Source organism: Streptomyces sp. NBC_01669, from assembly GCF_026339735.1.
Lineage (GTDB): Bacteria > Actinomycetota > Actinomycetes > Streptomycetales > Streptomycetaceae > Streptomyces > Streptomyces yanii.
In genome coordinates, this window is record NZ_JAPEQG010000001.1 from 7,338,457 (window position 1) to 7,394,982 (window position 56,526).

The 56,526-nt window shown below is 71.3% G+C and carries 54 protein-coding genes (2 of these 54 cut by a window edge); 33 read left to right on the forward strand and 21 right to left on the reverse strand.

Going from position 1 to position 56,526, the window contains the following annotated elements; all coding sequences use genetic code 11:
- Positions 1-142, forward strand: the end of a protein-coding gene (locus OG972_RS32780; protein WP_266987693.1) for a MerR family transcriptional regulator. It extends 512 nt beyond the left edge of the window; only the last 142 of its 654 coding nucleotides appear in the window; its start codon lies off the left edge, out of view; its stop codon occupies positions 140-142.
- Between the two features lie 176 nt (positions 143-318).
- Here OG972_RS32780 and OG972_RS32785 read toward each other — a convergent pair whose 3' ends face one another.
- Both OG972_RS32785 and OG972_RS32790 read right to left on the reverse strand, forming a co-directional pair.
- Positions 319-1,161 (reverse strand): siderophore-interacting protein, encoded by an 843-nt coding sequence (locus OG972_RS32785; protein WP_266987695.1) that lies wholly within the window; start codon positions 1,159-1,161, stop codon positions 319-321.
- 46 nt (positions 1,162-1,207) lie between these two features.
- Positions 1,208-2,116, reverse strand: a complete 909-nt coding sequence (locus OG972_RS32790) for a 5'-3' exonuclease (protein ID WP_266990865.1) — start codon at positions 2,114-2,116, stop codon at positions 1,208-1,210.
- 287 nt (positions 2,117-2,403) lie between these two features.
- Here OG972_RS32790 and OG972_RS32795 point away from each other — a divergent pair, with 287 nt between their 5' ends.
- The 4 genes from OG972_RS32795 to OG972_RS32810 all read left to right on the forward strand — a co-directional run bounded on the left by OG972_RS32795 (position 2,404) and on the right by OG972_RS32810 (position 7,513).
- A complete protein-coding gene (locus OG972_RS32795) occupies positions 2,404-3,471 on the forward strand; it encodes a glycine betaine/L-proline ABC transporter ATP-binding protein (RefSeq protein ID WP_266987697.1) in 1,068 nt (355 codons plus the stop codon).
- On the forward strand, positions 3,464-6,091 hold the full coding sequence (locus tag OG972_RS32800) for an ABC transporter permease/substrate binding protein (protein ID WP_266987699.1): 2,628 nt from the start codon (positions 3,464-3,466) through the stop codon (positions 6,089-6,091). Before OG972_RS32795 ends, OG972_RS32800 begins: the two co-directional genes overlap by 8 nt.
- Before the next feature lie 149 nt (positions 6,092-6,240).
- On the forward strand, positions 6,241-6,786 hold the full coding sequence (locus tag OG972_RS32805; protein WP_266987700.1) for a helix-turn-helix domain-containing protein: 546 nt from the start codon (positions 6,241-6,243) through the stop codon (positions 6,784-6,786).
- A 7-nt stretch (positions 6,787-6,793) separates the two neighbouring features.
- On the forward strand, positions 6,794-7,513 hold the full coding sequence (locus tag OG972_RS32810) for a helical backbone metal receptor (RefSeq protein WP_266987702.1): 720 nt from the start codon (positions 6,794-6,796) through the stop codon (positions 7,511-7,513).
- Here the strand turns inward: OG972_RS32810 and OG972_RS32815 are convergent.
- A complete protein-coding gene (locus OG972_RS32815; RefSeq protein WP_266987704.1) occupies positions 7,452-8,606 on the reverse strand; it encodes a TDT family transporter in 1,155 nt (384 codons plus the stop codon). The genes OG972_RS32810 and OG972_RS32815 overlap by 62 nt on opposite strands.
- Positions 8,607-8,676: 70 nt before the next feature.
- Here OG972_RS32815 and OG972_RS32820 point away from each other — a divergent pair, with 70 nt between their 5' ends.
- Both OG972_RS32820 and OG972_RS32825 read left to right on the forward strand, forming a co-directional pair.
- The gene (locus OG972_RS32820; RefSeq protein WP_266987706.1) at positions 8,677-9,606 is read left to right on the forward strand and encodes a LysR family transcriptional regulator; all 930 of its coding nucleotides are present in this window, start codon (positions 8,677-8,679) and stop codon (positions 9,604-9,606) included.
- Between the two features lie 150 nt (positions 9,607-9,756).
- Positions 9,757-10,725: an aminoglycoside phosphotransferase family protein gene (locus tag OG972_RS32825; RefSeq protein ID WP_266987708.1), complete on the forward strand. Its 969-nt coding sequence runs from the start codon at positions 9,757-9,759 to the stop codon at positions 10,723-10,725.
- Positions 10,726-10,744: 19 nt separating this feature from the next.
- Here OG972_RS32825 and OG972_RS32830 read toward each other — a convergent pair whose 3' ends face one another.
- Together OG972_RS32830 and OG972_RS32835 are read right to left on the reverse strand one after the other, a co-directional pair.
- Positions 10,745-11,440: a gamma-glutamyl-gamma-aminobutyrate hydrolase family protein gene (locus tag OG972_RS32830; RefSeq protein WP_266987710.1), complete on the reverse strand. Its 696-nt coding sequence runs from the start codon at positions 11,438-11,440 to the stop codon at positions 10,745-10,747.
- A 92-nt stretch (positions 11,441-11,532) separates the two neighbouring features.
- The gene (locus OG972_RS32835; protein WP_266987712.1) at positions 11,533-12,273 is read right to left on the reverse strand and encodes a FadR/GntR family transcriptional regulator; all 741 of its coding nucleotides are present in this window, start codon (positions 12,271-12,273) and stop codon (positions 11,533-11,535) included.
- A 75-nt stretch (positions 12,274-12,348) separates the two neighbouring features.
- Between OG972_RS32835 and OG972_RS32840 the strand changes: the two genes are divergently transcribed.
- The 4 genes from OG972_RS32840 (at position 12,349) to OG972_RS32855 (ending at position 16,927) form a co-directional block, all read left to right on the forward strand.
- Complete coding sequence (locus tag OG972_RS32840) at positions 12,349-13,710, forward strand: glutamine synthetase family protein (protein WP_266987714.1); 1,362 nt, start codon at positions 12,349-12,351, stop codon at positions 13,708-13,710.
- 8 nt (positions 13,711-13,718) lie between these two features.
- Complete coding sequence (locus tag OG972_RS32845; protein ID WP_266987716.1) at positions 13,719-15,110, forward strand: aldehyde dehydrogenase; 1,392 nt, start codon at positions 13,719-13,721, stop codon at positions 15,108-15,110.
- A 6-nt stretch (positions 15,111-15,116) separates the two neighbouring features.
- Entirely contained in the window at positions 15,117-15,905 is a 789-nt protein-coding gene (locus tag OG972_RS32850; protein ID WP_266987718.1) for a 3-oxoacyl-ACP reductase, read from the forward strand.
- Between the two features lie 104 nt (positions 15,906-16,009).
- Positions 16,010-16,927 (forward strand): DUF2510 domain-containing protein, encoded by a 918-nt coding sequence (locus OG972_RS32855; protein WP_266987720.1) that lies wholly within the window; start codon positions 16,010-16,012, stop codon positions 16,925-16,927.
- A gap of 21 nt (positions 16,928-16,948) precedes the next feature.
- Here OG972_RS32855 and OG972_RS32860 read toward each other — a convergent pair whose 3' ends face one another.
- Positions 16,949-18,151: an amino acid deaminase/aldolase gene (locus OG972_RS32860; RefSeq protein ID WP_266987722.1), complete on the reverse strand. Its 1,203-nt coding sequence runs from the start codon at positions 18,149-18,151 to the stop codon at positions 16,949-16,951.
- A 536-nt stretch (positions 18,152-18,687) separates the two neighbouring features.
- Between OG972_RS32860 and OG972_RS32865 the strand changes: the two genes are divergently transcribed.
- Both OG972_RS32865 and mycP read left to right on the forward strand, forming a co-directional pair.
- Entirely contained in the window at positions 18,688-19,584 is an 897-nt protein-coding gene (locus OG972_RS32865) for a hypothetical protein (protein ID WP_266990867.1), read from the forward strand.
- Positions 19,581-20,786, forward strand: a complete 1,206-nt coding sequence (gene mycP / locus OG972_RS32870) for a type VII secretion-associated serine protease mycosin (protein WP_266987724.1) — start codon at positions 19,581-19,583, stop codon at positions 20,784-20,786. The genes OG972_RS32865 and mycP overlap by 4 nt, the downstream gene beginning before the upstream one ends.
- Before the next feature lie 19 nt (positions 20,787-20,805).
- On the opposite strand, the gene OG972_RS32875 is transcribed toward mycP, so the two are convergent.
- Positions 20,806-21,693 (reverse strand): serine hydrolase, encoded by an 888-nt coding sequence (locus tag OG972_RS32875; protein ID WP_266987726.1) that lies wholly within the window; start codon positions 21,691-21,693, stop codon positions 20,806-20,808.
- Positions 21,694-21,779: 86 nt separating this feature from the next.
- Here OG972_RS32875 and OG972_RS32880 point away from each other — a divergent pair, with 86 nt between their 5' ends.
- Positions 21,780-22,553 carry an SseB family protein gene (locus OG972_RS32880; protein WP_266987728.1) on the forward strand — a complete coding sequence of 258 codons (774 nt, stop codon included), beginning with the start codon at positions 21,780-21,782 and terminating at the stop codon, positions 22,551-22,553.
- 185 nt (positions 22,554-22,738) lie between these two features.
- Here the strand turns inward: OG972_RS32880 and OG972_RS32885 are convergent, their stop codons facing one another.
- Entirely contained in the window at positions 22,739-23,101 is a 363-nt protein-coding gene (locus tag OG972_RS32885; RefSeq protein WP_266987730.1) for a DUF1844 domain-containing protein, read from the reverse strand.
- A gap of 341 nt (positions 23,102-23,442) precedes the next feature.
- Between OG972_RS32885 and infC the strand changes: the two genes are divergently transcribed.
- The 9 genes from infC (at position 23,443) to OG972_RS32930 (ending at position 33,445) form a co-directional block, all read left to right on the forward strand.
- The gene (infC, locus tag OG972_RS32890; protein ID WP_266987732.1) at positions 23,443-24,156 is read left to right on the forward strand and encodes a translation initiation factor IF-3; all 714 of its coding nucleotides are present in this window, start codon (positions 23,443-23,445) and stop codon (positions 24,154-24,156) included.
- Between the two features lie 120 nt (positions 24,157-24,276).
- The gene (rpmI, locus tag OG972_RS32895; RefSeq protein ID WP_030918579.1) at positions 24,277-24,471 is read left to right on the forward strand and encodes a 50S ribosomal protein L35; all 195 of its coding nucleotides are present in this window, start codon (positions 24,277-24,279) and stop codon (positions 24,469-24,471) included.
- A gap of 106 nt (positions 24,472-24,577) precedes the next feature.
- Positions 24,578-24,961, forward strand: a complete 384-nt coding sequence (rplT, locus tag OG972_RS32900; RefSeq protein WP_003970214.1) for a 50S ribosomal protein L20 — start codon at positions 24,578-24,580, stop codon at positions 24,959-24,961.
- 116 nt (positions 24,962-25,077) lie between these two features.
- The gene (locus OG972_RS32905) at positions 25,078-25,920 is read left to right on the forward strand and encodes an RNA methyltransferase (RefSeq protein ID WP_266987736.1); all 843 of its coding nucleotides are present in this window, start codon (positions 25,078-25,080) and stop codon (positions 25,918-25,920) included.
- A gap of 132 nt (positions 25,921-26,052) precedes the next feature.
- On the forward strand, positions 26,053-27,228 hold the full coding sequence (locus OG972_RS32910) for an ATP-binding protein (protein ID WP_266987738.1): 1,176 nt from the start codon (positions 26,053-26,055) through the stop codon (positions 27,226-27,228).
- A 169-nt stretch (positions 27,229-27,397) separates the two neighbouring features.
- Entirely contained in the window at positions 27,398-28,537 is a 1,140-nt protein-coding gene (gene pheS, locus OG972_RS32915; RefSeq protein ID WP_266987740.1) for a phenylalanine--tRNA ligase subunit alpha, read from the forward strand.
- Positions 28,537-31,047 carry a phenylalanine--tRNA ligase subunit beta gene (gene pheT, locus OG972_RS32920; protein ID WP_266987742.1) on the forward strand — a complete coding sequence of 837 codons (2,511 nt, stop codon included), beginning with the start codon at positions 28,537-28,539 and terminating at the stop codon, positions 31,045-31,047. Before pheS ends, pheT begins: the two co-directional genes overlap by 1 nt.
- Before the next feature lie 436 nt (positions 31,048-31,483).
- Positions 31,484-32,827 carry a transcriptional regulator gene (locus OG972_RS32925; protein WP_266987744.1) on the forward strand — a complete coding sequence of 448 codons (1,344 nt, stop codon included), beginning with the start codon at positions 31,484-31,486 and terminating at the stop codon, positions 32,825-32,827.
- 87 nt (positions 32,828-32,914) lie between these two features.
- Complete coding sequence (locus tag OG972_RS32930; RefSeq protein WP_266987746.1) at positions 32,915-33,445, forward strand: NUDIX hydrolase; 531 nt, start codon at positions 32,915-32,917, stop codon at positions 33,443-33,445.
- 75 nt (positions 33,446-33,520) lie between these two features.
- On the opposite strand, the gene OG972_RS32935 is transcribed toward OG972_RS32930, so the two are convergent.
- Positions 33,521-34,381 (reverse strand): 3-hydroxybutyryl-CoA dehydrogenase, encoded by an 861-nt coding sequence (locus OG972_RS32935; protein ID WP_037698969.1) that lies wholly within the window; start codon positions 34,379-34,381, stop codon positions 33,521-33,523.
- Between the two features lie 190 nt (positions 34,382-34,571).
- Between OG972_RS32935 and OG972_RS32940 the strand changes: the two genes are divergently transcribed.
- Positions 34,572-35,870, forward strand: coding sequence for a glycoside hydrolase family 10 protein (locus tag OG972_RS32940; protein ID WP_266987750.1), 1,299 nt, complete (start codon positions 34,572-34,574; stop codon positions 35,868-35,870).
- A 69-nt stretch (positions 35,871-35,939) separates the two neighbouring features.
- On the opposite strand, the gene OG972_RS32945 is transcribed toward OG972_RS32940, so the two are convergent.
- Positions 35,940-36,152, reverse strand: coding sequence for a DUF1918 domain-containing protein (locus tag OG972_RS32945; RefSeq protein WP_266987752.1), 213 nt, complete (start codon positions 36,150-36,152; stop codon positions 35,940-35,942).
- A gap of 42 nt (positions 36,153-36,194) precedes the next feature.
- Positions 36,195-37,259: a DMT family transporter gene (locus OG972_RS32950; protein WP_266987754.1), complete on the reverse strand. Its 1,065-nt coding sequence runs from the start codon at positions 37,257-37,259 to the stop codon at positions 36,195-36,197.
- Between OG972_RS32950 and OG972_RS32955 the strand changes: the two genes are divergently transcribed.
- The 4 genes from OG972_RS32955 (at position 37,258) to OG972_RS32970 (ending at position 41,060) form a co-directional block, all read left to right on the forward strand.
- Positions 37,258-38,739, forward strand: a complete 1,482-nt coding sequence (locus tag OG972_RS32955; protein ID WP_266987756.1) for a PLP-dependent aminotransferase family protein — start codon at positions 37,258-37,260, stop codon at positions 38,737-38,739. The two genes, OG972_RS32950 and OG972_RS32955, sit on opposite strands and share 2 nt — an antisense overlap.
- The gene (locus tag OG972_RS32960; RefSeq protein ID WP_266987758.1) at positions 38,732-39,178 is read left to right on the forward strand and encodes a GNAT family N-acetyltransferase; all 447 of its coding nucleotides are present in this window, start codon (positions 38,732-38,734) and stop codon (positions 39,176-39,178) included. Before OG972_RS32955 ends, OG972_RS32960 begins: the two co-directional genes overlap by 8 nt.
- A gap of 47 nt (positions 39,179-39,225) precedes the next feature.
- Complete coding sequence (locus OG972_RS32965) at positions 39,226-39,801, forward strand: histidine phosphatase family protein (RefSeq protein ID WP_266987760.1); 576 nt, start codon at positions 39,226-39,228, stop codon at positions 39,799-39,801.
- A 107-nt stretch (positions 39,802-39,908) separates the two neighbouring features.
- Positions 39,909-41,060: a serine hydrolase gene (locus tag OG972_RS32970; RefSeq protein WP_266987762.1), complete on the forward strand. Its 1,152-nt coding sequence runs from the start codon at positions 39,909-39,911 to the stop codon at positions 41,058-41,060.
- 36 nt (positions 41,061-41,096) lie between these two features.
- Here the strand turns inward: OG972_RS32970 and OG972_RS32975 are convergent, their stop codons facing one another.
- The 5 genes from OG972_RS32975 to OG972_RS32995 all read right to left on the reverse strand — a co-directional run bounded on the left by OG972_RS32975 (position 41,097) and on the right by OG972_RS32995 (position 44,469).
- Entirely contained in the window at positions 41,097-41,882 is a 786-nt protein-coding gene (locus OG972_RS32975) for a hypothetical protein (RefSeq protein ID WP_266987764.1), read from the reverse strand.
- Between the two features lie 270 nt (positions 41,883-42,152).
- Positions 42,153-42,344, reverse strand: coding sequence for a DUF1059 domain-containing protein (locus OG972_RS32980; RefSeq protein WP_266987766.1), 192 nt, complete (start codon positions 42,342-42,344; stop codon positions 42,153-42,155).
- Between the two features lie 120 nt (positions 42,345-42,464).
- The gene (locus tag OG972_RS32985; protein ID WP_266987768.1) at positions 42,465-43,205 is read right to left on the reverse strand and encodes a Clp protease N-terminal domain-containing protein; all 741 of its coding nucleotides are present in this window, start codon (positions 43,203-43,205) and stop codon (positions 42,465-42,467) included.
- 177 nt (positions 43,206-43,382) lie between these two features.
- On the reverse strand, positions 43,383-43,829 hold the full coding sequence (locus tag OG972_RS32990) for a hypothetical protein (protein WP_266987770.1): 447 nt from the start codon (positions 43,827-43,829) through the stop codon (positions 43,383-43,385).
- A gap of 142 nt (positions 43,830-43,971) precedes the next feature.
- Positions 43,972-44,469, reverse strand: a complete 498-nt coding sequence (locus tag OG972_RS32995) for a peptidylprolyl isomerase (RefSeq protein ID WP_266987772.1) — start codon at positions 44,467-44,469, stop codon at positions 43,972-43,974.
- Positions 44,470-45,430: 961 nt separating this feature from the next.
- Between OG972_RS32995 and OG972_RS33000 the strand changes: the two genes are divergently transcribed.
- Positions 45,431-46,999, forward strand: a complete 1,569-nt coding sequence (locus tag OG972_RS33000; RefSeq protein ID WP_266987774.1) for an alpha/beta hydrolase — start codon at positions 45,431-45,433, stop codon at positions 46,997-46,999.
- Between the two features lie 183 nt (positions 47,000-47,182).
- Here OG972_RS33000 and OG972_RS33005 read toward each other — a convergent pair whose 3' ends face one another.
- Positions 47,183-47,947, reverse strand: coding sequence for a LysR substrate-binding domain-containing protein (locus OG972_RS33005; RefSeq protein ID WP_266987776.1), 765 nt, complete (start codon positions 47,945-47,947; stop codon positions 47,183-47,185).
- Between the two features lie 58 nt (positions 47,948-48,005).
- Here OG972_RS33005 and OG972_RS33010 point away from each other — a divergent pair, with 58 nt between their 5' ends.
- Positions 48,006-48,410, forward strand: coding sequence for a DUF5997 family protein (locus OG972_RS33010; RefSeq protein ID WP_266987778.1), 405 nt, complete (start codon positions 48,006-48,008; stop codon positions 48,408-48,410).
- 346 nt (positions 48,411-48,756) lie between these two features.
- Positions 48,757-48,945 (forward strand): hypothetical protein, encoded by a 189-nt coding sequence (locus OG972_RS33015; RefSeq protein ID WP_266987780.1) that lies wholly within the window; start codon positions 48,757-48,759, stop codon positions 48,943-48,945.
- A gap of 43 nt (positions 48,946-48,988) precedes the next feature.
- Here the strand turns inward: OG972_RS33015 and OG972_RS33020 are convergent, their stop codons facing one another.
- Both OG972_RS33020 and OG972_RS33025 read right to left on the reverse strand, forming a co-directional pair.
- A complete protein-coding gene (locus OG972_RS33020) occupies positions 48,989-50,293 on the reverse strand; it encodes a cytochrome P450 (protein ID WP_266987782.1) in 1,305 nt (434 codons plus the stop codon).
- Between the two features lie 480 nt (positions 50,294-50,773).
- On the reverse strand, positions 50,774-51,706 hold the full coding sequence (locus OG972_RS33025) for an NADP-dependent oxidoreductase (protein WP_266990869.1): 933 nt from the start codon (positions 51,704-51,706) through the stop codon (positions 50,774-50,776).
- Between the two features lie 97 nt (positions 51,707-51,803).
- On the opposite strand from OG972_RS33025, the gene OG972_RS33030 reads away from it, so the two are divergent.
- The gene (locus OG972_RS33030; RefSeq protein ID WP_266987784.1) at positions 51,804-52,763 is read left to right on the forward strand and encodes a GlxA family transcriptional regulator; all 960 of its coding nucleotides are present in this window, start codon (positions 51,804-51,806) and stop codon (positions 52,761-52,763) included.
- Between the two features lie 535 nt (positions 52,764-53,298).
- Here OG972_RS33030 and OG972_RS33035 read toward each other — a convergent pair.
- Positions 53,299-53,904, reverse strand: coding sequence for a GPP34 family phosphoprotein (locus tag OG972_RS33035; RefSeq protein ID WP_266987786.1), 606 nt, complete (start codon positions 53,902-53,904; stop codon positions 53,299-53,301).
- A 392-nt stretch (positions 53,905-54,296) separates the two neighbouring features.
- Entirely contained in the window at positions 54,297-55,334 is a 1,038-nt protein-coding gene (locus OG972_RS33040) for an endonuclease/exonuclease/phosphatase family protein (protein ID WP_266987788.1), read from the reverse strand.
- Positions 55,335-55,864: 530 nt separating this feature from the next.
- Here OG972_RS33040 and argC point away from each other — a divergent pair.
- Positions 55,865-56,526, forward strand: partial view of an N-acetyl-gamma-glutamyl-phosphate reductase gene (gene argC / locus OG972_RS33045; RefSeq protein ID WP_266987790.1) — the 5' portion only. It continues 367 nt past the right edge of the window; the window shows 662 of its 1,029 coding nt (coding positions 1-662); its start codon is at positions 55,865-55,867; its stop codon lies beyond the right edge, outside the window.

The window sequence follows — 56,526 nt, forward strand, 5'->3', positions numbered from 1 at the left end:
GCGCGAGGACCTGGTGGAGAGCGTGGTCGTCGGCACGGTGCTGGGCGAGGCAATGTTCAGCGCGCTGCGCAGGCTCGCGCACGTGGACGCCTCGGCCAGGGCGTACGGCGGCGAGCAGGGGGAGCGGGACGGGGGCGGATGAGGGGGACACGTCCGACGCGTGGGCGCCCGGGTCGCGTGTCCGCCGGCGCCACCGTTTCGTACGCGGACGACCCGGTCGCGTGCCCGTCGCCGCCGCACGTCGACGCCCCGGTCACCGTCCAGGGCGGACGGTGACCGGGGCGTGGATGTCCACCACGGGTGCCCCGGACGTGCGGCCTACGCGGCGCTCTCCTGCTCCCGCTCCACCTGCTGGTTCCACTCGCGCTTCACCGAGCGCCACGCGTCGTCGTTCTGACCGAGGCGCCAGTAGCCGGAGATCGACAGCTGCGGCAGCGGGATCTGCCGGTCGAGCCGCAGGTGGCGGCGGATCTCCTTCACGAAGCCCGCCTCGCCGTGCACGAACGCCTGCACCCGGCCCACCGGGAACTCCAGGGACTTCACGGCCGCGGTCAGCGCCTCGCCGACCGGGCGGTCGCCGCGGTGCAGCCAGGTCAGCTCGACCCCGTCGGCCGTCACGATGTTCTGTTCCTCGGACGCGTCCACCACCTCGATGTAGGCGTGCGCCACCGCACCCGCGGGCATCTGTTCCAGAGCCGCCGCGATCGCCGGCAGAGCGCTCTCGTCGCCGGCCAGCAGGTGCCAGTCCGCCGACGCGTCGGGTCCGTAACCGCCGCCGGGACCCAGGAAGGTCACCTGATCACCCGGAGCCGCGCGGAGCGCCCACGGCCCCGCCAGGCCCTCGTCGCCGTGGACCACGAAGTCGATCGCCAGCTCCCGGGCGACCGGGTCCCAGGAACGCACCGTGTAGGTACGGGTGGTCGGCCACAGCTCGCGCGGATACTCCTCGCGGATCCGGGCCATGTCGAACGGGTGCGCGTAGTCGGCGCCCTCGGGCGCGAAGCACAGCTTGACGTAGTGGTCGGTGAACCCGGACAACGCGAAGCCGGCCAGGCCGTCACCGCCGAGCACCACCCGCACCATGTGCGGGGTGATCCGCTCGGTGCGCAGGACCTGGGCCCCCTGCGCCGTGGGTGCCTGCCGCGCCGGTCGTTCTGCCACGAGGTTCTCCCTGCTCCAAATACTTAGGCTTGCCTAAGTTAGCACCTCAGTTCCGAAGTGTGGAGAGCAGCCGCTGAAGGGCACCTCCCAGTCCCCACTGCTCGGCCAGCACTTCGAGGGCGGCGGGGTCGCGCGGCTCGGTGGGAAGCGCCGGATCGAACGCGGGCAGCGGGACGTCACCGGCGACCCGGACCACGGTCGGCGCGACGGCCACGTAGTCCCGTGCCTCGTCGAGCCGCTTGCGCTGCGAGGGAGTCAGCTTCGCCGCCGGATCGTCCACCGCGGCCATGATCCCGGCCAGATCGCCGAAGGCGTCCAGCAGCTTCGCCGCCGTCTTCTCACCGATGCCGGGGACCCCCGGCAGCCCGTCGCTCGGGTCGCCGCGGAGCAGCGCCAGATCGGCATAGCCGGAGCCGTCCACCCCGTATTTCTCGCGCAGCCACGCCTCGTCCGTCAGCTGCAGGGACCCGACCCCCTTCAGCGGGTAGAGGACCCGCACCCCACGGGCGTCGTCGACCAGCTGGTAGAGGTCCCGGTCGCCGGTCACGATGTCCACCGGGCCGGTGGCGAGACCGGTCAGCGTGCCGATCACGTCGTCCGCCTCGTATTCCGGGACACCGACCCGCGCGATCCCGAGCGCGTCGAGCACGTCCTCGATGATCGGGACCTGCGGCGCCAGTGTGTCGGGGGTCTCCTCCTCGTCGGGCAGCCCGTCGGCGGTCTCCACCGCGACCCGGTGCGCCTTGTACGAGGGAATCAGCTCGACCCGCCAGTGCGGCCGCCAGTCCGCGTCCATACAGGCCACCAGGTCGTCCGGCCGGTGGTCCTGGACGAGCCGCCCGATGAAGTCGAGCAGACCGCGCACGGCGTTCACCGGCGTGCCGTCCGGTGCGCGCACCGAATCGGGGACCCCGAAGTAGGCGCGGTAGTAGAGGGAAGCGGTGTCGAGGAGCATCAGGCGTCGCGTCACACCCCGATGATGCCGCACCTCACTGACACCGACCCAAAAGTGAACTGGGTCACTGTTCTGTTTGGTTCGTGTAAGTGCGGGCAGGCGCGCCATCGGAGCGGACCACGTCGCCATTTCCACTGCAGCGCGTGCCAAGCGGACCGAATCCGCGTCGCTCCACGGTCTGCCGGAGGGGGTGGCAGACCGTTTTCGGTTCAACGCGTGAGGTGTATGTGTCAAGGCTGCAAGCCGACCACCTGTACAAGGTGTTCGGCAGACGACCCGATCAAGCCGTGCAGAAGCTCGAGAGCGGCACGGACCGCGACGAGCTGCGCGCCGACGGAACGACCGCAGCGGTGATCGACGCCTCGTTCACCGTGGAACCGGGCCAGATCTTCGTCGTGATGGGTCTGTCCGGATCCGGCAAGTCCACGTTGCTGCGGATGCTCAACGGGCTGCTGGACCCCACAGCCGGACGTGTGCTGTTCGACGGCCAGGACCTGACCGCCCTGAGCCCCCGCGAACTCCGCGCCGTCCGCTCCTCGAAGATCAGCATGGTCTTCCAGCACTTCGCCCTGTTCCCGCACCGGAGCGTCCTGGAGAACGCCGCGTACGGACTCGAAGTGCAGGGTGTGCCGCGTGCCGAGCGCGAGAAGCGCGCCGCCGAGGCGCTGGAGCTGACCGGCCTCGCCGGCTGGGAGAAGTCCTGGCCCGACGAGCTGTCCGGCGGTATGCAGCAGCGCGTCGGCCTGGCCCGCGCCCTCGCCACCGACGCCGACCTGCTCCTGATGGACGAGTCGTTCAGCGCGCTGGACCCGCTGATCCGCCGCGACATGCAGGACCAGCTGCTGGAACTGCAGAAGCGGCTGAAGAAGACCATCGTCTTCATCACCCACGACCTCAACGAGGCCATGCGCCTCGGCGACCGGATCGCCGTGATGCGGGACGGGAGGATCGTCCAGCTGGGCACCGCCGAGGACATCCTCGTCACCCCCGCCAACGACTACGTCGCCTCCTTCACCCAGGACGTCGACCGCTCCCGGGTGCTCACCGCGGGCGCCGTCATGGCCGAGCCGCACACCGTCATGGGCACCACGGGCGACGACGGCGAGGAACTCCGTACGCCCGACGACGTCCTCAGGTCGGCGCCGGCCACGGTCTCCGAGTCCACGCCGATCATCGAGCTGTTCACGCCGTGCTCGCGCAGTGGTGTCGCGGTCGCCGTGACCGACGACAAGGGCAAGCTCGTCGGGGTCGTCCCCCGGTCCCGGCTGCTTGCCGTCCTCGGCGAGCCGATGAGCCCCATCGAGCTGCCGCAGGACGCCACGACCACCGCGAAGAAGGTGGCCGCCGATGTTTAGGCTCCCGCTCGGTGAATGGGTGGACAGTGCGGTCGACTGGCTGCAGACCCACCTGGCCTGGCTGTTCGACGCGATCAGCTCCGTCGTCGGCGGCATGTTCGACGGCATAGCCGCCGTCCTCTCCGCCCCCGCCCCGCTGCTGTTCGCGGGCATCGTCGCGGTCATCGCCTGGTGGCTGCGCGGTCTGCTCGCGGGTGGACTCGCCTTCGTGGGCTTCGCGCTCATCGACTCGGTCGAGCTGTGGGACGAAGCGATGGACACCCTCACACTGGTGCTCGTCGCGACCATCGTCACACTGGTCCTCGCCGTCCCGCTCGGCATCTGGGCGGCCCGCTCCAAGACGGTGTCCGCGGTGACCCGGCCGGTCCTCGACTTCATGCAGACCATGCCCGCCATGGTCTATCTGATTCCCGGCGTCATCTTCTTCGGCGTCGGCGTCGTGCCCGGCATCATCGCCACCATCATCTTCGCGCTGCCCCCGGGCGTCCGGATGACCGAGCTCGGCATCCGCCAGGTCGACGGCGACCTTGTCGAGGCGGCCGAGGCCTTCGGCACCACCTCGCGCAACACCCTGCTGCGGGTGCAGCTGCCGCTCGCCCTGCCCACGATCATGGCGGGCATCAACCAGGTCATCATGCTCGGCCTGTCCATGGTGGTCATCGCCGGCATGGTCGGCGGCGGCGGCCTCGGTGGCTCCGTCTACCGCGCCATCGGCAACGTCGACGTCGGCCTCGGCTTCGAGGCGGGCATCTCCATCGTCATCCTGGCGATGTATCTGGACCGGATGACCAGCGCGCTGGGCCGCGAGGTCTCCCCGCTGGCCCGCCGCGCCCTCGCCAAGGCCCAGTCGGTGGCCGGCGGACTGAAGATCTGGAACTACCGTCCGCAGCCCGCCGTCGCGGTCGTCGGCGTCGTCGTCCTCGCGCTCGTCGCCGGTGGCATGGGCATCTTCGGCTCGTCGAAGCAGGACACCGGTGCCGCCACCGACGCATCGAACGTCGGCAAGGGCCAGAAGATCAGCATGGGATACATCCCGTGGGACGAGGGCATCGCCTCCACCTTCCTCTGGAAGGAGCTGCTGGAGCAGCGCGGCTTCGAGGTCGACGTGAAGCAGTACGAGGCCGGCGCGCTCTACACGGGTATGGCGAACGGCCAGATCGACTTCGAGACCGACTCCTGGCTCCCGGTCACCCATGCCACGTACTGGAAGAAGTACCGGGACCGCCTGGACGACATGGGCTCCTGGTACGGCCCCACCTCCCTGGAGCTGGCCGTCCCCTCGTACGTGAAGGGCGTCGACTCGCTCGACGACCTCAAGGGCAAGGCGTCCGACTTCAAGGGCCGCGTCGTCGGCATCGAGCCGAGCGCCGGTGAGACCGGGCTGCTCAAGGACAAGATCCTGCCGGGGTACGGCCTCGACAAGGAGTACAAGGTCGTCGACGGCTCCACGCCCTCGATGCTCGCCGAGCTGAAGCGCGCGTACGCCAAGAAGGAACCGATCGTCGTCCCGCTCTGGTCGCCGCACTGGGCGTACAACCAGTACGACCTCACCAAGCTCAAGGACCCCAAGAACCTCTGGGGCAAGGGCGACGGCATCCACACCCTGACCCGCAAGGGCTTCTCCGACGACAACCCGCACGTCGGCAACTGGCTGAAGAACTTCAAGATGACCGAGGACCAGCTCACCAGTCTTGAGGCGAAGATCCAGACGACCGGCAAGGGCAAGGAGCAGGAAGCGGTCCGCGCCTGGCTGAAGGAGAACCCGGGCGTCGCCGACAAGTGGACCCCGGTCACCAAGGCGGCGAAGGGCGCGAGCGGCAAGGACGAGCGCGACCGCACCGTCGAGATGGCCTGGTTCCCGTGGGAGGAGGACATCGCCGCCACCTACCTGTGGAAGGCCGTCCTGGAGGACCGTGGCTACAAGATCAACCTGAAGCAGTTCGAGGTCGGTCCGATGTACGCCGCGATGTCCCGCGGCCAGCTCGACGTGCAGTTCGACGGCTGGCTGCCGTACACCCAGAAGAACTACTGGAACAAGTACGGCTCCCGGCTCACCGACCTCGGATCGTGGTACGGGCCGACCTCGCTGGAGGTCGCCGTCCCCTCGTACGTCAAGGGCATCAAGTCCTACAAGGACCTCAAGGGCCGCGGGGACGAGTTCAAGAACCGCATCGTCGGCATTGAGCCCGGCACCGCCACCATGGCCAACCTGAAGAACAACGTGCTGCCCGCCTACGGTCTCGACAAGGAGTACAAGGTCGTCGACAGTTCGACGCCCTCGATGCTCGCCGAGCTGAAGCGCGCGTACGCCAAGAAGGAGCCGATCGCGGTTCTGCTCTGGACGCCGCACTGGGCGTACAACCAGTACGACCTCACCAAGCTGACGGACCCCAAGAAGGCCTTCGGCAATGGCGACACCATCCGCACGATCGCCAGCAAGGACTTCCCGAAGAACTACCCGCAGCTCACCAAGTGGTTCAAGGACTTCAAGCTCAGCGAGCAGCAGCTGGCCGGCCTGGAGAACGAGATCCAGAAGCGCGGCACGGGGCACGAGGAAGAAGCCGTGAAGGCCTGGATGGACAAGAATCCGGGCATCGCGGACAAGATGGCCCCCCAGTAGGGTCTGAAGCACCGTGAAGGGGTGCCACTGCCGGTCGGCGGTGCCACCCCTTCCGGCTGTTCCGGCATTCATTTACCGGCTGTCCTTGGCCAACCTTGTGCGTAAGGTGCTGGCAGCCGGAAGGATGACGAGTCGGGAGGGAGCCGGACATGGACGACAAGGACACACTCCGCGTGGGCGCCGCGGTTCGCCGACGACGAAGAAGCCTGGGGCTGACACTGGCCGCGGTCGCCGGCCGCAGCGGCCTGTCCGTGCCGTTTCTCAGCCAGATCGAGAACGAGCGGGCCCGGCCCAGCGCCCGGTCGCTGGACCGGGTGGCCGTTGCCCTGGAGACCACCACGGCACGGCTGCGTGCCGCCGCGGACTCCGCGCGAGCCGTCGACGTGGTCCGCGCGGGCGAGGACGACGGGGTACGCAGAGTGGTGCGGGGGCGGCACCAGCTCAGCGCACTGGAGTTCACCGGCGAGATAGACCTCGGGCGGGAGTTCCAGCACCGCAACGACGAGGTGATGTACGTCGCGGAGGGCGCCGCCGAGGTGGAGGCGGAGGGGCAGGCGTACCGGCTGGAGCGCGGCGACACGCTGTTCCTGTCGGGCGGGGTACGGCACCGCTGGCGGGCCACGATGCCGGGCACCCGACTGCTGGTCGTCGCGGTTGCCGAGCACATCGACGCCACGAACGACCCGAGGCGCTGAGACACCGGTGCCCGTGGAACGTGTCGTCTCCCTCGTCCCGTCGCTCACCGAGGCCGTCGCCGCCACCGACCCCGGCCTCCTCGTCGGCGTCACCGACTGGTGCACCCATCCGGCCGGTCTGACCGCCGCACGCATCGGCGGCACCAAGAACCCCGATGTGGCCGCGGTTCTCGCGCTCCGCCCCGATCTCGTCCTCGCCAACGAGGAGGAGAACCGCGCACCCGACCTCGCCGCGCTCCGGGCGGCCGGGACCACGGTCCTCGTCACCGAGGTCCGCACCCTCGACCAGGCCTTCGCCGAACTGCACCGGGCCCTGGTGACCGGCTGCGGGCTGCGCCGGCCCGACTGGCTCGACGCGGCCGAGGCCGCCTGGGCGGCGCTCCCGCCGCCCGCTTCCGTACCGCGCCGCGCCATCGTGCCGATCTGGCGTCGGCCCTGGATGGTGCTCGGACGCGACACCTTCGCCGGTGATCTGCTGGTCCGGATCGGCGTGCGGAACGTGTACGCGGACCACGCCGAGCGCTACCCGCGCATCCCGCTCGACGAGCTCAACGCGAGCGGCGCCGACCTGGTCGTGCTGCCCGACGAGCCGTACCGCTTCACCGCGACCGACGGCCCCGAGGCGTTTCCCGCGCTGCCCGCCGCACTCGTCGACGGGCGGTATCTCACGTGGTACGGACCGTCACTGGCGGCGGCGCCTGCGGCGCTGCGAGCAGCGCTCCGCTGAACAGCCCGCGCAGCGTCCGCAGCCCGGTCACCGCCCAGGCCGTCACCAGCAGCACGTACAGCGCGACGGCCAGCCAGGTGAACGCCGTCAGACCGGTGTGCCGGGCCAGGCCCGCGGCGCCCGTGACACACGTACCGACCGGGAAGGTGAACCCCCACCAGGTCATGCCGAACGTCATGCCGCCCCGTACCGCGCGCACCACCATCGACGCGGCCAGCGCCAGCCACAGGAGCGCGAACCCCATCACCGGCACCCCGTAGAGCACGGCGAACGCCCCGAGCGCGGAGGCGTACGGCGCCCCGATCGCCCCCGGCGCCACATCGGCGAGCTGACCGACCGCGGTCGTCGACTGGCCCAGCGGACCGAGGACCAGGAACAACGTGGGGGTCAGGGCGAGGGGCAGCGGACCCTGGTGGACCAGCCGCGCGAAGATCAGCGGCAGCATCACCAGCGTCGCCAGCAGGCTCAGCCCGAACATCGCGTAGCAGGCGAGCAGCATCCCCTCCCGCAACTGACCCGAGGGAAGCTCCGGCACCAGCAGCGGGCCGAGCGCCGCGGACACCATCGGCGCCACCACCGGCAGCAGCCAGACCGGCGATGCGGTCCCGGGCGCCGGACGGTGGCGTACGACCATCAGATACGGGATCGCGACCGCTGCGGCCAGGCCGATCGCCGTGCCCGCGGTGTACAGCACCACGTCCGCGGCGAGGGCGGCCCGATGCCCGATGACGTCCCGGCCGACCGTCATGGTGGAGCCGCCGACGGCCAGCAGCGCCATCGAGAGGCAGCCGTAGAACGGGGCGACGGCCGGGTCGAGGAGATGGGCACGGGCCTGGTCGCGGTGGGCGAACCAGTGTCCGGCGCGGGCGGCGAGCACCGCCGCGAGCAGCACCGCCGCGAGCGCCCACACCACCGTGCAGGCCGCCCGGAGCCCGGGCACGTGCACGGGAAGCGCGGCGCCCGCGCCGGCCACGATGGCCGTGCCCATGACCGTCGCGTACCAGTTGGGGCCGATGTATCGCAGAGAAGGAAGCCGCACAGCGGCGGAGTACGGGGCGGTCGTCTGCGCGCGGGTCTGCGGAAAGATGGCCATGCCACGATCCTTGTTCCGGGGGCGGTCCCCCACCAGGGAGCTTGTCTCTATGGGGTCATAAGCTGGCTTTATGCCCAAGGACGCACCCACACCCGCCCTCCTGTCCCACCGGGTCCCCGACCTCGGAGCGCTGGAGCTGCTGCTCGCCGTCGCCCGGCACGGCAGCCTGGGACGCGCGGCACGAGACGTCGGCATCACCCAGCCCGCCGCCAGCAGCCGCATCCGGTCGATGGAGCGACAGCTCGGTGTGGCCCTCCTCGACCGGTCGCCGCGCGGCTCCCGGCTCACCGACGCGGGCGCGCTCGTCACCGACTGGGCGCGCCGGATCGTCGAGGCCGCCGAGGCGTTCGACGTGGGCGCGCAGGCGCTGCGGGACCGGCGCGACTCCCGGCTGCGGGTCGCCGCCTCCATGACCATCGCCGAATATCTGCTGCCCGGCTGGCTGATCGCACTGCGCGCCGAACGGCCGGACACCGCTGTCTCGCTGCTCGCGGGCAACTCGGCGGCGGTCGCGGGGCGGCTGCTCGCCGGCGAGGCCGACCTCGGATTCGTGGAGGGGCTGTCCATACCGGAGGGTCTCGACGGAACGGTCATCGCGCACGACCGCCTCGTCGTCGTGGTCGCCCCGTCCCACGCGTGGGCCCGCCGCCGCACACCGCTGAGGCCGCAGGAACTGGCCGCGACCCCACTGATCCTGCGCGAGCGCGGCTCCGGCACCCGACAGGTCCTGGACGCGGCACTGGCCGTCCACGGCGGGCTGGCGCAGCCACTGCTCGAACTCTCCTCGACGACAGCGGTGAAGAGTGCGGCGGAGAGCGGTGCGGGACCGTGCGTCCTGAGCGAACTGGCGCTGGGGGAGGAACTGTCCTCGCGGCGGCTGGTGAAGACCCCGGTGGCGGGGGTACGGTTCCGACGACAACTGAGGGCGGTCTGGCCTTCGGGACACCGGCCCACGGGCCCGGCTCGCGACCTGCTCGCACTGACGGCGCGCGAGGCGTAGTGCGGCAGCGGGAGGGGACCGGGGCGTCCGGTTGCCGGCCCGCCCCCGAACACCGGACGGACTTCCTGCGCGTCCGGCGCGGGACCGGCTGATGCGCGGACGGCCTGATATTCGGTTGGCCCGGCCCCGGCCCCGGGCCAGGATGCGCAGATGAACGTGACCGCGCCTCCCGCAACCGGCGTCCGCCACCACTGGGCCGACCTTCCGGGCGTCGTACGCAGCGCCGTCGAGGACATCCTCGGCGCCCCTGTCGTCGACGCGCGGAACCAGAGCGGCGGGTTCTCACCGGGCGTCGCCGCCCGGATCCTGCTCGCCGACGGGCGGCGGGCGTTCGTCAAGGTGGTCAGCGCCGAGGTGAACCCCGGCAGCCCCGACCTGCACCGCGCCGAAGCCCGCAACACCGCCGCCCTCCCGCCCGACGCCCCCGTACCGCGGCTGCTGGGCTCGTACGACGACGGAACCCGGGTCGCCCTCGTCCTCCAGGACATCGACGGCCGCCAGCCCCGCATCCCCTGGATCGCCGCCGAACTGGACCGGGTCCTGACAGCGGTCGGCGAGCTCAGCCGGATCATGACCCCGGCGCCGATCGACGCACCCGCCGTCGCCGACAGCGAGGCCGAGACGTTCAGCGGCTGGCGGACCCTGCTCGCCGCGCGCGACACCGAGGGGCTGCCCGGGCGGCTCGCCCCGTGGGCGGCACGCCACCTCGACGTACTCGCGGAGCTGGAGTCCGGCTGGGCCGGGCCCGCAACCGGCGACAGCCTCGCCCATGGGGATCTGCGTGCCGACAACATCCTGCTCACCGACGACCGGGTGGTGTTCGTCGACTGGCCCCACGCGCTGCGGGCCGCGCCCTGGTTCGATCTGCTGGCGATGCTGCCGTGCGTGGCCGCCCAGGGCGGCCCCGACCCGGACACGGTGTTCACCACCCATCCGCTGGGGCGCGCCGCCGACCCGGACGGTGTGAACGCCGTACTTGCCGCGCTCGCCGGCTACTTCGTCGCGCACTCGCTGATGCCGGACCCGCCGGGCCTGCCGACCGTGCGGGCGTTCCAGGCGGCGCAGGGGGCGGCGGCGCTGGGGTGGCTGCGCGGCCGGCTCGGACGGCGCACGCCGTAGCCCGCCGACCGGCGCGCGGTCAGCCCCGCTTCGACGCCGCCACCAGCGCCCGCATCACCCGCAGGTCGTCCCCCATCTCCGGATGCCACTGCACCCCCAGCGCCCACCGGGCCCCCGGCAGTTCGACCGCCTCGACCGTGCCGTCCGCAGCATGGGCGGACGCGACCAGGTCCGGGGCGAGCACGTCCACGGCCTGGTGGTGGTAGGTCGGTACGGAGGACTCCTCGGGCACGATCGACGCGTACAGCGTTCCCGGAACCGGCGTCACCGGGTGCTCGCCGAGGACGCCGGGCGTGCCGAGCGGGTTGGTGTGCCCGTCCAGGTGCTGGGTGAGGGTGCCGCCGAGGGCCACGTTCAGCAGCTGCATGCCGCGGCAGATGCCGAGCACCGGTGTGCCGGACTGCAGGGCGGCGCCGAGCAGCGCCAGCTCCCACGTGTCGCGTTCCCGGGCCGGCGGTCCGGTCCTGGCATCGCGCTCCGCGCCGTAGCGTACGGGCTCGACATCGGCACCGCCCGCGACGACGAGACCGTCCAGCCGGGCCACGGCGGCCGCCGCCCGCGCCGGGTCGTCCGGCGACAGCAGGGCGGCGAGGCCGCCGGAGCGCTGGACCAGCCGCGGATAGGCGGACGGGAGCAGGGCGGCGGGGAGCTCCCAGACACCCCAGCGGGCGACCGGCTCCAAGTAGGTGGTGACGCCGATGAGCGGTACGGACATGGCGGGGCCCTCCGGTCGGCCGCCTGCGAGCGGACCCGGTTCAATGGTGCTGAGAAATACCTTTGCGTTTCGGTGGGCTGCCGCGCAAGCGGTCAGGCCAGGAATCCGCGCAGCAGCGCCGCCGTGCCCGCGCAGTGTTCGCGCATCAGGGCGCGCGCCGCTTCGGCGTCCCCGTCGAGCACCGCTTCGACGAACGCGGTGTGCTGTTGCTGCGAGTGCTCCAGGTTCCGCACGAGCAGCGGTATGCAGTCCAGCAGGTCGTTCACCGTGGCCCGGACGGCCGCGTACTGCGCGGCCAGCGTGGCGGATCCGGACAGTTCCGCGAGTGTCAGGTGCAGGAGCGTGTCGCGCCTGCGGTAGTCGGGCAGAGGTGCATCGTGTGTCGCAGCCAGAGCCGTACGCAGCCGTTCCGCGCCCTCGTCCGTCAGCCCGTGCGTGGCGCACAGCTCGGCCGCCCCGGTCTCCAGCACCTCGCGGAAGCGCAGGACGTCCTCGACGTCGACGGCCGCCACCCGGCGGCGCAGCTCGTCCTCGCCGGGGCTGCCGGCGCGCGGGAGCACGAACGTACCGCCGTACCTCCCCCGTCTGCTCTCCACCAGCCCCTGATCCTGCAGCACCTTCAGGACCTCCCGCAGAGTGACGCGGCTGATCCCGAGCCGCTCGGCGAGCTCGCGCTCCGCGGGCAGCCGCTCGCCGCCCGGCACCAGACCGAGCCTGACCACCTGCAGGATCTGTTCGAGTGCTTCCTCGAAGCCGTTGCCCGCCCGCACGGGCCGCAGGACAGGCCGCAGCGCCGGCTGCAGTCCCTCGATGGGCTCGCTTCCCTCCGCCACGTCCCTGCTTCCCTTCCCAACAATGGTTCTCAGCCCTACCTTATGACTTCCGGCTGACCGAAGGAGGATCTTCCCGTGGCAGACCGCACACCCCCGCTCGCGGTCGAGGAGCTACGGCTTCTCGTCGAGAGCGGTGAGATCGACACCGTCGTCCTCGCCTTCCCCGACATGCAGGGACGGCTGCAGGGCAAGCGGTTCGCTGCCGCCTTCTTCCTCGAAGAGGTCATGGAGCATGGCACCGAGGGCTGCAACTACCTGCTGGCCGTCGACACCGACATGAACACCGTCGACGGCTTCGCGATGTCCTCCTGGGAGCGCGGATACGGCGACTTCGCCATGCACGCCGACCTCACGACCCTGCGCCGGGTCCCCTGGAACGACGGCACGGCCATGGTCATCGCCGACCTCGCGTGGGAGGACGGCTCGCCCGTCGTCGCCGCACCCCGCCAGATCCTCCGCCGCCAGCTGCAGCGCCTCGCCGAGCACGGTCTCACCGCCCATGCGGGCACCGAGCTCGAATTCATCGTCTTCAAGGACACCTACGAACAGGCCTGGAACCGCAACTACCGCGATCTGACCCCCGCCAACCAGTACAACGTCGACTACTCGGTCCTCGGCACCGGCCGCATCGAGCCCCTGCTGCGCCGCATCCGCAACGAGATGGCGGCCGCGGGCCTGACCGTCGAGTCCGCCAAGGGCGAGTGCAACCCCGGCCAGCACGAGATCGTCTTCCGGTACGACGAGGCCCTGGTCACCTGCGACCAGCATGCCGTCTACAAGACCGGCGCCAAGGAGATCGCCGCCCAGGAGGGCGTCGCGCTCACCTTCATGGCCAAGTTCAACGAGCGCGAGGGCAACTCCTGCCATATCCATCTCTCGCTCCAGGACACCGACGGGCGCAACGTCATGGCGGGCGAGGACGGCGGCATGTCCCCGATGATGAGCCACTTCCTCGCCGGACAGCTCGCCGCACTGCGCGAGTTCTCCCTCCTCTACGCGCCGAACATCAACTCGTACAAACGCTTCCAGCCCGGCTCCTTCGCACCCACCGCCGTCGCCTGGGGTCACGACAACCGCACCTGCTCGCTCCGCGTCGTCGGCCACGGCCGTGCGATGCGGTTCGAGAACCGGCTGCCCGGCGGTGACGTCAACCCGCACCTCGCCGTCGCCGGACTGATCGCCGCCGGTCTCCATGGCATCGAGCAGAAGCTCGAACTCCCCGAAGCCTGTGAGGGCAACGCCTACACCGCCGCGTACGACCACGTCCCCACCACGCTCCGCGAAGCCGCCGAACTCTGGGAGCGGAGCGAGGTGGCGAAGGCGGCCTTCGGGGAGGAGGTCGTCGCGCACTACCGCAACATGGCGCGCGTCGAACTCGACGCCTTCGACGCCGCAGTGACCGACTGGGAGCTCCGCCGCTCCTTCGAACGTCTGTGAGGCACGACGTGACCACCGAGATCACCAAGACCGCCGAGATCACCGAGCACCTGGTTCTCGACCCCGCGACCGAGGAAGTCGTGGCGACCGTCCCGGCCACCACCGCCGCCGAGGTCGACGCGGCCGTCGTACGGGGGGCCGCCGCGCAGCACACCTGGGCGGCGGCGGCCCCCGCCGACCGCGCCCGGCTGCTGCGCCGCTTCGCCGTCGTCGTCGACGAGCACCGCGAGGAACTGGCCCGGCTGGAGGTCCGCGAGGCCGGTCACACCCTCGCGGGCGCCCGCTGGGAGGCGGGCAACGTCCGCGATCTGCTCGATTTCGCGGCCGGGGGAGTGGAGCGGCTGAGCGGCCGGCAGATCCCGGTCCCCGGCGGCATCGACCTCACTCTGCTCGAACCTCTCGGTGTCGTCGGCGTGATCGCCCCGTGGAACTTCCCCATGCCGATCGCCGCCTGGGGCGCCGCCCCCGCGCTCGCCGCGGGCAACGCCGTCATCCTCAAACCCGCCGAGACCACCCCGCTCACCGCACTGCGGCTCGCCCGGCTGGCCGTGGAAGCGGGCCTTCCCGAACACCTCTTCCAAGTGCTGCCCGGCGAGGGCGACGTGGCGGGCAACGCCCTCGTCGAGCACCCCGGCGTCGCCAAGATCGTCTTCACCGGCTCCACCCGCGTCGGCAAACAGATCATGGCCAGGTGCGCCGCGCGCGTGAAGCGGCTGACCCTCGAACTCGGCGGCAAGAGCCCCAACATCGTCTTCGCCGACGCCGACATCGAGGCCGCCGCGGCCGCCGCTCCCATGGCGTTCCTCGACAACGCGGGCCAGGACTGCTGCGCCCGTACCCGCATCCTCGTCGAACGCTCCGTCCACGACCGCTTCCTCGGACTCCTCGCTCCCGCCGTCGCCTCGGTCGTCGTCGGCGACCCGTCCGACGAGAAGACCCGGATGGGCCCGCTGATCTCCCGGACCCAGCTGGAACGCGTACGGTCGTACGTCCCCGAAGGCGCGAGCGCGATCCGCGGCAGCGCCCCCGAGGGCCCCGGCTTCTGGTTCCCGCCCACCGTGCTGACCGACGCCGACCCGGACTCCCCGGTGGCCACCGAAGAGGTCTTCGGGCCGGTCGCGGTCGTCCTGCCCTTCGAGGACGAAGCGGACGCGGTGCGACTCGCGAACGCCACCGAGTACGGCCTCGCCGGCTCCCTCTGGACCCGCGACGTCGGCCGCGCGCTGCGCGTCTCCCAGGCGGTGCGGGCCGGGAACCTGTCCGTCAACTCCCACTCCAGCGTCCGCTACTGGACCCCGTTCGGCGGCTACAAGCAGTCCGGTCTCGGCCGGGAACTGGGCCCCGACGCCCTCACCGCCTTCACCGAAACCAAGAACGTCTTCATCAGCACGGAGGCCTGAACCGGCATGACCACAGACACCGAGAACATCTGCCGCCGCCTGGTCGGCCGCACCGCCGTCATCACCGGCGCCGGCAGCGGCATCGGCCTCGCCACCGCCCGCCGCCTGGCGTCCGAGGGCGCCCACGTCGTCTGCGCGGACATCGACGAGATCGCGGGCAAGGCCGCGGCCGACGAGGTGGGCGGCCTCTTCGTACGCACCGATGTCACCGACCCCGAACAGGTCGAGGCGCTCTTCAAGGCCGCGTACGACACCTACGGCTCCGTGGACATCGCCTTCAACAACGCGGGCATCTCGCCGCCCGACGACGACTCCATCCTCACCACCGGGCTCGAGGCATGGAAGCGCGTCCAGGACGTCAACCTCACCTCGGTCTTCCTCTGTTGCAAGGCAGCCCTTCCCTACATGCGACGGCAGGGCCGCGGCTCGATCATCAACACCGCGTCCTTCGTGGCGATCATGGGGGCGGCCACCAGCCAGATCTCGTACACCGCGTCCAAGGGCGGCGTCCTCGCCATGTCCCGCGAGCTCGGCGTGCAGTTCGCCCGCGAAGGCATCCGGGTCAACGCACTCTGCCCCGGGCCGGTCAACACCCCGCTGCTCCAGGAGCTGTTCGCCAAGGACCCGGAGCGCGCGGCCCGCCGGCTGGTGCACATCCCGGTCGGCCGGTTCGCCGAGGCGACGGAGATCGCCGCCGCGGTCGCGTTCCTCGCCAGCGACGACTCCTCGTTCGTCAACGCCACCGACTTCCTCGTCGACGGCGGAATCTCCGGCGCGTACGTCACACCGGTCTGATCCCGTCCGCTCCCGTGCGGGACGACCGGCCGGGCAGGCGCCCGTGCCTGCCTCAAGCAGCCTGCCAGGAGCCCCCGTTGACAGCGGAACTCTAGAGTGGAGGCATGAGCGACGCGACCCCGCCCGGCTGGTATCCGGACGCCGCCGCACCGGGCACCGACCGGTGGTGGGACGGCACCGCATGGACCGCCCACACCCGCCCGGACACCGCCGCACCGCAGCAGCCGGTCCCGCCCCCGTACACGAGCCACGGCAGCAGTGGCGACGGCGGGGGCGGCACCCGGGCCGTCGCGGTCGCACTGGCCGGACTGGTCGTCGTCGGCGCTGCCGTCACCGGAGCCGTGCTGCTGGGCAGGGACGACAGCGGTACGGAGCCGACGTCCGCGCCGAGCAGTCCGGCACCGACCCCGGCCGCCACCACCCCGACCGCCGCCGTGGACGGCCCCTCGCCCGACCCGAAGCTGCTCGTCGACCAGCTGGGCGGCATCACACTGCCGATCCCCGAGGGCTGGGAGAAGCCGGAGCGCACCGTCGAGAAGGTGCTCACCATGCGCACCGCCCTGTCCTACACCTGCCCCGGCGACTCCTCCGACTTCTGCTACCACGGCACGGTCACCTCCCGTACCGCGAGCGAAACGGACATCACCTCACCCGAGGCCCTGGCCAAGCAGGACATCAGCGCCGCGGCCGACGCGGCGTACGAGGAGAACGCCGTCGGCGACCGGATCCACGGCGGCATCACCTCCCACAAGCTGCTTCGATCCGCGTCCGTGAGCGTGGGGGGACGCACGGGCTACGAAGTGCGCTGGCAGGTCACCACGGGCAAGGGGCCGGGCGGCTACGTGCAGTCCCTCGTCTTCCCGTCGACCGTCGGCAGCGAATCGCCGGTCATCGTGCGCTACGCCTTCGACGCCGGCCCCGACGGTCCGCCGCTCTCCCTCATGGACACCCTCACCCAGGGCATCCGGCCGATCGGCGACAGCGAGACGAGCGGCGGCGTCGGCAGCTCCGTGGCCCCCTGATCCCCGTGCTCGGCCTACAGGTCAGAGGAACGTCTTCCCCTCGCCCCGGTACGTCGGCACGGCCGCCGTGACCCGGTCGCCCTCGATCAGCTGCAACTCGTCGAAGCGCTCGCACAGCTCGCCGGCCTTCGCGTGCCGGAACCACACCTTGTCGCCGATCAGCAGATCGTCGGCCGGGGCGCCGAGCAACGGCGTCTGCACCTCGCCCGGACCCTCCTGCGGGTCGTAGCGCAACCCCTCCGGCAGATACGGGACGGGCAGCCGGTCCGCCCCCGCGGCCCCCGACGCCGGGTAGCCGCCGCCGAGCACCGTCACCACACCCACGCCGGGCCGCCGCACCACGGGCTGCGCGAACAGCGCCGCCGGGCGGGCGCTGAACGACGTGTAGTTGTCGAACAGCCGTGGTACGTAGAGCCCCGACCCGGCCGCGATCTCGGTCACCGCGGACTCCGCCGCCGTGTGCTGCACGCTGCCCGTACCGCCGCCGTTCACGAACTCCAGGTCCGGCGCCACCGCGCGCACCGCCCGGACCACCTCCGCCCGCCGGGCCACCAGCTTCTTGCGGGCCGTCGCCTGCATCAGCCGGATCGCCCGGGACCGCAACGGCCGGCCCGCGACCGCGTCCCCGACCCCGGCGATGTGCCCCTCGTACGCCATCAGACCGACCAGCCGGAAACCGGGCCTGCGCGCCACCGAGCGCGCCAGCTCCGCCAGCTGGGCGGGGGAGCGCAACGGCGAACGCCGCGCCCCGATCCTGACCCGGCCGCCGAGCAGCTGCAGCGAGGTGTCCAGCTCCACACAGACCCGGATCTCCTCCTGGCCACCGGCCCGCGCCGCGTCGATCAGTTCCAGCTGCGCGTGGTCGTCCACCATCACCGTCACCGCGGCGGCGAGCTTCGGGTCGGCGGCCAGCTCGGCGAAGGCGGACCGGTCGGCCGACGGGTAGGCCAGCAGGACGTCGTCGAACCCGGCCCGGGCCAGCCACAGCGACTCGGCCAGCGTGAACGACATGATCCCGGCGAAGCCCGGCCGTGCGAGCACCCGCTCCAGCAGGGTCCGGCAGCGCACCGACTTGCTCGCGACCCGGATCGGCTTTCCCGCTGCCCGGCGGACGAGATCATCGGCGTTCGCGTCGAAGGCGTCCAGATCGACGACGGCGATCGGGGCGTCGAGGTGGGCGGTGGCCCGGTCGTAGCGGGTCCGGTCAGCGGCACGGGCAGTCATGGCCGCAGCTTGCCAGACGCCACTACCGCTGGGTAGGGGGACGATCTGGGCAGATCCCCCGGGGCCGCGGCGCCCCGCTCCCGCCCGACCCCTCCCAACCCGTAGAGTGACAGGCACGCGGCGACCAACGGGCCTGCCTGTGACGGTGATCCGCGAGCGGTACGGAACGTGGACCAGGGGGGCGGATGAGTACCGAGGCGCAGCGCGCTCCCGTGCCGCCCCGCCCGACGACGCCACCCCACCCGGCCGGCCCCCCGGACGAGTCGGGGCACATGACGGAGCCGTCGGCCCCGGCCCTGCCCACCGCGTCCCCGGCCCGGGTGACCCCGGGCCCGAATCCGGCGCAGCATCCGGTTCCGCTGCAGAGCGAGAGCCAGAGCCGGCCCCAGAGCACGGTCCCGGAGCAGAGGCCCGTGGAGACGACCACGCGGCTCCGTCCCGTGAGCCCGGTCGCCGCCCCCGGTCCTGCCCCCGCACCCGTTCCGCCCCGCCCCGAGGCGCCGCCCGCCGCGACCCGCCGCCGGCCGGTCGGCGCCGTGGATCTCACACCGCGGCGCGGCGCGATACCGCCCCCGCCCCACCCGGGCGGCCATGTCCCGTATCCCCACGGCCACCGCCCGTCCCCCGGTCCCGAGACGCCCGCCGAGACCACCACCCGGCTGCGTCCCGTCCCTGCCCGTCATCCAGCCAGGACCGCGGCCGCCGCGGCCTGTGTCGTGCTCGGGCTCGGGCTGATCGGCGGCGCGGTCACCGGGACCTATCTCACCAGCGAATCCTCGGCCGATCCCGGCGCCCGTGACCCGTATGTCACCGGCCGCACCGCCTGGCGTGACATCCCCGTGGACACCCTTTTCCCGCGCACCCTCAAGGGCGAAGGCGCGGGTCCCGGCGGCGCGGACCGGGTCTGGACCCGGATCGGCGTCGCACCGGACAGCGGCTGCACGAGCGGGCTCGACCCCCTGCTCCTGAAGACGCTCCGACCGGTCGGCTGCGAACGGCTGCTGCGAGCCACGTACACCGACGCCACCTCCAGCAGCGTCACCACGGTCGGCATGGTCTTCACCGAGGGCGGAGCCGACGCGATGAGGGCGCTGAGCACCCGCTTCACCGACCAGCACCTCGACACCCGCACCGACCTGATGCCCCGTACGTACGCCGTCAAGGGCACCGCTGCCGCCGGGTTCGGCAACGGGCAGCGCGCCACCTGGACCGTCCATGTGCTGACCGAGGTACCGGTCGTCGTGTTCGCCGTCTCCGGCTTCGCCGACGGGCGTACGGTCACCGACCCGCAGCCCGTCGCCGACGCGCTGGCCGCGGACTCCACGACGGCCGTGGCGCAGGCAGGTCTCGGTCATGAGGCCAAGGGCATCGCCGACCGGGTCGAGCGCGGGATGCGCCGGACCGTCACCGACCTCTCGGAGAAGCCGCAATGAGCAGCCGACGCCGCCACCGCCGCGCACTCGGCGCGGTCTGCGCCGCCACCGCGTTCGCGCTGCTGCCCGCCGTCCCCGCCCGCGCGGACACGATCCGGCCCCAGCAGTGGGGCCTCCAGGCGCTCCACACCGACCGGGCCTGGCAGACCACCAGGGGCAAGGGGATCACCGTCGCCGTCGTCGACACCGGGGTCGACGACAGCCTTCCCGACCTGGCGGGCCAGGTGCTGCCCGGCAAGGACATGATCGGTTTCGGCGCCCGGCGCGGCGACCGTTCCTGGGCCCGGCACGGCACCGCGATGGCCGGCATCATCGCGGGCCGTGGCCACGGCGTCGGCCGCGGTGACGGCGTGCTCGGCATCGCCCCCGAAGCGAAGATCCTTCCGGTCCGGGTGATCCTCGAAGCCTCCGACCCGTCCCGCGCCAAGGCCCGAGAGTCCCGCGGTACGGCCCTGGCCGACGGCATCCGCTGGGCCGCCGACCACGGCGCCGACGTCATCAATCTCTCCCTCGGCGACGACAGCGAGTCCGCACACCCCGAGGGCGGTGAGGACGCCGCCATCCAGTACGCGCTGAAGAAGGGCGCCGTCGTCGTCGCCTCGGCGGGCAACGGGGGCGAGAAGGGCGACCACATCTCGTATCCCGCCGCCTACCCCGGTGTGATCGCGGTCGCCGCCGTCGACCGGTACGGCACGCACGCGGCGTTCTCCACCCGCCGCTGGTACGCCACCGTCAGCGCCCCCGGCGTCGACATCGTCGTCCCGTCCCCCGACCGTCACTACTACATCGAGTGGGGGACCTCGGCCGCCTCCGCATTCGTCTCCGGCGCGGTCGCGCTGGTCCGGGCCGCCCACCCGGGGCTGTCGCCCGCCCAGGTCAAGAAGCTCCTCATGGACACCGCGCGCAACTCACCCGAGGGCGGCCGCGACGACTCCCGGGGCTACGGCATCGTCGACCCGGCCGCCGCGATCAAGGCGGGCGGCACGCTCCGTCCGGGCGGTCTCAAAGCCGAGTCGGCCGCGTCCGCCGACTCGGCGAAGGCCGGCTACAGCAAGCGCTACTTCGGCCCCGGGCCCACCCCGCAGCACAAGGACGAAGCCCCCGCCGGCTGGCTCGCCCCGATCGCGGGCGGTCTCGGAGCCGTGCTGCTGGCGCTGGCCGTACTGCTGTGGCGCGGCAGGAAACCCTCCGTGCGCCGCTGAAGCAGGGCCGGGGGCCCGCTCACCGCGCCTCGTCGAGCACCCTCACCGCGGCCTTCGCGACCGACTCCACCCGCTCGATGCCCGTCTCCTTCGTATGCTGCCCGGCGGAGAGCACCGCCACCAGATACGTGTGCTCGTGGGCCTTCACCTGCCCGATGCTGTTGATGTCCCACAGCCCGGTGGCGCTCCGCGGCATCCAGCCGTTCTTCAGCGCCCAGTCGCTGCCCGCCGCCGACACCCCCCAGTGCTGGTCGGCCGCCACTCGGCGCATCAGCCCCTGCAGATACGTACGGGAGGCCCCGGTCAGTTTCGAATGCGTACCGAACACCGTCTGCAGCAGCTTCAGCTGATCCGCCGACGTCGTCTGCGTCAGCCCCCAGGCCTGGGCGGCGGTCGTGCTCGTCAGGCCGAACCGCTGGTTGGCCGCGTCGAGTCCGGCCGCCCCGCCGATCGCCTGCATGAGCGAGGTCGCGGCGTCGTTGTCGCTGTTCTCGATCATGGTGACGGCCCGGCTGCGCTCGTAGCCGGTGAGCTCCCGCTCGTCGTCCTGCGCCTGCAGCAGAAGTGCCGCGAGGATGTCGACCTTGACGATGCTCGCGGTGGCGTACATCCGCTTCCCGTACATCGCGCCGTCGCCGCTGTCGGTGTCCAGCACCGCGACCGACATCGTGGAGTCACCGGTCAGCGGCGCCACCGCCGCTGCCAGCTCCGCGTCGAGATCCACCTGCGGCTCCTTGCTCGTCACCACCGGGGCCGTCGACGATACGGAAGCCACGGGGCGGGGCGCAGCATCGGAGGGCCGGCCCATCAGGTACAGGCCTCCGGCGGCCGAACCTGCCAGCAGCACCACGGCCGTCATTCCGGCGGACAGCGCGGATGTACGTCTTTTCGGTATCGACAGGGGCATGGAGCGGACGCTAGGAAGAGCACCTGGCAGAGGGCTGTGGCGCACCTGAGGACATGGTGAGAAACCGCACCGACTACGCTCGCCCCGTGGCGCTGAAGAACATTCCGGACCCCGGTTACTCCGACGACGACGGCACGGCCGACCCCGCACTGACCGCGGCGCTCGCCGCCTGGGCCGAGGACCGGACGGCCGTCGGCCCGGTCCTCGAAGCGCTCAAGGGAGCCAGGCTCCTGGTCCCCGTCGTCGCCGTCCTCGGAGAGGTGGAGGAGGACGAGGAGGACAGTCGCGAAGCGCCCGGCAAGGGTGGTGGGCGACGGGTGGGCGGGCTGCGCCGGGAGAAGACCAGCGACATGGCCGTCCCCACCCTCCAGGCCGGTGACCGTCGCGCGCTTCCCGCTTTCACCTCGACCGCCTCGCTGGCCCGCTGGGACCCGCAGGCCCGCCCCGTCGCCGTGCCCCTGCACCAGGCGCTGCAGGCGGCCGCGCACGAGAAGGCGGACACGGTGGTGCTCGACCTCGCCGGTCCTGTGGCGTACGAACTGACCGGCTCCGCGCTGCTCGCCCTTGCCGAGGGCCGCACCAGTGCCGACCCGCTGGACGACCCGGCGGTCACCTCCGCGGTACGGGACGCGGTCGCCGCCGAGCCCGCCGTGCTCCGCGCCCACCTCGTCCCGGGACGGTCAGGAGGCACCCTCGCCCTGGTCCTGGCGCCCGAAGCGGCCCCCGCCGAGACGGCCCGCCGGGTTGCGGAATCGCTCGCCGCCGACGAGGTCCTGCGGGCACGCCTGGTGCGGGGCCTGGACCTCGCGCTGCTTCCGGCCGACACGATCGCGCCCGGAGAGCCCCTCTTCACACGCTGATCACCCGACCGGCCCGACGCGCGCGAACAGCCGCTCCGCCGGTGTGGCGCGGCGCTGGTGCACCGGCTGACCCACCCCACCCCGGGATGCGCGGAGCTCAGCAGGGCGTGCGGGGGAATGCTGTGAGCCCCTGCCCGTCCGGGCAGGGGCTCACAGTCGTACGGAGGGGAGGAGGGGGTGGCGGCTCAGCCGAAGACGGGGCCGGTGTACTTCTCACCGGGGCCCTGGCCAGGCTCGTCCGGTACCAGCGAGGCCTCGCGGAACGCCAGCTGCAGAGACTTCAGTCCGTCCCGCAGCGGCGCCGCATGGAACGAGCTGATCTCCGTGGCGCTCGCGTCCAGCAGGCCGGCCAGGGAGTGGACCAGCTTGCGGGCCTCGTCGAGGTCCTTGTGCTCGTCGCCGTCCTCGGTGAGGCCGAGCTTCACGGCGGCCGCGCTCATCAGGTTGACGGCGACCGTCACGATCACCTCGACCGCGGGGACCTCTGCGATGTCGCGGGTCATGTCGTCGAAGCCGGGGGTTTCACTGCTGGGGGTCGCGTCACTCATGCGCCATACGATAGGCCCACGCCGGCACGGCTCCGTCTGCGGGAGCGGCTGCGGCAGCTGGTTAGCGCCCGCCCCGGTGAGCTGCTAACCTGGTGTAACGACCGGCTGGGTAACTATGTACCCGGCCCACAAGTGGAGGCTCCGATCTCCCACCTGACCATCCTCCGGGACGGCAGGTCACCGGTCAGGTGGCGCCCATCGTTCCGTACGGACGATGGAGCCGCCCGATGCGCCCCGCGGTTGACCGCGGCGGTGTTCCGGTTTTCCAGGAGCCCCGCCTGTGTCCCGTCCGGGGCATTTTTCATGCACTGGTGCGGTTGGTCTCACGAAACAGACGTTACGTGGCTGTCCGCCAGGCGGCCGCGTGGTGCTACCGAGGAGGATCCATCAGCGCCGAGCCCCGCATCAACGACCGGATTCGCGTTCCCGAGGTGCGACTTGTCGGTCCCAGCGGCGAGCAGGTCGGGATTGTTCCGCTTGCCAAGGCCCTGGAACTCGCACAGGAGTACGACCTCGACCTGGTCGAGGTGGCGGCGACCGCCCGTCCGCCCGTGTGCAAGCTCATGGACTACGGGAAGTTCAAGTACGAGTCGGCCATGAAGGCCCGTGAGGCGCGCAAGAACCAGGCGCACACGGTCATCAAGGAAATGAAGCTCCGGCCGAAGATCGACCCGCACGACTATGACACCAAGAAGGGTCACGTCGTCCGGTTCCTCAAGCAGGGCGACAAGGTCAAGATCACGATCATGTTCCGTGGTCGTGAGCAGTCCCGCCCTGAGCTCGGCTTCCGTCTGCTCCAGCGTCTCGCTTCGGACGTCGAGGAACTCGGCTTCATCGAGTCGAACCCGAAGCAGGACGGCCGGAACATGATCATGGTTCTGGGCCCGCACAAGAAGAAGACCGAAGCCATGGCCGAGGCCCGTGAGGCCCAGGCCGCCCGCAAGGCGGAGCGTCAGGGTTACACCCCCGACGCCGAGGCTCCTGCGGAAGAGGCTGCCGAGGCTCCGGCCGAAGCGCAGCCCGAGGCTTCGGCCGAGACACCTTCCGAGGCGTGACCTCAGGGGGCGCCATCCAGGCGGCCCCGGGTCCCCTCGGAATCCCCACCAAGATCTGACGCCCCTGCTGTCCGGTGCCTGCACCGCGAGGGGCGCCACTTACGAGGAGAGAACGGCGCGATGCCGAAGAACAAGACGCACAGCGGTGCCAGCAAGCGATTCAAGATCACCGGCTCCGGCAAGGTGCTCCGCGAGAAGGCCGGCAAGCGCCACCTGCTCGAGCACAAGTCGTCCAAGAAGACCCGCTCGCTGACCGGCACGGTCGTCGTGGCTCCGGCCGACGCCAAGAAGATCAAGAAGCTTCTCGGCAAGTGAGGTTCGGCCCCCGGTGAATCCGGGGGCGCGACCTCGATCACACCGGGACCAATTCGTTTCCGGGCCGTGTGAGTCCAACCACGGCCCCGCTACAAGGAGTTAACAAGTGGCACGCGTCAAGCGGGCAGTCAACGCCCACAAGAAGCGCCGGGCAATCCTCGAGGCCGCCAGCGGTTACCGCGGTCAGCGCTCGCGCCTGTACCGCAAGGCCAAGGAGCAGGTCACCCACTCCCTGGTCTACAACTACAACGACCGCAAGAAGCGCAAGGGCGACTTCCGTCAGCTGTGGATCCAGCGCATCAACGCCGCTGCCCGCCAGAACGGCATGACGTACAACCGCCTCATCCAGGGTCTGAAGGCCGCCAACATCGAGGTGGACCGCAAGATCCTGGCCGAGCTCGCGGTCAACGACGCCAACGCGTTCGCCGCTCTCGTCGAGGTTGCCCAGAAGGCCCTCCCGAGTGACGTCAACGCCCCGAAGGCCGCCTGATCCAGGGCACACTTCTTGGCTTTTGAGCCGGACCCGCAGGCGCTCGTCGTCTGCGGGTCCGGTGCGTTGCACCCCTTGTTCCGTACCTCCGCACGCAGAGAGGCCCGTCGCCGACCATGGCCACCCCCGAACTGATCTCCCCGCGATCGCCGCGCGTCGCCGCCGCCCGGCGCCTCGCCCGGCGCAATTTCCGGGGCAAGGAGCGACGGTTCATCGCCGAGGGGCCGCAGGCCGTGCGCGAGGCCGCCGAACACCGCGGCAGTGACGGCGAGCCGACCCTGCTGGAGCTCTTCGCCACCGTCGAGGCGGCCGAGCGGTACGCCGACATCATCGCCGCCGCCCATACGGCCGGCGCCCGGGTGCACCTCGCGGACGGCGACACGCTCGCCGATGTGTCGCAGACCGTCACCCCGCAAGGTCTCATCGGTGTCTGCCGGTTCCTCGACTCGCCGTTCGAGTCCGTCCTCGCCGCGAAGCCCACCCTGGTCGCCGTCCTCGCGCACGTACGCGACCCCGGGAACGCCGGTACGGTGCTGCGCTGCGCCGACGCCGCGGGCGCCGACGCCGTCGTCCTCACCGACGCCTCCGTCGACCTCTACAACCCCAAGTCCGTGCGCGCCTCGGTCGGCTCGCTCTTCCATCTGCCGGTCGTCGTGGGCGTACCGGTCGAGCAGGCCGTCCAGGGGCTGCGGGACGAGGGCGTACGGATCCTCGCCGCCGACGGCGCGGGCGACGACGACCTCGACGACGAGCTCGACGCGGGCACCATGGGCGGTCCCACCGCCTGGGTCTTCGGCAACGAGGCGTGGGGGCTGCCCGAGGAGACCCGGGCGCTGGCCGACGCCGTCGTCCGGGTGCCGATCCACGGCAAGGCGGAAAGCCTCAACCTCGCCACCGCGGCGGCCGTCTGCCTGTACGCCTCCGCCCGCGCCCAGCGCCCCCGCCGTACCGCAGGCTGACCGGCCCCGTACCCCGCCGACCGGCGCACCGCAGCAGTGCGCCCCCACAGGGTGTCGCTCCGTCACCGACGACTAGTAGGGTGACGAACTCGGGGGCCCACTGCACCGGTTCGAGAGGTGGGGTACGGGAATATGTCTGTCGGCATGAGCAGGCCGCGCGAGACACACGCGGCCGACGTGCGCGCCGACCGGGGTCCGGACGGTGAGAATTCCCCGGCCGACGGCGAGGGCAACGGCCCCGCGGACGACACCGTCGCATCCGGCATCGACCCGGACGACCTCCCCGACGGACTCGTCATCGCCGACCGGACGGGCCGGGTCATCTGCTTCAACTCGGCGGCAGCCCGGATCACCGCCGTACCCAGGACCGCCGCACTCGGCCGCCCGCTGGAGCACGTACTCCCGCTGGAGGACCTCAAGGGCCGACGCTGGTGGGCCCTGACCGATCCGTACGGCGGCCTCGCCACCCGGGTCGGCCAGCCCGAGCGGAATCTGCTGCTCCCCGGCGGCCGCGAGGTCCTGGTCGCCGCCCGGTACGTACGGGAGTACCCGACCGGTCCGGTACGCCGGCTGGTGATCAGTCTCCGGGGCACCGAGGCCCGTCGCCGCACCGAGCGCAGCCACGCCGAACTGATCGCGATCGTCGCCCACGAGCTGCGCTCCCCGCTGACCTCCGTCAAGGGCTTCACCGCGACGCTGCTGGCCAAGTGGGAACGGTTCACCGACGACCAGAAGCGCCTGATGCTGGAGACCGTCGACGCCGACGCCAACCGCGTCACCCGGCTCATCGCCGAGCTGCTCGACATCTCCCGGATCGACTCCGGCCGCCTGGAGCTGCGCCGCCAGCCGGTCGACCTCTCCGCCGCAGTGGAACGCCACGTCCAGGCCCTCACCGCCAACGGCCAGACGCCCGACCGCTTCCTCGTCCGCACCCGGCAGCCGCTGCCCGCAGTCTGGGCCGACCCGGACAAGGTCGACCAGGTCCTCGGCAACCTGCTGGAAAACGCGGTGCGCCACGGCGAGGGAACCGTCACCATTGAACTCGCACCCGCACCCGCGAAGAGCGACGAGAAGGGAACAGCCGTCACCGTGAGCGACGAAGGCCCCGGCATTCCCGAGGAGTCGATGGGCCGTGTCTTCACCCGCTTCTGGCGGGGGAGCAAGCGCGGCGGTACGGGGCTGGGTCTCTACATCGTCAAGGGCATCGTCGAGGCGCACGGCGGCACGATCACGGTCGGCCGCGGCCCCGGCGGCGGCGCCGAATTCCGATTTATTCTGCCCGTGGGGGCTCCGGCTTTTCTGAAATAAGAGAGTTTGCGAAGCAATCAGGCAGGGCGGCGGCGGGCGACGGGAGGGCCTGAGCGGCCCGCGGGCTTCCTCCACCCCTCGTGGCCTTTAGACTCGACCTTTGGCACCTTTGCGTCCTCCAGTCGTCGAGCGGGGCCGCGCCACCAGCCAATCGGAAGCACGGGAAGAGATGTCGGCACCGAACAAGTCGTACGACCCAGTCGAGGTCGAGGCACTGAAACCGGAAGAGATCGAGCGCATGCGGGACGAGGCGTTCGCCGCCTTCGCCGCCGCGGGCGACCTCGACGCGCTCGCCCAGGCGAAGACCGCGCACACCGGTGGTACCTCGCCCCTGTCCCTCGCCAACCGGGAGATCGGCGCACTGCCGCCCCAGGCCAAGGCCGAGGCGGGCAAGCGTGTGGGCCAGGCCCGCGGCGCCGTGAGCAAGGCCCTCGCCGCCCGTCAGGCGGAGCTGGAGGCCGAGCGGGACGCCCGTGTGCTGGTTGAGGAGGCGGTGGACGTCACGCTGCCGTACGACCGCACCCCGGCCGGCGCCCGCCACCCCCTGACGACCATCATGGAGCGCGTCGCGGACGTCTTCGTGGCCATGGGCTACGAGGTCGCGGAGGGCCCCGAGGTCGAGGCGGAGTGGTTCAACTTCGACGCCCTGAACTTCGTGCCCGACCACCCGGCCCGGCAGATGCAGGACACCTTCTTCGTCCGGGGCACCGCGCCCGACGGGAAGCCGACCACGGGTGACGAGTCCGGCATCGTGCTGCGTACGCACACCTCGCCGGTCCAGGCCCGCACCCTGCTCGACCGCGAGCCGCCCGTCTACGTCGTCTGCCCCGGGCGGGTCTACCGCACCGACGAGCTCGACGCGACGCACACCCCGGTCTTCCACCAGATCGAGCTGCTCGCCGTCGACGAGGGCCTCACCATGGCGGACCTCAAGGGCACCCTCGACCACATGGTCCAGGCGCTCTTCGGCCCCGAGATGAAGACCCGGCTGCGGCCGAACTTCTTCCCGTTCACCGAGCCGTCCGCCGAGATGGACATGGTCTGCTACGTCTGCCGCGGCACGTCCGTCGGCAACCCGGACCGCCCCTGCCGCACCTGCGGCAGCGAGGGCTGGATCGAGCTCGGCGGCTGCGGCATGGTCAACCCCAAGGTGCTCATCGCCTGCGGCGTCGACCCCCAGAAGTACAGCGGATTCGCCTTCGGGTTCGGCATCGAACGGATGCTGATGTTCCGCCACAACGTCGAAGACATGCGAGACATGGTCGAGGGTGACGTCCGGTTCACCCGGCCGTTCGGGATGGAGATCTGATGCGCGTCCCGCTTTCCTGGCTGCGGGAGTACGTCGACCTGCCGGCGACGGAGACCGGCCGTGACGTACAGGCCAAGCTCGTCGCCGTCGGTCTGGAGGTCGAGACCGTCGAGCACATCGGCGCCGGCCTCAAGGGCCCCCTGGTCGTCGGACAGGTACTGACCATCGAGGAGCTGGAGGGCTTCAAGAAGCCCATCCGCTTCTGCACCGTCGACGTCGGCTCCGCCAACGGCACCGGTGAGCCGCAGGAGATCGTCTGCGGAGCCCGTAACTTCGCCGTCGGCGACAAGGTCGTCGTGGTCCTCCCCGGCGCCGTGCTGCCCGGCGACTTCGCGATCGCCGCACGCAAGACGTACGGCCGGACCTCGCACGGCATGATCTGCTCCACCGACGAGCTCGGCATGGGCGACGACGGCACGCACGGCATCATCGTGCTGTCGCCGGAGCACGAGGTCGGCACGGACGCGATCGAGCTGCTCCAGCTCGTCGACGAGGTCCTCGACATCGCCGTCACCCCTGACCGCGGCTACTGCCTCTCGATGCGCGGCGTCGCCCGTGAGACCGCCATCGCGTACGGGCTGCCGCTGCGTGACCCGGCTCTCCTCGACGTGCCCGCGCCGAACGCGTTCGGCTACCCGGTGAAGGTGGCCGACCCGTTCGGCTGCGACCGGTTCACCGCGCGCACCGTCGTCGGCCTGGATCCCGAGGCGCGCTCCCCGATCTGGATGCAGCGCCGGCTGCAGAAGGCCGGGATGCGCCCGATCTCGCTCACCGTCGACATCACCAACTACGTGATGCTGGAGCTCGGCCAGCCGCTGCACGCCTACGACCGCACCCGTATCGACGGGCCGATCGGAGTGCGCCGCGCCCAGCAGGGCGAGAAGCTCACCACGCTCGACGGCACGGCCCGCGTCCTGGACGCCGAGGACCTGGTCATCACCGACAACCGCGGGCCGATCGGCCTCGCGGGGGTCATGGGCGGCGCCAACACCGAGATCGCCGACACCCAGAACGGTGGGAGCACCACCGAGGTCGTCATCGAGGCCGCGCACTTCGACGCGATCTCGATCGCCCGGACCGCACGCCGTCACAAGCTGTCCTCCGAGGCGTCCAAGCGCTTCGAGCGCGGCGCCGACCCCCAGGCCGCTGCCGCTGCCGCGCAGCGCACCGTCGACCTGTTGGTGCTGCTCGCGGGCGGCACCGCCGAGGCCGGCGTCACCGAGGTCGCGGCTCCGTCCGCGCCCCGCACCATCGCGATGCCCGCGGACCACCCCGACCGGGTGGCCGGTGTCGCGTACGGCCGTGAGACCGTCGTACGCCGCCTCCAGCAGGTCGGCTGCGACGTCTACGGGCAGGACGAGCTCCTGGTCACCGTGCCGTCCTGGCGGCCCGACCTGAGCGAGCCGAACGACCTCGCCGAGGAGGTCATCCGGCTGGAGGGGTACGAGAACCTCCCGTCCACGCTGCCGACTCCGCCGTCCGGGCGCGGGCTCACCGACCGCCAGCGGCTGCACCGCAGGGTCGGCCGGGCGCTCGCCGGAGCCGGCTATGTCGAGGCGCTGAACTACCCGTTCATCGGCGACTCGGTGCTGGACCAGCTCGGGTTCGACGCCGACGACGCCCGCCGCCGTACGGTCAAGCTCGTCAACCCGCTCTCCGACGAGGAGCCGGCGCTGCGCACCACGCTGCTGCCGGGCCTCCTCGGCGCACTGCGGCGCAACGACGGCCGCGGCAGCCATGACCTGGCTCTGTTCGAGACGGGACTGGTCTTCCGGCCGACCGGCGAGGAGACCGCGGCCGTACGGCTGCCCGTCGACCACCGTCCCGGCGACGAGCAGATCGCCGGGCTGAACGCTGCGCTGCCGCATCAGCCGCGCCGCGCGGCGGTCGTCCTCGCGGGCGCCCGCGAGCAGGCCGGCTGGTGGGGCAAGGGCCGCCCGGTCGGCTGGGCGGACTCCATCGAGGCCGCTCGTGCCATCGCCCGCGAGGCGGGTGTCGAGCTCACCGTCCGGAACGACCAGCACGCGCCGTGGCACCCCGGTCGGTGCGCCGCGCTGTTCGTCACGGCGAACGACGCGGAGGTCCTCGTCGGGCACGCCGGTGAGCTGCACCCGGGCGTCATCAAGGAGCTCCACCTGCCGGAGCGGACCTGCGCCATGGAGATCGACCTCGACCTCCTGGAGCAGGCCGTCGACGGCGCACTCCAGGCGCCGCGGATCTCCACCTTCCCGGTGGCGACCCAGGACGTCGCGCTGATCGTCGCGCAGGACGTGCCCGCCGCCGACGTGGAGCAGGCGTTGCGGGAGGGTGCGGGTGAACTCCTCGAATCACTGAGGCTGTTCGACGTGTTCACCGGTGAGCAGATCGGCGAGGGCAGGAAGTCCCTGGCGTACGCGCTGCGGTTCCGCGCGCCGGACCGCACCCTGACTGTCGACGAGGCCACGGCCGCCCGGGACGCGGCGGTCGCGCTGGCCGCGGAGCGGACGGGCGCGGTGCTGCGCGGCGCGTAGCGCGCCGACGGCGACCGGCCATCGAGGCCGAACCGGCCGCAGAAGATGAGGAGGGGGCGTATCCGGTTACCGGATACGCCCCCTCCTTCTGCGCTCGCCGAACGGCGGGGACCGCACGCGGGCCCCGGCCCGGCCCGGGGGAACCCGGGTCCGGTCCGACCCCGCAGCCACCCTCCGATCAGTGGGCAGTAGGTCGTGCGATCCGGCGTCGTCCGCGCTGCCACGGAGTGTCGGGCAGGTCGGCAGAGCGAACGACGCGGGTGCGGGTCGTCAACTGTACGAGGGGGAGCAGACGACCCGGCCGCCTCTTGCGAGGCGACTGATTCAACCGATTCGTACCCCGGTGCACCAGAGTGCGCGGCGGGACGGTTCGGGCATTCCGTTCACACCCCGTGTGAAACGTGCTCCACTGGGGCGACAGGCCTTAGGAGGGGCAATGGAGCCCAACATCCTGCTCGAAGCCCTCATCGACGAGGCGGGCGTCTCCCGGGCAGGTCTTGCCGCGCACATCAACCAGGCCGGGCGTGCCCGCGGACTGTCCCTGCGGTACGAACACACGGCCGTGGCCCGCTGGTTGAAGGGCCAGCGGCCCCGCGGACAGGCGCCCGACCTGATCTGCGAGGTGCTCGGCGACCGGCTGCGCCGACCGGTCTCCCTCGACGACATCGGCATGGCGACGTGCGGCGGCGGGGGCACGGTCGTGCCGGGCTCGACGCTCACCGGCTTCGTCGAACGGGCCACCGCGTTGTGGCGCTCGGACGAACAGCAGCGCCCGCACGTCCTCGCCGCGGCCGCCGTCACCGGCACGACGGCGGTCATGCCCGTCTGGGAGTGGGAGAACCCGCCTGAGGACGCCGATGTCTCCCGTGCCGGTCCGACACGCGTCGGCATGGCCGACATAGCGATGCTGCGTGCCGCCCGCGCCCACTACGAACTGATGTACCGCAGGGCCGGCGGCATCGCGACGCGTTCCCGCATCGTCGGCTTCCTCAACGCCGAGACCGCCCCGCTGCTGCGTGGCGGCTACAGCGACGCGACCGGCCGTCAGTTGCACCGGGCGACCGGCGGGCTGGTGGCTGTCGCGGGCATCTGCGCGTACGACTCCGACGCGCACGGTCTCGCCCAGCGCTACTTCCACCAGGCGCTGCGGCTGGCCAAGGCGAGCGGGGACCGGGGTCTCGGCGGGTATGTGATCGCCCTGCTGGTCAACCAGTTGCTGTTCCTCGCCGACTACCGGCAGTCCGTCGCCTTCGCGGAGGCGGCGCTGCGGGCCGCGGGACGGCACGTCACGCCCGCGCTGGCGGCCGATCTGTACGCGATGCAGGCGAAGGCGTACGCACACCTCGGCGACGGCTACAGCGCCCTGGAGTGCATCCGGCGAGCCGAGTCCGAGGCCGAGCGCATCCGCCCCGGCCATGAACCCGACGAGACGGGGTACGTCGAACCGGGCCTGGTCAATGTGCAGGTGGCGGAGGCCCTGCTCAGCCTCGGCGATCTGCCGGGGGCTCGGGAGCACGCCGCTGCGGCGGTCAGCACCCCGGCGCACGACCGGGGCCGGGTGCACCGGCTGGCCATCCTGACCCATATCGAGCTGCGGCAGGGGGAGGCGGACCGGGCGGCGGGCACGGCCGCGGAGATGGCGGAACGGGCCCGGGGGATGGAGTCGCAGCGGCTGCGGGACCGGCTGCGGGCGGTGCGCGAGGATCTGGTCGGGAGTGGCTGCGCAGACGCGGAACAGGCCGCCGAGCTGATCGACGGGGCGTTGCGCGTACCGCTGTGAACGTACTGAACGTACACCGGGAACATTCCCCTCCGACGCTGCTCCTGCTGCCATGTTGCCACCAACGTGTCGGAAGGTGGCAGAACTGTGCAGTGGACGAATCTGAACGAACAAACTGTGTATGAGAACCGCTGGTTCCGGGTCAATCTGGCGGATGTCGTTCTTCCCGACGGCCGTCACCTCGACCACTACCTCGTCCGGCTCCGGGCCGTCGCCGCGGCGACCGTCGTCAACGAGGCCAACGAGGTCCTGCTGCTGTGGCGGCACCGGTTCATCACCGACAGCTGGGGCTGGGAGCTCGCCGCCGGTGTCGTCGAGGACGGCGAGGACATCGAGGCCGCGGCCGCCCGGGAGATGGAGGAGGAGACCGGCTGGCGCCCGGGCCCGCTGCGGCCGCTGCTGACCGTGGAGCCGTCGAACGGCCTCACCGACGCCCGGCACCACCTCTACTGGGCCGAGGAGGCGACCTGGACCGGCCCCCCGCAGGACGATTTCGAGTCGTCGCGCCGCGAGTGGATACCGCTCAAGCTGGTGCCCGACATGATCGCCCGGGGCGAGATACCGGCGGCCAACATGGTGGCCGGACTGCTGATGCTCCATCACTTACGGATCGGGTGAGCCACGCCGCCCACGCGATCGGTGCCGGCCGGGACATCCCCGGCCGGCCCCGCAGGCGGTACGACGACCGGCAGGTCAGGAGTACGGGTAGAAGCCCGAGCCCGTCTTGCGGCCGAGCCGGCCCGCGTCGACCATGCGCTGGAGCAGCGGGGGAGCGGCGTACAGCGGTTCCTTGAACTCGGCGTACATCGAGTCGGCGACCGAGGCCACGGTGTCCAGGCCGATGAGGTCGGAGAGCTTCAGCGGGCCCATCGGGTGGGCGCAGCCGAGCTCCATGCCGTTGTCGATGTCCTCGCGGCTGGCGATACCCGACTCGAACATCCGGATCGCGGAGAGGAGATACGGGATCAGCAGAGCGTTGACGACGAAGCCGGAGCGGTCCTGGGCGCGGATCGGATGCTTGCCCAGCACGTCCTGCACCAGTGCCTCGGAGCGCCGGACCGTCTCGTCGGACGTGGTCAGAGCGGGGATCAGCTCGACGAGCTTCTGCACCGGGGCCGGGTTGAAGAAGTGGATGCCCATGACCTGGTCCGGGCGGGACGTCGCCACAGCCAGTTTCACCAGCGGGATGGAGGAGGTGTTGGAGGCGAGAATCGCGTCCTTCCGGGTCACCACCTGGTCGAGCACCTGGAAGATCTCGGTCTTGACCTGCTCGTTCTCCACGACGGCCTCGATCACGAGATCGCGGTCGGCGAACTCGCCGAGGTCGGTGGTGAAGCTGAGGCGGCCGAGTGTCTCGTCGCGCTCCTCCTCGGTGATCTTGCCGCGTTCGGCGGCCTTCGAGAGGGAGTTGTGGAGCCGGGTGCGACCGATCTCCAGCGCCTCGCCGGTGGTCTCGGCCACCATGACGTCGAGTCCGCTGCGGGCGCACACCTCCGCGATGCCTGCGCCCATTTGGCCACAGCCCACCACTCCGACGCGTGCAATGTCGGCCATAGAGTCCGTCACCTCGTGCCTTTCGCTTATCTCCGTTCGGCGGGCTCCCGTCTGATTCCGGTCCCCGCCTCGACCCCCCGACGTTACTCCGCGGCCTACGGGTCATGACGGGCCGGGGCGGGCATGCTCTGCGTTACCCCCTGTGCCGGGGGTGACGGACGAGGACACAGAGACGGCAGGTGGCAACGAAATGCGGCAAATGGCCCGAAGGGGCTTTGTGGCGGGTGCGGCCGGGGTGGTCGCGGGGATGATGGCCTCGGTCGCGGGTGCGGCCGAGGCCGTCGCCGTACCGCGGGAAGCGTCGGTTCCGTCCGGGGCGGGTGCGTCGCCCGGGACGGGTGTGAACCTCCCGCGCGTCGCCCGGCGCGAGATGCGCGGTATGTGGGTCGCCACCGTCGCCAACATCGACTGGCCCTCGGCGCCCGGCCTGACGGCGGCGGCGCAGCAGGCCGAGCTGATCGCGTACCTCGACGAGGCCGTCGACCGGCGGCTGAACGCCGTCGTCCTGCAGGTCCGGCCGACCGCCGACGCCCTGTGGCCGTCCTCCTACGAGCCGTGGGCCCAGTACCTCACCGGCGTCCAGGGGAAGAACCCCGGCTGGGACCCGCTGGGCACCGCTGTCCGTGAGGCGCACCGCCGCGGCCTGGAACTGCACGCCTGGTTCAACCCGTACCGGGTCGCCAACCACACGGATCCGTCCCGGCTGGTCCCCACCCATCCGGCGCGGCTGCACCCCGACTGGGTCCTGCCGTACGGCGGGAAGCTCTACTACAACCCCGGACTGCCCGAGGTGCGCCGCTTCGTCCAGGACGCCATGCTCGACGCGGTCCGCCGCTACGACATCGACGCCGTCCACTGGGACGACTACTTCTACCCGTACCCGGTCGCAGGACAGGTCTTCGCCGACGACGCCACCTACGCGGAGTACGGCGCGGGCTTCCCGGACAAGGCCGCCTGGCGCCGCGACAACACCGACAAGCTGGTCCGCGAGATGTCCGCGGGGATCAAGAAGATCAAGAAGCACGTCCGGTTCGGGATCAGTCCGTTCGGTGTCTGGCGCAACGCGGGGACCGACCCGCTGGGCTCGGACACCAGGGCAGGGGTGCAGACCTACGACGACCTGCACGCCGACACCCGAGGTTGGGTCAAGAAGGGCTGGATCGACTACATCTGTCCGCAGATCTACTGGAACATCGGCTTCGCCGCCGCCGACTATGCCAAACTGGTCCCCTGGTGGGACGCGGTGGTCCGGGGCACAGGTGTCGACCTCTTCGTCGGCGAGGCGCTCTACAAGGGCGGCGACCCCGCCCAACCCGCCGCCTGGCAGGACCCGGCCGAGCTCTCACGCCACATCGACCTCGCCGCCCGCTACGACCAGGTCCGCGGGCATGTCTATTTCTCGGGCAAGGACGTGGTCACCGACCGGGCCGGCATGATGGCGCGCGTCGTGGCGGACCACTACCGCAACAGAGTGCGCCCTCCCCGCTGACCCGAGGGGTGGCGGAGAGGGCGCAACGAGGGGTGGCGCGGTCGGGGCGGTGCTGTGTGCCCGGGGAACCTACGGGGTCTCCGGGCCCCGGTGCCGGACCACGGCGTGCTGGACGATGGTGTCGGGACCTGGCGAAACCAGGTGTTCGTGTCCGTCCTCGGAGCGGACGCGATACGGGGGAGCGCCCCCGTCCCCGAGCACTTCGAGGACTTCTGCGACCCGGTCGTGCTGCCCCACGGTCCTGCCGTGCGTCAGCAGCCGGTCGCCCGCGTGTGCCTCCATAGGGAGTGACCTCCTCACGGGTGACGGTCCATGTCGACAAGTCTATGACCGGATCCGCCCGCGCACCGGGCGTACCGGTGACTCTTTTCGGATAGGGCGGGAACAGGGCGCGGTTGAGGCCGCCGTGGCGCGTGCGCCCTGGCCGTCGTGGGCCACGACGGACGCCCCCTGGCGCCGCACCCCCGCCCGCTGGGTGGCCGCGATGCAGACGAGCACGGCCACCGCCGCCACCGGTGCGGCCGCCGAGACCTTCTCGCCGAGGAGCAGGAACGACCACACCAGAGTCAGCAGCGGCTGCGCGAGCTGAAGCTGGCTCGCCCGCGGGACCCCGATCTCCGCCATGCCGCGGTACCAGACGTACAGGCCGACGAAGGTGGAACCCGCCGCCACCCAGACCAGGCCGATGACCCCGTGCGTGGTCAGCCGCACCGGCTCGAAGGAAAGCGCGACCGCCGCGCCCGCCACCATCAGCGGCGCCGCGAGGACCAGTGCCCAGCCGATCACCTGCCAGCCCGGCATGACCCCGGCCAGCCTGCCGCCCTCGGTGTACCCCGCCGCGCACACCAGCAGCGCGCCGAACAGGAAGAGATCGCCGGAGGAGAGCGCGCCGCCGCTCTGCTGCACGGTGAACACGATCACCACGGCCGCGCCGGCCAGTGCCGCGATCCAGAAGGTGCGCGGCGGACGCGACCCGGTCCGCAGTGACGAGACGACCGCCGTGGTCAGCGGCAGCAGCCCCACCACCACGGCCGCGTGCGACGAGGTGGAGGTCTGCAGGGCCAGCGTGGTCAGCAGCGGGAACCCCACCACCACGCCACCGGCGACGACCGCGAGCCCGCCCCAGTGGCGGCGGTCGGGCACCGGGACCCGTCCCGCGAGCAGCACGCTGCCCGCGATCAGTGCGGCGAGCAGGCTGCGCAGGGTCACCAGGGACCAGGGGCCGAAGCTCTCCAGTCCCCAGACCGTGGACGGGAAGGTCAGCGAGAAGGCGACGACGCCGAGGCCGGCGAGCAGTGTGCCGCTCCGGCCCGCCGGTGGGGCAACTGCTGTCGAAGGGGAGGTAACCGCTATCGATACCTGACGAGTAGCGCTATCCTTTGCTGTCATGCAAGAGCGTAGCAGCGTTGCTGAGCTGGTGAGTTCCCTTCGAGGCGAACTGAACCGCTACTCACCTGGCGGGAAGCTGCCGTCCAGTCGGGCGCTCGTGGAGCGTTATCGGGTCAGTCCGGTGACCGTCTCCCGGGCGATCGCGCAGCTCGCCGCCGAAGGGCTCGTCGTGACTCGTCCCGGCTCCGGCGCCTTCCGGGCGGAGCCCCGTGCCGACGTGCCCCCGCCCGGCGACACCTCCTGGCAGGAGGTCTCCCTCAGCGGCGACGGCGGACCGGAGGTCGTGCCCCGTACCGTCGACGCGTCCGGCGTCCTGGTCACGCTCGCCGCACCGCCGCCCGGCGTCATCGAGCTGAACGGCGGCTACCTCCACCCCTCGCTCCAGCCCGAACGGGCGCTCGCCGCCGCCCTCGCCCGGGCCGGCCGCCGCCCCGGAGCCTGGGGCCGACCGCCCACCGACGGGCTCACCGAGCTCCGTGCCTGGTTCGCCCGCGAGATCGGACCCTCGCTCACCGCCGCCGACGTACTCATCACCGCGGGCGGCCAGAGCGCCCTGGCCACCGCTCTGCGTGCCCTCGCCCCGCCCGGCGCGCCCGTCCTCGTCGAATCGCCCACCTACCCGGGCATGCTGGCGGCTGCCCGTGCCGCCGGACTGCGTCCCGTCCCGGTCCCGGCCGACGCCGACGGGGTCCGCCCCGATCTGCTGGCCGCCGCCTTCGGCGCCACGGGTGCTCGCGTCTTCGTCTGCCAGCCGCTCTTCCAGAACCCGACCGGTGCGGTCCTGGCCCCGGACCGTCGGCGTGAGGTCGTCCGGATCGCCCGCGAGGCGGGGGCGTTCGTCGTCGAGGACGACTTCGCACGCCGTCTCGTCCACGACGACGCGGGCCCGCTGCCCGCGCCGCTCGCCGCCGACGACCCCGACGGCGTCGTCGTCCATGTCTGCTCCCTCACCAAGATCACCTCGCCAAGCCTGCGGGTGGGTGCGCTGGCCGCCCGGGGGCCGGTGCTGGAACGGCTGCGGGCCATCCAGATCGTCGACAGCTTCTTCGTCCCGCGCCCGCTCCAGGAAGCCGCGCTCGAACTGGTCGGCTCCCCGGCCTGGGGTCACCATCTGCGTTCCGTGCCGACGGAGTTGAGGAACCGGCGTACCGCCATGACGACCGCCCTGCGGCTCGAACTGCCCGGCCTGTCGCTCCCGCACATCCCCGCGGGAGGCGGGAGCCTCTGGCTGCGGCTGCCGGATGCCGAAGCCGGCCCCGACGAAGCCGCGTTGGTATCGGCCGCCCTGCGCGCGGGCGTCGCGGTCGCGCCGGGCCGCCCGTACTACTGCGCCGAACCTCCCGCCGCCCAGGTGCGGTTGAGCTTCGCCGCGGTCGCTGGAGCGGGCGAGATCGCCGAGGGTGTACGACGGCTGCGCACCGCCTGCGACAAACTCTTCCCCGTCCCCGGCCGCCGCGACCTATCCTCCGGGAATGGCTGACATCCCCCAGGAGCGTTACGAGATCTCGTCCGATCCGGCCCGGCTGGACCCGGCCCGGATCCACCACTGGCTTTCCACCGACGCCTACTGGGCGCTCGGCCGTACCCGCGAGAAGCAGGATCTGGCCATCGCCGGATCACTCAACTTCGGTGCTTACGACTCCACTTCAGGAGACCAGGTCGGCTACGCCCGGGTGGTGACCGACCACGTCACCTTCGCCTGGCTCTGCGATGTGTACGTCGACCGGTCGGCCCGCGGCCACGGGCTCGGTACCCGGCTCGCCGCCGCCGTGCGCGACCACCTCGCCCCGACCGGCATCCGCAGGCTCACTCTCGCGACCGATGACGCCCACGGCGTCTATGCGAAGGTCGGCTTCCAGCCACTCAAGGACCCCGAGAAGTGGATGTACTTCCGATTCGAGCGTCCCGGAGCCGTCTGAAATTCGCCCTCTTGACCGGGGCGGCGTTCGGCTCCACGATCTCGGCCATGAGTGTTCGAGTCTCGTTCGTCGCCGCGGCGCGCAGCTCTTCCCTGCTGGCCGAGCGCTTCGACGACGACCGGCCGCTCGATCAGGCCGGCTGGCAGGAAGTGCAGCTCGCCGCACGGGCGTTGGTGCCCCTGGGCGCCGCCGAACTGCGTTACTGCTCGCCGACCGCCCGCAGCCGCGCCACCGGTGAGGCGCTCGGCTTCGCCCCCATGGCCCAGCCCGCCCTGCGCGACTGCGACATGGGCCGCTGGCGGGGCTGGACCCTCTCCGATGTCGCGGCCCGCGAACCCGCCGCGGTGGACGCCTGGCTCGCCGACCCGCGCACCGCACCGCACGGCGGCGAGCCGCTGCTCGCCTTCATCGCGCGGATAGGGGGCTGGCTGGACACCCGGCCGGCCTTCGACGGCTCGATCGTCGCCGTCGCCGAGCCGTCCGTCGTCCGGGCCGCCCTCGTCTACGCGCTGGGGGCGCCGCCCTCGACGTACTGGAACGTCGACGTCCGCCCGCTCTCCACGATCACGCTCATCGGTCTGCGGGGCCGCTGGAGCCTGCGCCTCGAAGCGGGCGCCCGCTGAACCGACGAGCCGACCCACCCGTGGGGCGTGCGGCGTCTTCCCACCAGTCCGACCAGTCGGTACGTTGGGCGTCGACCCCAGGCGTGCCCCAGGCGAGGGAGGCCGGCGTGCCGCAGATCCACGGCCATTGCGACGACCGGTTCTCCGGCGTCCGCACCGCATTCGAGGCGAACTTCCGGGCCCGCGACGAACTGGGCGCGGCCGTCACCGTCCTGGTCGACGGGGAACCCGTGGCCGACCTCTGGGGCGGCTGGGCCGACGAGGCCCGTACCCGCCCCTGGGAGCGGGAGACCCTGGTCAACGTCTGGTCCACGTCCAAGGGCCCGACCGCGCTCTGCGCCCACATCCTGGCCGATCGGGGGCTGCTCGACCTGGACGCCCCCGTGGCCAGGTACTGGCCGGAATTCGCCGCGGCCGGCAAGGAAGCCGTGCTCGTACGCCATCTGCTCTCGCATCGCTCGGGCGTGGCCGGACCGCGCGAGCCGCACAGCCTGGCCGAGCTCTACGACTGGGAGCTGACCACCGCCCGGCTGGCGGCGACCGAGCCGTGGTGGGAGCCCGGCACCCGGTCCGGCTATCACGCGTTCTCCTACGGTTTCCTGGTCGGCGAGGTGATCCGCCGGATCACCGGACTGCTGCCCGGAGAGTTCCTGCGGCAGGAGGTCACCGGACCGCTGGGCATCGACTTCACCATCGGACTCCCGGAGAAGGAGACCGGTCGCGTCGCCGAGCTCGTCGCCCCGAAGGCGCCGGGGGAGGGACAGCCGGCCGTGTTCGCGCAGATGGCGCCGGTGGCCGCCGCATCGCTGCTCAACCCGCCCACCGGCGCGGCCGCCGCCAACTCGCCCGAGTGGCGGGCCGCCGAGATTCCCGCGGCCAATGGCCACGGCACCGCCCGCGCGGTCGCCGCGCTCTACGGGATCTTCGCCGGACGGGGGCGGTCGGGCGACCGGCGGATCCTCTCCGGGGCGGCCGCCGAACGGGTCCGCGAGGGTCAGGGCAGCTGCCGGGACGTGGTCCTCGGCAGCGGTTTCGGCCACGACACGGAAATCGCCCTCGGGCTGTGGCTGAGCGGTCCCCACGGCTCGTACGGACCCAACCCGCGCGCCTTCGGTCACGACGGCGCGGGCGGCTCCTGCGGTCTCGCCGACCCGGAGGCAGGTGTCGCCCTGGGCTATGTCATGAACCGGATGGGTCCGGGCATTGCCGACGACCCGCGCAAGATGGCGCTGATCGAGGCGGTGTACGAGGCGCTGTGACCCGTCGGCGGGCCGGTTTCCCGGCCCGCCGCGAGGTCACTTCACCGTGACGGCGTCACCGGTGGAGACGACCTTCATGGTCGTGGTCGTACCGAGGAACGCCCAGCGCCAGCTGCCCGAAGCGGTGGCCTTCACCGTCGCACGGAGGTGGCCCTTGCTGTCCGTGGTCGCCGTCTTCACGGTGCTGTAGGCGCCGCCGGGCTTCTTGTACTGCAACTTCACCACCTGCTTGGTGAACGCGTGGTACCTGAGGTCCGTCCAGTTGGCCCGCGACAGCTTTCCGGTGACGGTGAGCGTGCCCCCCTTCCTCACCGGCTCGGGCGTGGCGTCCGTGGTCAGAGTCGCGGCGCGCTTCACCTTGAAGAACCCGATGGCGTCGGAGATCCAGTAGTCCCCGTCATTGGCTGCGACCGTCGCGTCGACCCGCCAGTTCCCCGCGACCGCGTTGGCGTCCCAGCCCTCGTTCCCGCTCCCGTAGGAGTCGATCCACGACGGGTCGATCTGCATCGTCGCAGTGCACACGGACGTTGTCGTGCTGACCTTCTTGCACGAAGTACCGAGGTGGTCCACCGGCCCGTAACCGTTGGTCCGGTTGAAGGCGGAGACACTGTTGACCCGCTTCACGCCCGAGTTGTCCTTGATCGTCATGGCGATCGTGAACTTCTTGACGTTCGTGACCCCGACGATCACATTGCTGCCGCCGTTCACGACGGTCCTGGTGACCCGGATGTCACCGCGCCCCTCCGCGTGTGCGGCCGGCGCCACCACGACCGCGGTGGCCACCGCTCCCACCGCAGCGAGCACGGTAATTCTTCTGCGCATGTCCCACCCCTGTCTCTCCCGCCCCGTGACGGAGGGAGACAGGGTAGCGATCAACCGGATGTCCGCGCGGCGATCAGACCCTGGGCGACACTGCCCGTGCCGTCACGGGTGCGCAGGATGTCTCGCGCGGCCACGGTGAGGCGAACCCGCTGTTCGGCATGTGTGCAGCAGGGGCGGGTTCCGGACCCCGGGGACCGCGACACACGGCCCCGGGAAGGCATGCATGGGCCGCGGTGCATCCGGGTGATGCGAACCGGGCCGCGTCGCGGCTCACGCGAGCTGCGTGGGCTCGTCCTGAAGCCCGGACCTGATCTGCTCCCGCAGCTCCAGTCCGTCCGCGTGACCGTGCATCCGGACGGCCAGCTCGGTGGTGGCGCGGACCACTTCCTCCGGCTCACCGGCGAGGGCAAGCGTGCATTTCGTCTCGCTGGGGTATTCCCGGCAGTCGGCGACCTTCCGCATGAGGCACCTCCCTGCTCCCTTCCACTCTAGGTCGGTGTTCACGCCGGGGAGGGGGGAGCAGGGAGGCGCCGGTGCGCTCACAGCCGTACGGAACTGTCCGGCTCCGGTCGGTGCGGCCGGTCATTCACCCTTGCGCGCGGCGACGGCGAGCGTCAGGGCCTCAGCGATGCCGGTCTCCGCGGCGACCTTGTCGATACCGAGCCCGGTCAGCACGCCCTCGCCGTCCTCGTGCTCCAGCAGCGCGAGCAGGATGTGCTCCGTGCCGACGTAGTTGTGCCCCATCCGCAGGGCCTCCCGGAACGTGAGCTCCAGCGCCTTGCGTGCCCCGGCGTCGTACGGAATGAGGTCCGGGAGCTCCGCTGCCGCGGGCGGCAGCGCCTCGGTAGCGGCCTGCCTGACGGCGTCGAGCGAGACGCCCTGCGCCTTGATGAACGCTGCGGCGAGCCCGTCCGGCTCACTGAGCAGCCCCAGCGTCAGGTGCTCCGTACGCACCTGGTCGTTGTTTGCGGCGCGGGCCTCGTTCTGTGCTGCCATCACGACGTTCCGTGCTCGCTCGGTGAACCGGCTGAACCCCTGACTGGGGTCGAGATCCGACGGTTCGCCGGGATCCTTGGCGACGAAGCGCTTCTGGGCCGCCTGTCGGGTGACTCCCATGCTCTTCCCGATCTCCGTCCAGGAGGCTCCCGAGCGGCGTGCCTGATCGACGAAGTGGCCGATCAGGTGGTCGGCCACGTCGCCGAGGTGATCGGCGGCGATGACCGCGCCCGAGAGCTGTTCGAGGGCGTCGGGGTGAACTTTCTTGATGGCTTCGATCAGTTCGTCGAGCCGTACCGGATTCGTCATGCTCACTGGTTTCACCATGTGTCAACCGTAGGTTGACAGTCGTGCACTGTCAACCATCGGTTGACAGTGCACGTAATGCACGTAAGGCGTGGCGACGCTCGGCCCTGCGGGGACCGGCCGGTCGGGGAAGTCGGCGCCGATGGACGCGACCCGGCGTCGAGTGCCGCAGCGCGGCGACCGTGTCCGCGCAGCGGCTCATGGAGGCAGTAACCGGGGCCGTCGCTCCGCAGATGGAGGCGGAGCGAGGGGATGGTCGGCGCGGCCGGTCAGCTGCCCGGCGAGGGGCACGTTGAGGGCAAGCGCCCGGTCCGTCGTCGTGCCGGGCAGCAGCTCCGGGACCGTGACCACGGCATGGCCGACCTGGGCGGCCGGCTCGGTCCCGGGGGCCGGGAAGCCTGCGGAGCGGGGTGCGTCGACGCCGGTGAGCGGGCCGGTCCGGAGCTCGGCGAGCTGGGCGTGAGGCCGCCACTTCCGTGCGGACCGGTGACCGTCGGGCCAGGTCGCATGGGCTGCGCCGACCTGCCAACCCGGGCACGGGCCCGCCGCGACCGGAGGGACGCCGGTCCGGGCGTGCGGGGCTGCCGTCATGGACGCGGCATGCAGCCGCTCGGCGCGTACCCGGCTCCGGTCGGAAGGGTCCATCGGGCGGCTGTCGCCGCAGATGCCGCACGGGTGTCATCGCGGACCCGAACGGCCCCTTCGGGCGGGCGCGGGGCGGGAACGAGCGCCCGGCCCCCGCTGATCGATCAGCGGGGGCCGGGGCGCCAGAAGGTTCCTCGTACGGTCAGAGGACGCCGGAGTCGGCGATGGTGACCTTGGCCCGGGTCTTGCCGCTCTGCGAGCCGTAGCTCTCGATCTTCTTGACCAGGTCCATGCTCTCCTGGCCGTCGACCTCGCCGAAGACGACGTGCTTGCCGTCCAGCCACGACGTCACGATCGTCGTGATGAAGAACTGGGAGCCGTTGGAGTTGGGGCCCGCGTTCGCCATCGACAGCAGTCCGGGCTTGTTGTGCGTGAGCTTGAAGTTCTCGTCGGCGAACTTCTCGCCGTAGATGCTCTTGCCACCACGGCCGTCACCGCTGGTGAAGTCGCCGCCCTGCAGCATGAAGTCCGGGATGACCCGGTGGAAGGACGAGCCCTTGTAGCCGAAGCCCTTCTCGCCGGTCGCCAGCGCGCGGAAGTTCTCCGTCGTCTTCGGAACCACGTCGTCGAACAGGTTGAACACGATCCGCCCGGCGGGCTCGTCATTGATGGTGATGTCGAAAAAAACCTTGGTCGTCATGGATCCATCCTGACATCACCATCGTCGGCCACCAGCGGACGGGGTGGTCCGATCGCCGGATCACCCGGCCGGCTCTCGAACGCAAGTGCGAGAAAAGGCGTCGTGCGGGCGGTCGGAGAGGCTAGCTGACCAGGCATCAGAAACCTTTGCGCAGTGCCTCTCTGCCCGCTCCGGAGCGAGTGCCGGACTGATGTGTTACGCACGGTGAGCGCCTTTGAGCTCCTGCCCGGTCGTCGCCCTTTCCTGGGTCTCCCGGGTCCTCCCGGCCTACCGGCCCGTCCCGGCGGGCTGGACCGGCAGAGTGAAAACGTGCTGAAGGGTCACGATGCGCGTGATCGCCTCGCCGAACGGACGGGCGCAGCGAGCTGCGGGAGTCAGCCGGTGCCACCACGGAGAGGTGAACCCGGCTTGTCCGAGGGCTCGCTCCGGAAGGCACCGCCGCACCGGTGGACCGGACGCGGGCGTACCGGTCGTGGGGGCCGGACCGGTCGGGCCGGCCGGGACCTGCCGCAGGGCTACGGCAGGCGCGCCATGCACCACGGTGCCGCGGGCATCGACGACGGCCTGCCGACGGCGGGACCGTGGCCACGTTCTGCTGTACGGGGACGAGGAAGGGTCGACGAATCGCGTCCACGGACAAGGAGTTGACGCACGGGTGAGTGGATTCCCGCATCGGGGTCGGCGAACGGCGCACCCGTCGACGGAACACCGCTGCCGGTGTACCGCGACGGCCGCGGCGAGTTCGCCCGCGTCCACGGGGTGCGGGACCGGACGGCTCTTGTGCTGCGCCCGGACGGACGACGCTGCCACCCGTTCGGACGGGCGCGTGTTGCCCGACACGTTCGGCGCCGTTCGTATGGCACTGAGCCTGCCGACTGCCGGCTCCGCGCCATGAGTCATCCTGCCCAGGAAGGGGCCACCGATGCCAGGTGTCGCCATCCATCGGCAAAGACGTGGCGCCATGTGCGCTGCGGGGGCCCTGCTGCTCGCCTCCTCGGTCACGATCGGAGGTTCGGTCGCGGTCGAGCTGCCCGACGGGGGGCCGTCGGCCTCCGGCGGGACGACGCTGACATGGAAGCCCTGCGAGGGTGAGGGCCTGCAGGGATTCGAGTGCGCAACGATGAAGGCGCCACTTGACTACGCCCGTCCCGGGTGGCGCACCATTGACCTGGTGGTGATCAGGCACCGGGCCATCGCTCCCGGTCGGCGGGTCGGATCACTGTTCTTCAACCCCGGGGGGCCCGGCGGAGCGGGAACGGTGGGGCTGCCGTTGCAGTATGAGAAGTTCCCCAAGGAACTACGGGAGCGGTTCGACATCGTCAGTTGGGACCCGCGCGGCGTCGGGCAGAGCACCGCAGTGCGATGTTTTTCCGGCGCGGAAGAGGCCAGCACATGGTGGGCGAATGTTCCCGACTTTCCGGTCGGCGCGAAAGAGCGCAGATCCTTCACTGCGGCCTACGCCGAGCTCGGCCGACGCTGTGACAAGCGCGTTCCGGAACTGCTGCGTCATGTCTCGACGGCCGAGAGCGCCCGCGACCTCGACCGGTTGCGTCAGGCGCTCGGTGAGCGGCAGTTGAGGTACTGGGGTGTCTCGTACGGAACGTTGCTGGGGGCGACGTACGCAAACCTCTTCCCGTCCAGGGCAGGCCGCCTGGTGCTCGACGGGAACGTCGATCCTCGGGCCTGGGTCGACGACGGCTCGAAGAGCGAGCCGGAACTGAACACCTTCCTGCGGCTGGGGTCCGATCTGGGCTCGGCCGACGCCCTGGGGGAGTTCCTGCGGCTGTGCGGTCGCGCCCCGGCGAGCAGTTGCGCCTTCTCCGCAGGAGACCCGGCAGCAACCCGCGCCAAGTTCAGCGAGCTGCTGCGGCGCCTCCCGGAAAGGCCCGTGGGCTCCTGGACGTACGCGAAGACCGTCAGCGAGGTCCGTGGCGGGCTCTACACGGTCCACCCCGGCTGGGCCGAGACGGCCCAGATGCTGCAGGACCTCTGGGAGGGCCGCATCCCGGGGGATCCGCCGGCGCCACCCGTTGGCTCGAAGTATCCCGGTTTCGAGCAGAATCTCGGCGTACTGTGCGCGGAAAGCCCCAACCCCCGCGACCCGGCACGCTACGTCGGACTCGACAAGCTGAGTACCGCGCGAGCGGGAGACCTCGGACACTGGTGGGCCTGGGCCGACGAGCCGTGCGCAACCTGGCCGGCCCGCGCTGCCAGGAACTACACCGGCCCCTGGAACAGGCACACCGCGAACCCCGTACTCGTCATCAATGCGACCTACGACCCTGCCACCCCCTATCAGGCAGGCAAGGCGATGGCCCGTGAACTCGCCGACGCCCGTCTGCTCACGCTCAACGGGTACGGTCACACGGCACTGGACAATCCGAGCGGCTGCGTCGGCCGGTATGCGGCCCGCTACTTCCTCAGCGGTGTCCTGCCCCCCGTCGGCGCCACGTGCGAACAGGACATCCCTCCCTTCGCGACGGAGACACCGGCCGTCCGCGACGGAAGAGGCGATACGGGCACGAAGTGAGCTCCGGAACGAGGCAGGCAACGCAGCCTTTCCCCGGGAGTGCGCCGACGCGGTCCGCGTACGGGGCCGCGAGCTCCCGTACGAGCGGCGGCCGTCGGTGCCGGGGCGCCTCGGAGGGCGGGCCGGGACTCAGTTGTGAGTTCCGGCCGCCCTGCGGCGATCACGGCTGTCCGACGACCGGATTCAGGACCGGCGACGGGGCTTGCCCCGCCTGCCGGTCTTGGGACCGCCGGAGCCGCTCCGCGGGCTCTTGCGGGCCGGCTTCCCGGCTGTGGACTTTCGCTGCGCGCCGCCTGTGTCAGGGCGCTTGCGCTGCTTCGGCTGCGCCGGGGTGGGGTTGCGCCCCCGCGAGCTGTTGACGGTCCGCCCGCGGACGATCCCGATGAAGTCCTCCACCAGGTCGGTGGTTTCTTCCTCCGGCCACGACAGCGCGACGCGCGACTCGGGGGCGTCCGTGAGCGGCCGGTACGTGAGGTCCTTGCGGTGGTGCAGGCGTGCGAGTGACTGAGGGACGACGAGGAGGCCCACCCCTGCCGCCACCAGCTCGATGGCGTCCGCCGTCGTGGCCGGACGCTCGATCGCGGGCCGGCCGGGCGGAAGCTCCCAGCCCAGGGTGTCGTCGAGGGGGTGCAGCACGACGTCGTCGGCCAGATCCGCTACGGACACCTCGTCGACCGTCGCCACGACGTGATCCTTCGGGACCACGACCACCGTGGTCTCGGTGTAGAGGGGGATCGCGCTGAGGTCCGTCCGGTCGATCGGCAACCGCACGAAACCTGCGTCGGCGCCCCCGCCCCGCAACAGGTCGGATGCTTCGGCGGCGGCCACCGCGACGAGAGTCAGTGGGATGTCGGGCAGCCGCTCGTTCCAGATACGCACCCACTTGGTCGGCGTCACGCCTGGGACGTATGCGAGCCGGAACGAGAGGGGTGCATCGGAGCCTGTCACCCTGCCAGGCTACCGGTCGTGGTCGGAGGAATCGCACACGCTCGCTACTCTTGACACCATGACGTCGCACCAGACCACCCAGACGATGAAGCCCGCAACCGCGGCAAAGAAGCTGGGTGTGTACCTCGAGGCCACCCCCGCCGAGTTCCAGGAGGGTGTCGTCTCGCGCAGCGAGCTCAATGCGCTGCAGGCCGATCCGCCCGAGTGGCTGCAGGAACTGCGGCGCAACGGACCGCACCCCCGCCCGGTGGTCGCGGCGAAGCTGGGCGTCTCGATCGCGGGTCTCGCACGTGGCGGAGTCACGGACCCCCTCACCACGGAGCAGATCGACGCGCTGAAGAAGGACCTCCCCGAGTGGCTGCAGAAGGAGCGCGCCACCCAGGCCGAAGTCCGGAAGGAAGCGGCGCGCATCAAGGAGAAGAACGCGGAGCGAGCCGGTCAGCCCCAGCGACCGCGCTCCTGACCTGCTTCTCTCGCCGTTCGGACTCGACGACGCTGTCGGTGGTCCTCACCCGACCGGGATGAGGAGTACCGGCAGCGTCGTTTCTGTGAGGGCCGCGTCCGTGGGGCAGGGCCGACGCTCCACGGGCGGCTGTGCGACGACGCCGGCCGGCGTGCGCCCTCCGGCGTTCGGACTGATGGCTTCACGCTCACCCGGCGGCCCGGGGACGACTGCGACAACCGGGTGGCAAGCAGTGATGTGCCCCACAGGGTTTGCGCGCCTGACCGTGATCCGAATGTGCTCGTTCAGGGGCCCGCCCGCGGCACCCACGTCACTGGGTGTGCCGGCTCGCGGCGGGTGGACGATCATGGCTGATCAGGCGGTGATGCGGTCCGAAACCACCGCGGAAGCATTGTTCTCACCCGCCTCCGCCTTGTTCAGCGCCTTCCTGGGCACCGGTTCGGACGACCCGGCCGGCTACGGCGCCGCCTTCGGGCAGCTGCTCGTGCCGGGCATCCTGGCTGCCCTGCTCGCCGCCCGCGCCCGCAGCGAGTGAGCGACGGCTTCCCGGGAGACCTGCTCGCGGGGCCGGGCGCTGCTCAGTTCAGATGCACCGGCAGCGAGTCCACCCCGTACACCACCGACAACTTGCGGAACTCCAGTTCCTCCGGCCGCACCGCAAGGCGCATGTCCGGAAAACGGGCTACCAACTTGGGGAAGGCCGCGCGGAGTTCCATCTTGCCGAGTTCGGCGCCGATGCAGCGGTGGATGCCGTGTCCGAACGCCAGGTGGGACGAGGCGGGTGGGCGGGTCGGGTCGAACGTGTCCATCGCGGGGCCGAGGCGCGGGTCACGGTCGGCGGCGCTGAGGGAGACGATGACGATGTCGCCGCCGGATATGCGTACGCCGCCGACCTCCATGTCCTCGCGGGCGAAGCGCGGGAAGGCCGTCTGGACGACCGTGAGGTGGCGCAGGAGTTCGTCGACGAAGGGGGCGGCGACCGCGGCCGGGTCGTCGGCCTTGCGTATCGCCTCGAAGTGTCCGCGGTCCCGGAGCATGACCAGAGTGCCGAGGGCGAGCATGCTCGCGGTCGTTTCCAGACCGCCGGTGAGGACGCCGTCGGCGAGGCCGGTGAGTTCCTCGTCGGTGACGCTGTCGCCGTGTTCGCGGATGAGCATGCCGAGCAGACCGTCGCCGGGGTTGCGGCGCTGCTGTTCGACCAGGCCGTGCAGGTACTCCCTGGACTGGGAGATCGCGCCGAAGGATGCGCCGACGCCGCCGAGAACATCGAAGCGGGCGACCGAGAACTGCTGGAAGGCGTCCCGTTCCTCGTAGGGGACGCCGAGGAGCTCGCAGATGACCAGGGCAGGGACCGGCAACGCGAAGTGCTCGACGAAGTCGACCCGCCCGTCGGTGTCTGCGGCCTTTGCCAGTTCGGCCAGGCGTTCCTCGGCGATCGCGTGGATACGGGGTGTCAGGCGGCTGAGGCGGCGCATCGTGAACTCGGGGGTGAGCAGCCGACGCAGGCGTGTGTGGTCGGGCGGGTCGCAGAAGCCCAGACCGCCTGGCTGATGGTTCTCGGTGACACTCGTGTGGTTGACCAGGTTGGCGAAGTCGTTGCTGAAGGCGCGGGCGTCGCCGAGGACTTGCTTCGCCTCGTCGTAGCCGGAGACCAGCCAGACCGTCATGCCGGGTATGGGCAGCCGGCTGACCGGCTCCCGGTCGCGCAGCGCGCCGATCTCCGGGACGGGGTCGAGGCCGTCACGGCGCAGCGGCAGCAGCGCGGCGTCGGGCAGCTTCGAGAGAATGGAGAGGTCGAGGCCGCGGCCCTTCTTCCGAAGCCGGGAGAAATAGAGACGGGTCACCCACGTCGCTAGTGCGGAACGTGCGGAAGGTATGGACATGTACTCGTGCTCGCATCTGTGAGGTGGGACGGACGAGGCCGGTGCCGGTAACCGGTGCGGGGAGCCCAGCAGGAGGGTAAGCCCTGCCGGTCCGGAGGCCGGTAACCCCCAGTGCGGTGCCGCCGGCCGGGCACTGCGGGCCAGGGAGGCAGCGAGCGGTTGTCCATGGCCTGGATCGATGCGTTTCCGGTACACCTCCCCACGAAGGCCTGGCCGCCATCGGCCCGGCCCGCTTCGTCCTCGAAGGCCCGGCCTCGTACCCGGCGGTGTCAGGGGCCCGAACCGAGCCGGCCGGGCGTACGCGGGAATCTCATCCGTCCGCCGAAGCGCTGGGTCACACCATCCGTGACCGAGCGCCGCAGCCGGCCCCCTTGGGCCGGCTGCGGCGCTCAGGTACACGTCAGGGTCGGTGTGCGGCGGCCGAGCGGCGCTCGTTGCGGTACGGGCCGACGCGGTCTGTCCTCACCCTGCACCAGGTCGTTACTCCACGATCAGGACGATCTTGCCGGTGGTGCGGCCGGTCTCACCCAGCGCGTGGGCCTTGGCCGCGTCCGCCAGGGGAAAGGTGGCCTCGATGTGGGCGCGGAGAGAGCCGGCCTCGACGAGTTCGGCGATGGCACTCATGCCCGCGTGGTCGGACTCGACCAGGAGGGTTTCGACGCGGATGCCCAACTCGGCGGCCTTCGCCACTTCCTGGGGTGAGCCACCGCCCAGGAGGGAGACGAGGATGCCGCCGCGGCGGAGGACGTCGAGGGAGCGGGCGCGGGTCTCGCCGGAGAGGGGGTCGAGGACCATGTCGATGTCCTGGACGGCATCGGCGAAGTCGACGGTGCGGTAGTCGATGACTTCGTCCGCACCGAGCCCGCGTACGAAGTCGTGCTTGGGCGCGCTCGCGGTGCCGATCACGTACGCGCCACGGGACTTGGCGATCTGGACGGCGAGGTGGCCCACGCCGCCGGCGGCGGCGTGGATGAGGACCCGCTGGCCGGGCCGGACTTCGGCGGTGTCGACCAGTGCCTGGTAGGCGGTGAGGGCGGCGAGGGGGAGTGCTCCGGCCTGGACGTGATCGATGCCGACCGGCTTGTGGGCGAATGCGCGGGCGGGACCGGTCACGTACTCGGCGTGGGAGCCGACGCCGTACGGGTAGGGCAGCATGCCGAAGACCTCGTCGCCCGGCTTGAAGAGGGTGACCCCGTAACCGACGGCCTCGACGACCCCCGAGACGTCCCAGCCGAGCACGAGCGGAAGCCGGTCCAGGAACAGGCCGTTCGCCCGGTGCTTCCAGTCGGTGGGGTTGAGGCCGGCGGCACGGACGGCGACCAGGATCTGACTCGGGCCGGGGACGGGCCTGGGAAGCCGTACTTCCCTGAGTACGTCGGGGGTTCCGTGAATGTCCTGGCTGATCGCGCGCATGGTGGCCTGGTTCGTGTCGTTCGTCATGGGCCAAGCGTGACCGGTTTCGCCGTTCCGTACCATGGCATGATTGCCATCTTTCGACAGGATTCTGCCAATGGGAAACGTGCACCGTGTCGTCGTGCTGGCCCTGGACGGCGTGTACCCGTTCGAACTGGGCATTCCGAGCCGGGTCTTCGGGGCTGCGGAGGGCCGGTACGAGGTCCTCACCTGCACCGTCGACGGACGTTCGGTGCGCACCAACTCCGACTTCTCGGTCGGTGTCGAGCACGGTCCGGAGATTCTGGGCACGGCCGACACCGTCGTCATCCCGCCCTTCGACACCTCCCGCATCACGCGGGAGGCGCCCGCGGCCGTTGTTGCGGCCCTCGGGTCCATGGCACCCGGCACGCGCATCGTGTCGATCTGCACAGGCGCCTTCGTGCTCGCGGCCACCGGGATGCTCGACCACCGGCCGGCCACCACGCACTGGGCGCTCGCGGAGGTCTTCCGCGACTGGTTCCCCCAGGTGGAACTGGACCCGGACGTCCTGTTCATCGACGACGGGGACGTGCTGACCTCCGCGGGCGCCGCTTCCGGGGTCGATGTCTGCCTGCATCTCGTGCGCAAGGACCACGGCAGCCAGGTCGCCAACCGGGTGGCACGTATGTGTGTCGTCCCGCCGTGGAGGGACGGGGGACAGGCGCAGTACATCGAGCAGCCGGTCCCCGAGCCGTCCGCCAACGGAACGGCCGCCACTCGTCAGTGGGCCCTGGAAAACCTTCACGAGCCCCTGAGCCTGGCGGAGCTGGCCGACCGCGCCCGGATGAGCCTGCGCACCTTCGCCCGCCGTTTCGACGAAGAGGTGGGCATGAGCCCGGGCAGGTGGCTCATCCAGCAGCGAGTCGGGCGGGCGCGCCAGCTGCTCGAATCGAGTGACCTGTCGGTGGACGAGATCGCCGGACAGGTCGGCTTCGCCACGGGTACCTCGCTGCGCCAGCACCTGCACGCAGCGATCGGCGTCTCACCCCTCGCCTACCGGCGTACCTTCCGGGGCGCACCGCGCGCAGGGGGCTGACATATCGCCGCAGGTCGGCCGAGTGGACGCTCATCCCTCCGAGCCATGGGGATTTCGATCCGACAACCCTCACGTCACCCGGGTCCGCGACCACCTGCTGCGCCTCGTCCGCAGCTGATGAGTCGGGGCATGGTGGTCATCCCGGTCTGTCCGGCACCAGGTGTGCCGTGGGTGGCCGCATGGTGCGGCAGGCGTTCAGGGCGTGCGCGCCCGACGGGTGCGAGCCGGGCGTGGGATTAATGGGTGAGGGCCGCCCGGCAGTGCGACCACTCCCTGCCGTCCGCCCGGCGGAGCATGAAGCCGGCGACGTCCGCTCGGCCGAACCTGCCGCCGATGCGGCCGCGCGAGCGGACGTCGAAGCACGCCTCATTGCTGCAGGGCGCCGCTGTGGGCGTCACACCTGTACGACGGGCGTACCGGACTGTGCGCGGGCGGCAGCCTTCCCGCCGACTCGGGAGTGTCGGTTGCGCCCAGGTGTGTCATGCGCCGAGGCCATCAGATGGCGGCGGCCACCGCCCCGTGTGCGGTGCCGTCGTCATTCGCCTCGCCAGATGTTGTCGAAGGCCGCATCCTCGATGGCTCGCCGTTGCCGTACGGCCTCCAGCTCCATCAACGCGTCATTGACGGCGGCCAGCACGGTCACCACCGCGTCGTCGGCCGTGGTCGGGAAGTCCCCGGTCCAGTCGTCCCGGATCCCGATGGCTGCCGCAAGGGCGGCGAGGACGGGCTCGTCCGATGTCCAGCGGTCCGCCGCCGCGCGGCGGGCGGGCGAATCGACCAGCACCGTCCGACCGCTCCGGAAGGGCATCCCGCGACGGGGCTGCCGAGTGAGCTGCCCCTCCGCCTCGAGCGCGGCCAGATAGGCCGCGGACAGGCCGCGACCTCTGCGCCACAGCCAGTCCTCGACCGATTCGTACGGCGCCTCCCGGATCAGCGACGCCGCGGCCTCGTCCAGCAGGTGATCGGCCATGGGGGGCCGGAGGCCCGGCACGATCCGATCGCCGTCCAGTCTGATGGCCTCGGCACCGAGGAGGTCGATCATCTCGGCTCCCGCGAGCGCGAGTGACAGGTCGCCCTGCTCCACAGGGCGACCTGGCGCCATGTCCATGACTGCGATCGAGAGGTCCCGCGGTGTGGTCATGAAGGGCTCCACGTCAGAGGCATCGGTAGCGAGGCGTCGCCGAGCAGCTGGTCCGGCACCCGATGTGACGCTGGGCGGCAAGGTCGGCTGCCGTTGTCGGTGGCCGCCGCGATCGCTGAGCGGATTTGCTGCGCGTAGCCAGCGGGCGGGAAGTCCGGCCGGTGCTGTCCATCGGGATCAGGTCACTGATGGTGTGGCCGGTGTATGGGGAAAGGACCTTCCTGCCCGTCGCCGAGCATTCCCGGTATCGAGCTTACGGAGCGAGGGCGGCAGCTGCATCCTGCGTCCGTCCCATCGTGCCGCCCCGGCCGACTGCCGCGCTCGGTCGCACCGCCTGTGCCGAAGCACGCCGGCTGTCACCTACGCAGGTTCGCTGTCACCGGGACCCTTCCTCAGCCCAGTGTGATCCGGGCGGCGACCGGCAGGTGGTCGCTGCCGGTGGCGGGCAAGGTGTGGATGTGGGCGACGGTCGCCGAGCGGGCCATGACCTGGTCGATCCGGGCCAGCGGGAAGGCGGCGGGGAAGCTGAAGGCGAAGCCGCGTTCCGCTACGTTCATCCGTGAAGTGAGCGGGGCCAGCCCACGGTCGTCGACCGTGCCGTTGAGGTCCCCCAGCAGGATCACCGTTCTCAGCTTCTCGGCGGCGACGGCCTCGCCCAGCAGGCCGGCGCTCTCGTCGCGCCAGGAGGATGCGAGGCCGCTCGCCCGGACGCGGACCGAGGGCAGGTGCGCGACGTATGCCGCGATCTCCCCGTGCGACGTCTGGACCACGGTCCGCAGCCCGCGACTCCAGGCCTCCGCGATCCCCTGGGGTTTGATGTCCAACAGCCGGGTGTCGCTCAGTGGATATCTCGACCAGAGTCCGACGGTGCCCCGGACCGCGTGGTACGGGTAGTCGGGGGCGAGGGTCTTCTCGTAGACCGGCAGCGCCGGGGGCACCAGCTCCTCCAGCGCGATGACATCGGGCTCGGCGTCGGCCAGGGCGCGGGCCGTGCCTGTCGGGTCGGTGTTCTCGTCGCTGACGTTGTGCTGCACCACGACCAGGTCGTGTCCGCCGGGCTTCGCCCCGGGCAGGAGCAGCCCGCCGAAGAGGTGCATCCAGGCCGCCACGGGCATCAGCAGGGCCACCACCGCGGTGGCCGAACGGCGCAGCAGCGCCGTGCCGAGCAGCACCACGACCACCAGGCCGAGCCACGGCAGGAACGCTTCCAGCAGACCACCCAGGTGGCCCACGGAGTTGGGGACGGCCCGGTGGAACGCCAGCAGCCCGGCCGTCAGCACCGCGAGCGCGGCGATCGCCCGCCCCCGCGTCCAGGCCGACCGGACCCTCGCGTCCTCGCCCGGAGCGCAGCGCCCCGCCCGGCGCCGCGCCCACCGAGGCGCTGCTGCCTTCACCGTCGCACCGCTGTCCGCTCGTGCTTGCTCCATCATGGCTCCCCATCCACGTGACCTCGCCCTCCAGGACGAGCCATCGGGTGAATCAGTTTCTTTTGTCCGCGGCACAGCGCCGCGGATGGCCGAGGCATTGCCCGACCCGCAACTTCCGGCCCCGAGGGTCGGCGTCGATGAGTGGGCGGCGGGCAAGGGCCGGAACCACGGGACCGCGGTGGATGGCGAGCCATGTCGGCCGGCGTACCTGCTGCCCGACCGGGAGACTTCGAGCTTGGCCGCATGGCTGGCCAAAAGGCCGGGGACCGAGGCCGTATGCCGTGACTGCGCACTGTTCTCCGCCCGGGGCGCCCGCAGGGGCGCCCCGGGCGGTGCAGTGGCGGATTATTGGGATATGTGGCACAACCTGAGCGAAGGTGCCGAGCGGAGCGTCGCCCGGCGCCGCGGCTTCCTGCCCGTACGAGGCGGGCTGCGACTGGGGGCAGCCACACATCGCCGCGCGCCGACCCGCGAGGGCTTTGCATAAAAGTGCGGCGATGCGTATAGTCATGCCATCGACGAGGAGGATTCCGATGGCGGTACGTGCAGCAGTGGCAGGGGCGAGCGGGTATGCCGGCGGGGAACTGCTCCGTCTGCTGCTCGTTCACCCCGAGGTGGAGATCGGTGCTCTCACCGGCAATACCAACGCCGGCCAGAAGCTCGGCGCGCTGCAACCGCATCTGCGACCGCTCGCCGACCGGGTGCTCCAGCCGACCACGCCCGAGGTCCTCGCCGGGCACGACGTCGTCTTTCTCGCCCTGCCGCACGGGCAGTCCGCCGCCGTCGCCGAGCAGCTCGGCGACGAGGTGCTCGTCGTCGACATGGGCGCCGACTTCCGGCTGAAGGACGCCGCCGACTGGGAGAAGTTCTACGGGTCGCCGCACGCCGGGACCTGGCCCTACGGTCTGCCCGAGCTTCCCGGTGCCCGTGCCGCGCTGGCGGGTTCCAAGCGGATCGCGGTGCCCGGCTGCTACCCGACGGCCGTCTCCCTCGCGCTGTTCCCGGCGTATGCGGCCCAGCTCGCCGAGCCCGAGGCCGTCGTCGTCGCTGCGTCCGGTACCTCCGGGGCGGGCAAGGCGGCCAAGCCGCACCTGCTCGGCTCCGAGGTGATGGGCAACATGTCTCCGTACGGCGTCGGCGGTGTCCACCGGCACACGCCCGAGATGATCCAGAACCTCAGCGCCGCCGCCGGTGA

Coding starts and splice junctions, on each gene's coding strand:
- OG972_RS32790 (WP_266990865.1), bottom strand. CDS start 2,116: ATGCTCCTCGACACCGCTTCCCTCTACTACCGCGCCTACTTCGGGGTC.
- OG972_RS32800 (WP_266987699.1), top strand. CDS start 3,464: ATGTTTAGGCTCCCGCTCGGTGAATGGGTGGACAGTGCGGTCGACTGG.
- OG972_RS32805 (WP_266987700.1), top strand. CDS start 6,241: ATGGACGACAAGGACACACTCCGCGTGGGCGCCGCGGTTCGCCGACGA.
- OG972_RS32815 (WP_266987704.1), bottom strand. CDS start 8,606: ATGGCCATCTTTCCGCAGACCCGCGCGCAGACGACCGCCCCGTACTCC.
- OG972_RS32820 (WP_266987706.1), top strand. CDS start 8,677: ATGCCCAAGGACGCACCCACACCCGCCCTCCTGTCCCACCGGGTCCCC.
- OG972_RS32825 (WP_266987708.1), top strand. CDS start 9,757: ATGAACGTGACCGCGCCTCCCGCAACCGGCGTCCGCCACCACTGGGCC.
- OG972_RS32830 (WP_266987710.1), bottom strand. CDS start 11,440: ATGTCCGTACCGCTCATCGGCGTCACCACCTACTTGGAGCCGGTCGCC.
- OG972_RS32850 (WP_266987718.1), top strand. CDS start 15,117: ATGACCACAGACACCGAGAACATCTGCCGCCGCCTGGTCGGCCGCACC.
- OG972_RS32855 (WP_266987720.1), top strand. CDS start 16,010: ATGAGCGACGCGACCCCGCCCGGCTGGTATCCGGACGCCGCCGCACCG.
- OG972_RS32860 (WP_266987722.1), bottom strand. CDS start 18,151: ATGACTGCCCGTGCCGCTGACCGGACCCGCTACGACCGGGCCACCGCC.
- mycP (WP_266987724.1), top strand. CDS start 19,581: ATGAGCAGCCGACGCCGCCACCGCCGCGCACTCGGCGCGGTCTGCGCC.
- OG972_RS32875 (WP_266987726.1), bottom strand. CDS start 21,693: ATGCCCCTGTCGATACCGAAAAGACGTACATCCGCGCTGTCCGCCGGA.
- OG972_RS32885 (WP_266987730.1), bottom strand. CDS start 23,101: ATGAGTGACGCGACCCCCAGCAGTGAAACCCCCGGCTTCGACGACATG.
- rpmI (WP_030918579.1), top strand. CDS start 24,277: ATGCCGAAGAACAAGACGCACAGCGGTGCCAGCAAGCGATTCAAGATC.
- OG972_RS32905 (WP_266987736.1), top strand. CDS start 25,078: ATGGCCACCCCCGAACTGATCTCCCCGCGATCGCCGCGCGTCGCCGCC.
- OG972_RS32910 (WP_266987738.1), top strand. CDS start 26,053: ATGTCTGTCGGCATGAGCAGGCCGCGCGAGACACACGCGGCCGACGTG.
- pheS (WP_266987740.1), top strand. CDS start 27,398: ATGTCGGCACCGAACAAGTCGTACGACCCAGTCGAGGTCGAGGCACTG.
- pheT (WP_266987742.1), top strand. CDS start 28,537: ATGCGCGTCCCGCTTTCCTGGCTGCGGGAGTACGTCGACCTGCCGGCG.
- OG972_RS32925 (WP_266987744.1), top strand. CDS start 31,484: ATGGAGCCCAACATCCTGCTCGAAGCCCTCATCGACGAGGCGGGCGTC.
- OG972_RS32935 (WP_037698969.1), bottom strand. CDS start 34,381: ATGGCCGACATTGCACGCGTCGGAGTGGTGGGCTGTGGCCAAATGGGC.
- OG972_RS32940 (WP_266987750.1), top strand. CDS start 34,572: ATGCGGCAAATGGCCCGAAGGGGCTTTGTGGCGGGTGCGGCCGGGGTG.
- OG972_RS32945 (WP_266987752.1), bottom strand. CDS start 36,152: ATGGAGGCACACGCGGGCGACCGGCTGCTGACGCACGGCAGGACCGTG.
- OG972_RS32955 (WP_266987756.1), top strand. CDS start 37,258: ATGCAAGAGCGTAGCAGCGTTGCTGAGCTGGTGAGTTCCCTTCGAGGC.
- OG972_RS32950 (WP_266987754.1), bottom strand. CDS start 37,259: ATGACAGCAAAGGATAGCGCTACTCGTCAGGTATCGATAGCGGTTACC.
- OG972_RS32960 (WP_266987758.1), top strand. CDS start 38,732: ATGGCTGACATCCCCCAGGAGCGTTACGAGATCTCGTCCGATCCGGCC.
- OG972_RS32965 (WP_266987760.1), top strand. CDS start 39,226: ATGAGTGTTCGAGTCTCGTTCGTCGCCGCGGCGCGCAGCTCTTCCCTG.
- OG972_RS32975 (WP_266987764.1), bottom strand. CDS start 41,882: ATGCGCAGAAGAATTACCGTGCTCGCTGCGGTGGGAGCGGTGGCCACC.
- OG972_RS32980 (WP_266987766.1), bottom strand. CDS start 42,344: ATGCGGAAGGTCGCCGACTGCCGGGAATACCCCAGCGAGACGAAATGC.
- OG972_RS32985 (WP_266987768.1), bottom strand. CDS start 43,205: ATGGTGAAACCAGTGAGCATGACGAATCCGGTACGGCTCGACGAACTG.
- OG972_RS32990 (WP_266987770.1), bottom strand. CDS start 43,829: ATGGACCCTTCCGACCGGAGCCGGGTACGCGCCGAGCGGCTGCATGCC.
- OG972_RS32995 (WP_266987772.1), bottom strand. CDS start 44,469: ATGACGACCAAGGTTTTTTTCGACATCACCATCAATGACGAGCCCGCC.
- OG972_RS33000 (WP_266987774.1), top strand. CDS start 45,431: ATGTGCGCTGCGGGGGCCCTGCTGCTCGCCTCCTCGGTCACGATCGGA.
- OG972_RS33010 (WP_266987778.1), top strand. CDS start 48,006: ATGACGTCGCACCAGACCACCCAGACGATGAAGCCCGCAACCGCGGCA.
- OG972_RS33015 (WP_266987780.1), top strand. CDS start 48,757: ATGGCTGATCAGGCGGTGATGCGGTCCGAAACCACCGCGGAAGCATTG.
- OG972_RS33020 (WP_266987782.1), bottom strand. CDS start 50,293: ATGTCCATACCTTCCGCACGTTCCGCACTAGCGACGTGGGTGACCCGT.
- OG972_RS33025 (WP_266990869.1), bottom strand. CDS start 51,706: ATGCGCGCGATCAGCCAGGACATTCACGGAACCCCCGACGTACTCAGG.
- OG972_RS33030 (WP_266987784.1), top strand. CDS start 51,804: ATGGGAAACGTGCACCGTGTCGTCGTGCTGGCCCTGGACGGCGTGTAC.
- OG972_RS33035 (WP_266987786.1), bottom strand. CDS start 53,904: ATGACCACACCGCGGGACCTCTCGATCGCAGTCATGGACATGGCGCCA.
- OG972_RS33040 (WP_266987788.1), bottom strand. CDS start 55,334: ATGATGGAGCAAGCACGAGCGGACAGCGGTGCGACGGTGAAGGCAGCA.